61 protein-coding genes (1 of these 61 cut by a window edge) are annotated in these 56,776 nt (G+C 43.7%); 34 read left to right on the top strand and 27 right to left on the bottom strand.

The window, feature by feature from the left end; translation table 11 throughout:
• Positions 1-411 carry the 3' portion of a porin family protein gene (locus tag ABWY16_RS05200; RefSeq protein ID WP_353903594.1) on the top strand. Its footprint begins 177 nt before the window's first position, so only the last 411 of its 588 coding nucleotides appear in the window; its start codon lies off the left edge, out of view; its stop codon occupies positions 409-411.
• A gap of 106 nt (positions 412-517) precedes the next feature.
• The gene (locus ABWY16_RS05195; protein WP_353903593.1) at positions 518-796 is read left to right on the top strand and encodes a hypothetical protein; all 279 of its coding nucleotides are present in this window, start codon (positions 518-520) and stop codon (positions 794-796) included.
• Here the strand turns inward: ABWY16_RS05195 and ABWY16_RS05190 are convergent.
• The 3 genes from ABWY16_RS05190 to ABWY16_RS05180 form a co-directional block, all read right to left on the bottom strand.
• The gene (locus ABWY16_RS05190) at positions 793-1,713 is read right to left on the bottom strand and encodes a YihY/virulence factor BrkB family protein (protein WP_353903592.1); all 921 of its coding nucleotides are present in this window, start codon (positions 1,711-1,713) and stop codon (positions 793-795) included. The two genes, ABWY16_RS05195 and ABWY16_RS05190, sit on opposite strands and share 4 nt — an antisense overlap.
• A 105-nt stretch (positions 1,714-1,818) precedes the next feature.
• The gene (gene hppD, locus ABWY16_RS05185) at positions 1,819-2,946 is read right to left on the bottom strand and encodes a 4-hydroxyphenylpyruvate dioxygenase (protein WP_353903591.1); all 1,128 of its coding nucleotides are present in this window, start codon (positions 2,944-2,946) and stop codon (positions 1,819-1,821) included.
• Positions 2,947-2,985: 39 nt separating this feature from the next.
• Positions 2,986-4,152, bottom strand: coding sequence for a homogentisate 1,2-dioxygenase (locus ABWY16_RS05180; protein ID WP_353903590.1), 1,167 nt, complete (start codon positions 4,150-4,152; stop codon positions 2,986-2,988).
• Positions 4,153-4,486: 334 nt separating this feature from the next.
• Here ABWY16_RS05180 and ABWY16_RS05175 point away from each other — a divergent pair, with 334 nt between their 5' ends.
• Together ABWY16_RS05175 and ABWY16_RS05170 are read left to right on the top strand one after the other, a co-directional pair.
• Positions 4,487-5,482 carry a fumarylacetoacetate hydrolase family protein gene (locus ABWY16_RS05175; RefSeq protein ID WP_353903589.1) on the top strand — a complete coding sequence of 332 codons (996 nt, stop codon included), beginning with the start codon at positions 4,487-4,489 and terminating at the stop codon, positions 5,480-5,482.
• The gene (locus ABWY16_RS05170) at positions 5,482-6,375 is read left to right on the top strand and encodes a flavin reductase family protein (RefSeq protein WP_353903588.1); all 894 of its coding nucleotides are present in this window, start codon (positions 5,482-5,484) and stop codon (positions 6,373-6,375) included. Before ABWY16_RS05175 ends, ABWY16_RS05170 begins: the two co-directional genes overlap by 1 nt.
• 7 nt (positions 6,376-6,382) lie before the next feature.
• Here the strand turns inward: ABWY16_RS05170 and ABWY16_RS05165 are convergent, their stop codons facing one another.
• The 6 genes from ABWY16_RS05165 to ABWY16_RS05140 all read right to left on the bottom strand — a co-directional run bounded on the left by ABWY16_RS05165 (position 6,383) and on the right by ABWY16_RS05140 (position 12,397).
• Entirely contained in the window at positions 6,383-6,898 is a 516-nt protein-coding gene (locus ABWY16_RS05165; protein ID WP_353903587.1) for a C40 family peptidase, read from the bottom strand.
• Positions 6,899-6,957: 59 nt separating this feature from the next.
• Positions 6,958-7,659 (bottom strand): SDR family NAD(P)-dependent oxidoreductase, encoded by a 702-nt coding sequence (locus ABWY16_RS05160; RefSeq protein ID WP_353903586.1) that lies wholly within the window; start codon positions 7,657-7,659, stop codon positions 6,958-6,960.
• Positions 7,660-9,444 carry an aromatic amino acid hydroxylase gene (locus ABWY16_RS05155; protein ID WP_353903585.1) on the bottom strand — a complete coding sequence of 595 codons (1,785 nt, stop codon included), beginning with the start codon at positions 9,442-9,444 and terminating at the stop codon, positions 7,660-7,662.
• Between the two features lie 84 nt (positions 9,445-9,528).
• Positions 9,529-10,008 (bottom strand): GtrA family protein, encoded by a 480-nt coding sequence (locus ABWY16_RS05150; RefSeq protein ID WP_353903584.1) that lies wholly within the window; start codon positions 10,006-10,008, stop codon positions 9,529-9,531.
• Between the two features lie 69 nt (positions 10,009-10,077).
• The gene (locus ABWY16_RS05145) at positions 10,078-10,767 is read right to left on the bottom strand and encodes a CAP domain-containing protein (RefSeq protein WP_353903583.1); all 690 of its coding nucleotides are present in this window, start codon (positions 10,765-10,767) and stop codon (positions 10,078-10,080) included.
• 142 nt (positions 10,768-10,909) lie between these two features.
• A complete protein-coding gene (locus ABWY16_RS05140) occupies positions 10,910-12,397 on the bottom strand; it encodes a glycine--tRNA ligase (protein ID WP_353903582.1) in 1,488 nt (495 codons plus the stop codon).
• Positions 12,398-12,531: 134 nt separating this feature from the next.
• On the opposite strand from ABWY16_RS05140, the gene ABWY16_RS05135 reads away from it, so the two are divergent.
• The 6 genes from ABWY16_RS05135 (at position 12,532) to ABWY16_RS05110 (ending at position 18,329) form a co-directional block, all read left to right on the top strand.
• Positions 12,532-13,239 (top strand): ATP-binding cassette domain-containing protein, encoded by a 708-nt coding sequence (locus ABWY16_RS05135; RefSeq protein WP_353903581.1) that lies wholly within the window; start codon positions 12,532-12,534, stop codon positions 13,237-13,239.
• 95 nt (positions 13,240-13,334) lie between these two features.
• Positions 13,335-13,907 carry an outer membrane protein gene (locus ABWY16_RS05130; RefSeq protein WP_353903580.1) on the top strand — a complete coding sequence of 191 codons (573 nt, stop codon included), beginning with the start codon at positions 13,335-13,337 and terminating at the stop codon, positions 13,905-13,907.
• 110 nt (positions 13,908-14,017) lie between these two features.
• Entirely contained in the window at positions 14,018-14,746 is a 729-nt protein-coding gene (gene gldF, locus ABWY16_RS05125; RefSeq protein ID WP_353903579.1) for a gliding motility-associated ABC transporter permease subunit GldF, read from the top strand.
• Positions 14,747-14,772: 26 nt separating this feature from the next.
• The gene (gldG, locus tag ABWY16_RS05120) at positions 14,773-16,428 is read left to right on the top strand and encodes a gliding motility-associated ABC transporter substrate-binding protein GldG (protein ID WP_353903599.1); all 1,656 of its coding nucleotides are present in this window, start codon (positions 14,773-14,775) and stop codon (positions 16,426-16,428) included.
• A 35-nt stretch (positions 16,429-16,463) separates the two neighbouring features.
• On the top strand, positions 16,464-17,588 hold the full coding sequence (gene dnaN, locus ABWY16_RS05115; protein WP_353903578.1) for a DNA polymerase III subunit beta: 1,125 nt from the start codon (positions 16,464-16,466) through the stop codon (positions 17,586-17,588).
• Between the two features lie 81 nt (positions 17,589-17,669).
• Positions 17,670-18,329 (top strand): VTT domain-containing protein, encoded by a 660-nt coding sequence (locus ABWY16_RS05110; RefSeq protein ID WP_353903577.1) that lies wholly within the window; start codon positions 17,670-17,672, stop codon positions 18,327-18,329.
• Here the strand turns inward: ABWY16_RS05110 and ABWY16_RS05105 are convergent.
• The 4 genes from ABWY16_RS05105 to ABWY16_RS05090 are packed head-to-tail and all read right to left on the bottom strand — an operon-like array spanning position 18,316 to position 23,155.
• The gene (locus ABWY16_RS05105; protein WP_353903576.1) at positions 18,316-19,194 is read right to left on the bottom strand and encodes a zinc dependent phospholipase C family protein; all 879 of its coding nucleotides are present in this window, start codon (positions 19,192-19,194) and stop codon (positions 18,316-18,318) included. The genes ABWY16_RS05110 and ABWY16_RS05105 overlap by 14 nt on opposite strands.
• A gap of 37 nt (positions 19,195-19,231) precedes the next feature.
• Complete coding sequence (locus ABWY16_RS05100) at positions 19,232-20,665, bottom strand: Hsp70 family protein (RefSeq protein ID WP_353903575.1); 1,434 nt, start codon at positions 20,663-20,665, stop codon at positions 19,232-19,234.
• 39 nt (positions 20,666-20,704) lie between these two features.
• Positions 20,705-21,820: a DUF3810 domain-containing protein gene (locus ABWY16_RS05095; protein ID WP_353903574.1), complete on the bottom strand. Its 1,116-nt coding sequence runs from the start codon at positions 21,818-21,820 to the stop codon at positions 20,705-20,707.
• The gene (locus ABWY16_RS05090; RefSeq protein WP_353903573.1) at positions 21,821-23,155 is read right to left on the bottom strand and encodes a dihydroorotase; all 1,335 of its coding nucleotides are present in this window, start codon (positions 23,153-23,155) and stop codon (positions 21,821-21,823) included. It lies immediately after the preceding gene.
• A gap of 130 nt (positions 23,156-23,285) precedes the next feature.
• On the opposite strand from ABWY16_RS05090, the gene ABWY16_RS05085 reads away from it, so the two are divergent.
• From ABWY16_RS05085 to ABWY16_RS04980, 22 genes are all read left to right on the top strand, one after another.
• A complete protein-coding gene (locus tag ABWY16_RS05085; RefSeq protein ID WP_353903572.1) occupies positions 23,286-24,623 on the top strand; it encodes a DEAD/DEAH box helicase in 1,338 nt (445 codons plus the stop codon).
• 2 nt (positions 24,624-24,625) lie between these two features.
• Positions 24,626-24,895: a hypothetical protein gene (locus ABWY16_RS05080; protein WP_353903571.1), complete on the top strand. Its 270-nt coding sequence runs from the start codon at positions 24,626-24,628 to the stop codon at positions 24,893-24,895.
• Between the two features lie 57 nt (positions 24,896-24,952).
• On the top strand, positions 24,953-25,288 hold the full coding sequence (gene gldC / locus ABWY16_RS05075) for a gliding motility protein GldC (protein ID WP_353903570.1): 336 nt from the start codon (positions 24,953-24,955) through the stop codon (positions 25,286-25,288).
• A 141-nt stretch (positions 25,289-25,429) separates the two neighbouring features.
• On the top strand, positions 25,430-26,230 hold the full coding sequence (locus tag ABWY16_RS05070) for a TIGR04325 family methyltransferase (protein WP_353903569.1): 801 nt from the start codon (positions 25,430-25,432) through the stop codon (positions 26,228-26,230).
• A complete protein-coding gene (locus ABWY16_RS05065; protein WP_353903568.1) occupies positions 26,223-27,251 on the top strand; it encodes a glycosyl transferase in 1,029 nt (342 codons plus the stop codon). The genes ABWY16_RS05070 and ABWY16_RS05065 overlap by 8 nt, the downstream gene beginning before the upstream one ends.
• Before the next feature lie 98 nt (positions 27,252-27,349).
• Positions 27,350-27,772 carry a CHRD domain-containing protein gene (locus ABWY16_RS05060; protein WP_353903567.1) on the top strand — a complete coding sequence of 141 codons (423 nt, stop codon included), beginning with the start codon at positions 27,350-27,352 and terminating at the stop codon, positions 27,770-27,772.
• A 5-nt stretch (positions 27,773-27,777) separates the two neighbouring features.
• Complete coding sequence (locus ABWY16_RS05055) at positions 27,778-28,365, top strand: RNA polymerase sigma factor (RefSeq protein WP_353903566.1); 588 nt, start codon at positions 27,778-27,780, stop codon at positions 28,363-28,365.
• An 11-nt stretch (positions 28,366-28,376) separates the two neighbouring features.
• Complete coding sequence (locus ABWY16_RS05050) at positions 28,377-29,372, top strand: FecR family protein (protein WP_353903565.1); 996 nt, start codon at positions 28,377-28,379, stop codon at positions 29,370-29,372.
• A gap of 6 nt (positions 29,373-29,378) precedes the next feature.
• The gene (locus ABWY16_RS05045; protein WP_353903564.1) at positions 29,379-31,919 is read left to right on the top strand and encodes a TonB-dependent receptor; all 2,541 of its coding nucleotides are present in this window, start codon (positions 29,379-29,381) and stop codon (positions 31,917-31,919) included.
• On the top strand, positions 31,919-32,773 hold the full coding sequence (locus ABWY16_RS05040; protein ID WP_353903563.1) for a hypothetical protein: 855 nt from the start codon (positions 31,919-31,921) through the stop codon (positions 32,771-32,773). The genes ABWY16_RS05045 and ABWY16_RS05040 overlap by 1 nt, the downstream gene beginning before the upstream one ends.
• A 53-nt stretch (positions 32,774-32,826) precedes the next feature.
• Complete coding sequence (locus ABWY16_RS05035) at positions 32,827-33,237, top strand: hypothetical protein (protein WP_353903562.1); 411 nt, start codon at positions 32,827-32,829, stop codon at positions 33,235-33,237.
• Positions 33,238-33,295: 58 nt separating this feature from the next.
• On the top strand, positions 33,296-33,955 hold the full coding sequence (locus ABWY16_RS05030) for a heme exporter protein CcmB (protein ID WP_353903561.1): 660 nt from the start codon (positions 33,296-33,298) through the stop codon (positions 33,953-33,955).
• Between the two features lie 112 nt (positions 33,956-34,067).
• Complete coding sequence (gene ccsA, locus ABWY16_RS05025) at positions 34,068-34,721, top strand: cytochrome c biogenesis protein CcsA (RefSeq protein WP_353903560.1); 654 nt, start codon at positions 34,068-34,070, stop codon at positions 34,719-34,721.
• Between the two features lie 7 nt (positions 34,722-34,728).
• Positions 34,729-34,935, top strand: a complete 207-nt coding sequence (locus tag ABWY16_RS05020) for a CcmD family protein (protein WP_353903559.1) — start codon at positions 34,729-34,731, stop codon at positions 34,933-34,935.
• 168 nt (positions 34,936-35,103) lie between these two features.
• Complete coding sequence (locus tag ABWY16_RS05015) at positions 35,104-36,525, top strand: Glu/Leu/Phe/Val family dehydrogenase (protein ID WP_353903558.1); 1,422 nt, start codon at positions 35,104-35,106, stop codon at positions 36,523-36,525.
• 253 nt (positions 36,526-36,778) lie between these two features.
• On the top strand, positions 36,779-37,447 hold the full coding sequence (gene msrA / locus ABWY16_RS05010; protein ID WP_353903557.1) for a peptide-methionine (S)-S-oxide reductase MsrA: 669 nt from the start codon (positions 36,779-36,781) through the stop codon (positions 37,445-37,447).
• A gap of 297 nt (positions 37,448-37,744) precedes the next feature.
• Positions 37,745-38,212, top strand: coding sequence for a cytochrome c maturation protein CcmE domain-containing protein (locus ABWY16_RS05005; protein ID WP_353903556.1), 468 nt, complete (start codon positions 37,745-37,747; stop codon positions 38,210-38,212).
• Positions 38,213-38,217: 5 nt separating this feature from the next.
• Positions 38,218-40,683, top strand: coding sequence for a heme lyase CcmF/NrfE family subunit (locus ABWY16_RS05000; protein ID WP_353903555.1), 2,466 nt, complete (start codon positions 38,218-38,220; stop codon positions 40,681-40,683).
• A complete protein-coding gene (locus tag ABWY16_RS04995; protein WP_353903554.1) occupies positions 40,684-41,451 on the top strand; it encodes a Rossmann-like and DUF2520 domain-containing protein in 768 nt (255 codons plus the stop codon).
• A gap of 65 nt (positions 41,452-41,516) precedes the next feature.
• On the top strand, positions 41,517-42,044 hold the full coding sequence (locus ABWY16_RS04990) for a KdsC family phosphatase (RefSeq protein ID WP_353903553.1): 528 nt from the start codon (positions 41,517-41,519) through the stop codon (positions 42,042-42,044).
• A gap of 104 nt (positions 42,045-42,148) precedes the next feature.
• Complete coding sequence (locus tag ABWY16_RS04985) at positions 42,149-42,532, top strand: DUF4890 domain-containing protein (protein ID WP_353903552.1); 384 nt, start codon at positions 42,149-42,151, stop codon at positions 42,530-42,532.
• Between the two features lie 73 nt (positions 42,533-42,605).
• Positions 42,606-43,181 (top strand): Maf family protein, encoded by a 576-nt coding sequence (locus tag ABWY16_RS04980; protein ID WP_353903551.1) that lies wholly within the window; start codon positions 42,606-42,608, stop codon positions 43,179-43,181.
• On the opposite strand, the gene ABWY16_RS04975 is transcribed toward ABWY16_RS04980, so the two are convergent.
• From ABWY16_RS04975 to ABWY16_RS04935, 9 genes are all read right to left on the bottom strand, one after another.
• Positions 43,178-44,101, bottom strand: coding sequence for a Ppx/GppA phosphatase family protein (locus ABWY16_RS04975; RefSeq protein ID WP_353903550.1), 924 nt, complete (start codon positions 44,099-44,101; stop codon positions 43,178-43,180). The two genes, ABWY16_RS04980 and ABWY16_RS04975, sit on opposite strands and share 4 nt — an antisense overlap.
• Before the next feature lie 16 nt (positions 44,102-44,117).
• The gene (locus tag ABWY16_RS04970; RefSeq protein WP_353903549.1) at positions 44,118-45,449 is read right to left on the bottom strand and encodes an ABC transporter permease; all 1,332 of its coding nucleotides are present in this window, start codon (positions 45,447-45,449) and stop codon (positions 44,118-44,120) included.
• A gap of 4 nt (positions 45,450-45,453) precedes the next feature.
• Positions 45,454-46,359, bottom strand: coding sequence for an ABC transporter ATP-binding protein (locus tag ABWY16_RS04965; RefSeq protein WP_353903548.1), 906 nt, complete (start codon positions 46,357-46,359; stop codon positions 45,454-45,456).
• 96 nt (positions 46,360-46,455) lie between these two features.
• Positions 46,456-47,541 (bottom strand): AI-2E family transporter, encoded by a 1,086-nt coding sequence (locus ABWY16_RS04960; RefSeq protein ID WP_353903547.1) that lies wholly within the window; start codon positions 47,539-47,541, stop codon positions 46,456-46,458.
• Between the two features lie 116 nt (positions 47,542-47,657).
• A complete protein-coding gene (gene dnaJ / locus ABWY16_RS04955) occupies positions 47,658-48,833 on the bottom strand; it encodes a molecular chaperone DnaJ (protein ID WP_353903546.1) in 1,176 nt (391 codons plus the stop codon).
• Positions 48,834-48,835: 2 nt separating this feature from the next.
• Complete coding sequence (locus tag ABWY16_RS04950; RefSeq protein ID WP_353903545.1) at positions 48,836-49,423, bottom strand: nucleotide exchange factor GrpE; 588 nt, start codon at positions 49,421-49,423, stop codon at positions 48,836-48,838.
• 126 nt (positions 49,424-49,549) lie between these two features.
• Positions 49,550-50,233: a cell division ATP-binding protein FtsE gene (locus ABWY16_RS04945; RefSeq protein ID WP_353903544.1), complete on the bottom strand. Its 684-nt coding sequence runs from the start codon at positions 50,231-50,233 to the stop codon at positions 49,550-49,552.
• A 3-nt stretch (positions 50,234-50,236) separates the two neighbouring features.
• Entirely contained in the window at positions 50,237-50,440 is a 204-nt protein-coding gene (locus ABWY16_RS04940) for a fructose-6-phosphate aldolase (protein ID WP_265790671.1), read from the bottom strand.
• 384 nt (positions 50,441-50,824) lie between these two features.
• On the bottom strand, positions 50,825-51,844 hold the full coding sequence (locus ABWY16_RS04935) for an acyl-CoA reductase (RefSeq protein ID WP_353903543.1): 1,020 nt from the start codon (positions 51,842-51,844) through the stop codon (positions 50,825-50,827).
• A gap of 78 nt (positions 51,845-51,922) precedes the next feature.
• On the opposite strand from ABWY16_RS04935, the gene ABWY16_RS04930 reads away from it, so the two are divergent.
• Positions 51,923-52,273, top strand: coding sequence for a 4Fe-4S dicluster domain-containing protein (locus ABWY16_RS04930; RefSeq protein WP_353903542.1), 351 nt, complete (start codon positions 51,923-51,925; stop codon positions 52,271-52,273).
• Between the two features lie 66 nt (positions 52,274-52,339).
• Here ABWY16_RS04930 and ABWY16_RS04925 read toward each other — a convergent pair whose 3' ends face one another.
• Positions 52,340-52,789: a universal stress protein gene (locus tag ABWY16_RS04925; RefSeq protein ID WP_353903541.1), complete on the bottom strand. Its 450-nt coding sequence runs from the start codon at positions 52,787-52,789 to the stop codon at positions 52,340-52,342.
• Positions 52,790-52,929: 140 nt separating this feature from the next.
• Here ABWY16_RS04925 and ABWY16_RS04920 point away from each other — a divergent pair, with 140 nt between their 5' ends.
• A complete protein-coding gene (locus ABWY16_RS04920; protein ID WP_353903540.1) occupies positions 52,930-53,709 on the top strand; it encodes a C40 family peptidase in 780 nt (259 codons plus the stop codon).
• 16 nt (positions 53,710-53,725) lie between these two features.
• On the opposite strand, the gene ABWY16_RS04915 is transcribed toward ABWY16_RS04920, so the two are convergent.
• Genes ABWY16_RS04915 through hisA form a run of 4 tightly spaced genes read right to left on the bottom strand, consistent with a single transcriptional unit; the run spans position 53,726 to position 56,714 of the window.
• Positions 53,726-54,622 carry a WD40 repeat domain-containing protein gene (locus ABWY16_RS04915; RefSeq protein WP_353903539.1) on the bottom strand — a complete coding sequence of 299 codons (897 nt, stop codon included), beginning with the start codon at positions 54,620-54,622 and terminating at the stop codon, positions 53,726-53,728.
• The gene (hisIE, locus tag ABWY16_RS04910; protein ID WP_353903538.1) at positions 54,622-55,209 is read right to left on the bottom strand and encodes a bifunctional phosphoribosyl-AMP cyclohydrolase/phosphoribosyl-ATP diphosphatase HisIE; all 588 of its coding nucleotides are present in this window, start codon (positions 55,207-55,209) and stop codon (positions 54,622-54,624) included. Before hisIE ends, ABWY16_RS04915 begins: the two co-directional genes overlap by 1 nt.
• Positions 55,206-55,961: an imidazole glycerol phosphate synthase subunit HisF gene (gene hisF, locus ABWY16_RS04905; protein WP_353903537.1), complete on the bottom strand. Its 756-nt coding sequence runs from the start codon at positions 55,959-55,961 to the stop codon at positions 55,206-55,208. The genes hisIE and hisF overlap by 4 nt, the downstream gene beginning before the upstream one ends.
• Positions 55,962-55,964: 3 nt before the next feature.
• Positions 55,965-56,714: a 1-(5-phosphoribosyl)-5-[(5-phosphoribosylamino)methylideneamino]imidazole-4-carboxamide isomerase gene (gene hisA, locus ABWY16_RS04900; RefSeq protein WP_353903536.1), complete on the bottom strand. Its 750-nt coding sequence runs from the start codon at positions 56,712-56,714 to the stop codon at positions 55,965-55,967.
• Positions 56,715-56,776 lie beyond the last annotated feature (62 nt).

The raw sequence follows: 56,776 nt of genomic DNA, 5'->3' as shown, positions 1-56,776 counted from the left end.
ATAGGTGCAGCAGGCATACACTTTCAGCCCGAGCTTTATCTTGCGGGTAAGAACACAACGCTGACCAATGATCTCGGATTGGAAAACAAAGTGAGGTTTACCAGTTTGGATGTGCCATTGCTGATTGGTACCAAGATCGGTGCAGCAGGAGTTGGCCTTCGTTTAAACACCGGACCTGTAGTTTCTTTTATCCTGGATGACAAGCAATCTTTTGGCAATGCCGCAGGCAGTGTTTTCAGGGGGGATTTTAAAAACCAGGCAGTGGCCTGGCAGTTCGGTGCGGGATTCGATTTCGGGAAACTGGGACTGGATCTGCGATATGAGGCAGGATTGTCCAAAATTGGGAAATCGGGATATGATGACACAAGATTAAACTTATTTACACTCGGATTGGCATTGCGCCTTTTCTAGGCTGGTATATCGTATTAGCAGATTAAAAGGGTAACTCATAACGGGTTATCCTTTTTTTTGGCGCTAAATTTGCTGGAATATTGTCCCCACCAAATCCCTGACAGTTATGAATATCAAAGACTTATTATTAAACGGAACCAGCTTTTTATTGTTGATGAAACAATACGCAATTGATATCGCCGATATCAAAATCAAAGACGAGGAACTACTGACTAACCAGTTTTTTAAACATCCCCAACTGTCACAGGAGAGCATTTGCATAGAAGGTAAAAATCAGGATGGGATCATCAATTTCTTTGGTACCATACACTACAATCTGTTTAATAAACTGGCAGTATTTGAAATGCATGGCTTTGAAAAGACCGCCCCTGAAGAACTCAACTAGCTTGTCTTTAATACCTCTTTTATCTCATAATTAAACGCTCCTTTAATGGGGCGTATGGGAGTTTCTTTGGCATCACTCAATACTTTGACAAAGCAGGCCCCAAAATAAAAAATAAAGGAAGAGTAGAACACAAAAAGCATAATCAGTACAATGGAACCTGATGCTCCATAGATATTGCCAATATTACTGAGGGGCAAAGCAAAACGCAGAATATACTTGCCAAGAGTGAACAATATACCGGTCAGCAATCCTCCCCTTACAGATGATTTCCATGTGGGTCTTCCGCTGGTGAGGAACCGGAATAAAACACTGAACCAGGTGGTGACAATGATAATAAACAGGATCTGATTCAGGATCATCAGAAATACCCTTCCGGCCGTAGGGGCCGCAGTATTGATATAAGGGCCGATGAATGCCTGGATACTGTCTGTGATTAAACCCACAAAAAACAATAATCCGGCAACAAGAATAATAATGAAAGCCCTGGCACGTATCTTTAATTTAAAAAGAAAGCTGGAATGTTCTTTTATGCCGATAGACCAGATCTGGTCCATTGAATTTTTGATGACGCTGAAAAGTGTTGTGGCTACAAAAAGAAAAAACACAAAGCTGACGAGGGTAGCGTACCATTTATGGTCCATGCCACGGATGTTTCTGAGGGTCTGCCTGATCTGTTTGGTGCTGCTCTCATCCAGGATACTGGATAAGCGTTCAAAGATCCTGGTAACCAGGATTCTCCGGTCTACAAAAAAGCCGAAAAGCCGGATGAGGATCAGTAAAATGGGTGGCAGGGCGAAGTTGGTGAAAAATGCAGTTGCACCTGCCAGTCTCAGAGGATCGTTTTTTTGAAACAGTTTAAATGCTGATCTCAGGTGTTCAGAAAATAAGCGGGTTCTTTTGATAATGGTATGGGGCATTCCTCTTTGATTTCAGCTAAGATCCGAAATTACTCAAATTTTTTTAATATTAAACAGCGAAAGCAGGGGAGGCCCTGCTTTCCTGTCCAAAAGAAGAGTGGCATTCTACAAATTGCCCCTCAGTTCCTGCTCGCGTTCAAGCGATTCAAACAAGGCTTTGAAATTGCCTGCACCAAATGACTGTGCACCTTTGCGCTGAATGATCTCAAAGAACAATGTAGGGCGGTCCTGCAGCGGTTTAGTGAAGATCTGCAGCAGATAGCCTTCCTCATCATGGTCTACCAGGATACCTAATTCCTGCAATGGTGCGATATCTTCATCTATGCTGCCTACTCTTTCCAGCAGTGTTTCGTAATAAGCACGTGGTGGCGGACTCAGGAATTCTACACCTCTTAACTTCATTTCCCTCACGGTGGTAATGATATCATGCGTAGCGACCGCGATGTGCTGAACGCCTTCATCTTCATAATATTCCAGGTATTCTTCGATCTGGGATTTCTTTTTGCCTTCGGCCGGTTCATTGATCGGAAACTTAACGTAGCCATTTTTATTGCTCATTACTTTGCTCATCAAAGCAGAATATTCTGTATTGATCTGTTTATCATCAAATGAAAGGATATTCCTGAAGCCCATTACCTCTTCATACCAGCTTACAGCCTCATTCATCCGGTTCCATCCAACATTTCCTACACAGTGATCAATATAAAGCAGGCCCGTACTTCCGGGCTGGTATCCGCCTTCTGTTGCCACATACCCGGGCATGAAGGCACCGGTGTAATTTTTGCGTTCTACAAAAAGGTGTACTGTTTCACCGTAGGTGTAGATTCCTGCTGTTCGGATCTCGCCGAATTCATCTTTAAGCGTTTGCGGTTCCTGGTAGGATCTGGCACCGCGTTTCATGGTTTCTTCATAGGATTTATAGGCATCATCTACCCACAGTGCCAGTATCTTTACTCCATCCCCATGTTTTTTGATGTGTTCCATTACCGGGCCTTCCGATTTGAGCGGCGTAGTGAGTACCAGCCTGATCTTTCCCTGTTGTAATACATAGGAAGCCCTGTCTCTCAGTCCTGTTTCAGGTCCGGCGTAAGCCACAGTATTAAACCCGAAGGCGGTTTTATAAAAGTGTGCTGATTGTTTGGCATTTCCTACATACAGTTCCACATGGTCTGTGCCGTTTAAGGGCAGGAAATCCGGGGTTAATGTTTCTTTTTCTACAAATTGAGTTTGCATGGTTTTTTTATTTAATGTTTTGTTAGTAGCTGCTGGTGGTTATTCTACATTGATCTGCCAGCTTTTATGATAATTTTCGTCTTCAATTTTCAGTGCATCTTCTGTGAGCATCAACGGACGGAAAGGATCTATCATGACGGCCAGTTCTTCGGTTTTCTCTTTCCCGATGGATTTTTCTACTGTTCCCGGGTGGGGGCCGTGAGGAATTCCTCCGGGATGCAGGGTGATCTGTCCTTTCACCACACTTTTTCTGCTCATGAAATCACCATCTACATAATACAAGACTTCATCACTGTCCACGTTACTATGGTTATAAGGCGCAGGAATAGATAATGGGTGGTAATCGTATTTTCGGGGCACAAAGGAGCAGATCACGAAATTATGGCCTTCAAAAGTCTGGTGCACAGGAGGCGGCTGATGCAGCCGGCCGGTAATCGGCTCAAAGTCATGTATGGAGAAGGCCCAGGGATAGTGGAACCCGTCCCAGCCCACAAAGTCGAAAGGATGTGTGCCATAGGTATAGGGATAGATTAAGCCTTGTTTTTTGATGAGCACTTTAAAGTCGCCCAGTTCATCAAATGTTTCCAGATCGGCTGGTTTCCTGATGTCCCGCTCACAGTAGGGCGAATGCTCCATCAGCTGGCCATATTCATTTCTGTAGCGTTTAGGTGTGCGGATGGGACTAAAACTTTCTATAATAAAGAGCCTGTTCTGCGCATCGTCAAATTCCAGCTGGCAGATGGTACCGCGGGGAATAACCAGGTAATCGCCATAGGCAAAGCGGATTTTACCAAAACCGGTCTTTAACGTTCCTGAGCCCTGATGGATGAAAATTACTTCATCTGCCTGGCTGTTTTTGTAGTAATAATCCGTCATGGATTTACGTGGTGCAGCGAGAGAGATGTGCAGGTCACTGTTAACAAGTACTGGTTTCCTGCTTTGCAGATAATCATCTTCTGCTGAGATGTTAAAGCCGATCAGCGAAGTGTGTCTGAGGTGTTTTTCCCTCGCAATCCTGGGTTCTACGGAATACGGCTCTCCCAGGGATTTGACGATGGTTGGGGGATGACAGTGATAGACAAGCGAATACAGGCTTGAAAACCCTTCTGTCGATACCAGTTCCTCAGCATAAAGTTCAGCGTTTGGTTTACGGAAAACAGTGTGCCGTTTAGGCGGAATGGTACCCAAGGTATGATAAATGGGCATAACTATAGGATTATATATTGGTTAAAATACGGGAGGTATAGAAAACGTGAAAACGTTTAATAGATAAGGGCCGGGAAAAGCTTAAATGGAATATTGGGCAAATATGAGCTTCGAAAGCATAGCATACCGGAAGGAAGCCAGAACCTGGCTGGCAATACGCTCCTGATATTTAAGATTGCTGTTTGTCATATAATGCGTGTGCTAATTTAAGAATTAAATCAGCAGTAATCAAAATTATCCTTACATTCTAATTGTTGTAGATTTAAATCATATTCCGTCGAAAATCTCTAGCTTTGATTCATATCAAACAAAACGCAGCCAAAATATAAACTTTATGAAATTAGTATCCTACAAAACAGAAGACAGGGAACACCTGGGGGTTTTCGTCAACGGACATATCTATAACCTGCATTCCTGCGACAAGCAAATACCCAATGATATGAATTCTTTTCTGAAGGATTCAGAAGTATTGATGGAACGTGCTTTGGCTATTGATGCCAGAATTAAATCGGGCGCAATTGAACCTAAAGAAGAGGCTTTCTATGAACTTATCGCGCCGGTACCTCATCCTTCGTCCTGTCGTGACGGCTATGCATTCCGGCAGCATGTTGCTGCGGCGCGCAGGAACAGAAAAGTAGAGATGATTGCTGAATTTGACCAGTACCCTATATTTTACTTTACCAACCACAATGCCATCAGCGGGCCCGGTGAAATAGAATGTATGCCGGATCATTTCGAGAAACTGGATTTCGAACTGGAAGTAGCCATTGTGATAGGAAAACAGGGAAGAAATATTACTGCTGCCGAGGCGGATCAGTATATTGCCGGTTTCATGATCATGAACGACATGAGCGCACGTACACTTCAGATTGAGGAGATGCTCCTGAACCTTGGCCCTGCCAAGGGTAAAGACTTTTCTACAGTTATAGGCCCCTGGCTGGTTACCCCAGATGAACTGGAAGCATATAAAACTGCGGCCAAACCCGGCCATACCGGTAATTCCTATAATTTGAGCATGACCTGTTCTGTAAATGGCAAACAGGTTTCTGCAGGCAATATGGCCGATATGGACTGGACTTTTGCAGAAATCATAGAACGCTGTGCTTACGGTACTGCTATTTTGCCGGGGGATGTAATTGGTTCGGGAACTGTTGGTACGGGATGTTTCCTGGAACTGAATGGAACCGGTTTGCTGGATGACCCGAACTACCAGCCTCAATGGCTGCAGGAGGGTGATGTGGTTGAAATGGAAATCACTGGTCTTGGTCGCCTGAGCAATACCATACGCAGGGCGGATACGGATTTCTCTATATTAGCCCTTAAAAAATAATGCTTAGCCTGAACGTCTCCGACCTGAGTCCTGCCCAGCTGCAAAACTACATGCATTATGCAGTAGCGCCGCGGCCCATCTGTTTTGCCAGCACCATTGATCCGGAGGGCAATGTAAACCTGAGCCCTTTCAGCTTTTTCAATATGTTCAGCACCAATCCTCCCTTGTGTATTTTTTCTCCTGCGAGAAGGGTAAAAGACAATACCACAAAGCATACACTCGAAAATATTCTGCTGGTAAAGGAATGTGTGATCAATATAGTGAATTACCCGATGGTTCAGCAGATGAGCCTGGCGAGTACCGATTACGGCAAAGGGGTAAATGAGTTTGAAAAAGCCGGATTTACGATGCAGGCTTCGCAGCTGGTGAAGTCGCCGAGGGTTGCCGAAGCGCCGGTACAGATGGAGTGTATCGTGCGGGAAGTAATTCATCTGGGGGAAAACCCCGGTGCGGGAAACCTGATACTGGCAGAAGTGAAGCTGATCCATATCAGGGAGGATATCCTGGATGCGGAGGGTAAAATTGACCAGGCAAAGATCGATCTGGTGGCACGCCTGGGGGGCGACTGGTATTGCCGGGTAACCCCTGAGAACCTGTTCAAAGTTGCCAAGCCACTCACTACCACTGGAATTGGTGTTGATGCACTGCCGAGACAGGTCAGGAATTCTTACGTCCTTACCGGGAACGATCTGGGGATGCTGGGCAATGTGGAGAAAATCCCTTCTGAAGAGGAAATTGATATGATCAGGCATAGCGCTGCAGTGAAGGAAGTACTAGATGCCACCATAGGGGATTCAGCCAACCGTCAGCGGGAACTGCATGAACTGGCCAAAGAAATGCTTAATAAGGGCGATGTAATCAGTGCTTTAAAAGTTGTGCTGCTGGAAAGCTGATCCGGGTTTATAGAATACTCACTGCTTTCATCAGCCTGCTTCGGTAGTAGGCATTGAGAGTGGTGATCGTTACCCCATGTGCCTTTCCCGAAGTAGAATGGATAAAGTGTATCGTATCTCCTTCAATATCGGCTATGATGCCTACATGGCCAACAATTCTTTTTCTTGGATTTGTGCCGGTAAAAACTAATACATCACCCACTTTTGCGTTTTCGAGCTTGATCGGCCTGCCTGCTACATTAAATTCTGTAGAAGACCGGGGTACATCAAAACCAAAATTGTGAAACACATAACTGACAAAACCAGAGCAGTCGAAACCAATAGTAGGGCTGCTGCATGCATAACGGTAAGGCACGCCTATCATAGTTTTAGCGAAGCTGATTAGTTTGCTGGCAGGCGTTTCTGCTGAGAAATGTGAGTTCAGCCTGTCAAGTAGTTCTTTGTATTTACCAGGAACTGTCTGTGCTTCGCCGGCAGTGGCGAACAGTACTGTGAAACAGAGGAAAAGAAGGACTTTTTTCATACTTGTTGCCCTAAAGATATTAAAAAATATATCAATAGGGCAAATGGCCAAAAAAAATTTTAGGGTGTGGTTACTGCCACAGGAAGGATCTTGCCATTGAAAAACTTATGTCCCGTAGCCGCAAAATCAGCTACATATTTACCCATTTCAAAAGCCATGATGGGAGATTCATATCCTGGGAAGGCCTTTTCCAGCATTTCGGTTTGTGCAGAGCCCAGAGCCAGGCAGTTGACTTTAACTCCGGTTTCTGCCAGTTCGTAGGCAAGGCATTCCGTCAGTGTAGCAAGGGCTCCCTTACTTGCAGAATAGGCAGAAAGCCCGGGAAATTTAACGCTTCCCTGGAAACCTCCCATACTGCTGATATTCACAATATGGCTGCCGCTTCCCATCAGCGGCAGCAAATTCCGGATCATGTTGAAATGGCCCAGCACATTACTCTGGAACATGCTGGTCATATCCTCTGCAGTGGTATCGGCGAAGGGTTTGTTGATCAGCTGGCCGGCATTATTGATCAGGATATCTATAGTTCCCAGCCGCTGCTGCAGAAAGGGAACAAGGGCAGCATAATCATCATAAACAATATCAAACTCAACAGGCAGCAGGGTACATTCAGGGTTAATGCCCCTGGCAATTTCCAGCAGTTTCCTTAATTTATCGGCTGATCTGGCTATGCAGACCACTTTGTTTTCCGTTTTTAATGTAAATTCCAATGCGGTTTCAAAGCCTATTCCACTGCTTGCGCCTGTTAATACGATATTCATTTAATCTTCTTCTGTTATGAGTTGGGTAACGGGATTTGCAATTACATGCAGTCCGTCGTTAATTAGTTTTTTGTGGTCGGGTTCATTGGAAGCTTTCATTTCCAGGTAAATCCTTACTTCCTTTTCCAGCTCGGGATAAGCACCGGTATAGTGCAGTATTTCCAGGATCTCGAGTGCAGCTAACCAGTCCTGGCGATATCTTGTTTTTAAAAGACCGAACAGTTCAGGGAGCCGGTCATGCTGTTCTTTACCTTCCCTGATCAATCTTACTGTTTTATAAATCTGATGCAATTGTGTTGTTGTCTCCCCATAAATCACTTTTGCAGTCTGTTTTCCGCTGATGTGGCTGAGTTCTTCATAAGCTTCCTTATCAGCGGCGCCGTTAAATACGGAGACAATCTTTTCACCCACTGCCATATCGTAAGTTCCCCATTCAGGCTGAAAAAGAACATTTCCATTGCTTTCTTTTACTGTACAATCCAGGAAAGAGATCATTACGGTTTTATCAGCAAAGCGAACAATTGATTGTACGAGACCGGAAACCCGGATGCCACTGTCAAAAGTGAGAACCGCCCATTTTCCTTCTTCTACAGCAATAGCTTTAAGTTCATCCAGGTTAAAGGATTCCAATGGCTGCAAAATATCTTTTAATTTGCCAACGGGTGATGAAAATCCGTCTTTATGGTAAACTTTGCTATGTCCTTCAAGCTGTTTACCCCCAACGGCCAGTGCCGATGGTCCACTGGTTTTAATGAAGGTAAGCTGATCATCATAGCTGAGGCCCATATCAGTGAAAATTCCCGTAACCTGCAAGCCTGAGCTGTATACAGCAGTAGCCGGATTGCGGGATTCCATCGCTTTGATGATACTTTCAGAGCCACCTGTTCTGAAGGCCATGGTGTCAGCAAATTGGTCCAGCACATCGATCAGGTTCTGGAAAGTTTCAGTTACAAATAGCTGAGGCTGTGTTTTAGTAATATCGTAGGCGTACCTGATCGTATCTATCGTATATGGAATCTTTTTAACGGTATCCATCATACAGGAAGCACTCTCTCCAATGGAAGAAAGTAAACCTGCCCCGTAGATCTTAGGATCTGCAAGGCTTCCGATCAATCCATATTCCACCGTCCACCAGTGCAGCCTGCTTAGCAAAGCCATTTCTGAAGGCTCGCCCATATTTTCTGCAATTTCCTTCAGGTGATTTTCGGCCCTGGCAATTTCATATTCTGGTGCATCTACAGCTTCTTTCAGAATTGACAGTGCGCGGATGGCTTCATACAATTCAAAATCTTTGGCGGAGAACATTGCTTTTGCTCCGATAGAACCTATATAGCTCAGGTAACTGTTGTAGTCTGCATCGGCAATGATAGGTGCGTGACCGGCCGATTCATGAATAATATCGGGAGCGGGAGTATACTCTATATGGTTAATCTGGCGGATGTCGGCTGCGATAACCAATACGCGGCAGGCCTGGTATTCCATAAAAGCTGCCGGTGGAATAAAACCGTCCACAGTTACTGCACCCCAGCCAAGTTTGCCAAGATTGTCGTTCATGGTCTGCAGGTCCGGAATATATTCTATGCTTAGTCCGGCACGCTGTAATCCTTTAATGTAAGGGTAATAAGCCACATCTTTCAGATAGCTGTAATTCTGGCGCATCACATACCGCCATACAGCCTGGTCTACCGGGGTATATTTATCATAGTTCTGATCCACAATAAACTGCCTTAAATGTTTTGGCAATTTAGCTACCTGCGGATTTTTAAAGTCATTGAAATCACTCATAACCAATTTATATTTGATAGCACTAAGGTAAGCCTGTGTGAAGGATTTATCAAGGAAACGGACGTCCTTTTACTTTATCTTGATTTATTTTTTTACCCTGAAAGAGAAGTGCGTCTGGATAAAATAACTGGCTACAGCTAATATGATGGTAGTGACGAACTTAGCTACAGAAGGATAAAAATTAAAAGTTTCGACCATGAGCTTGATCATGGCAAAGTTGAGCATCAGGTTTGTGCATACGACGATGGCATACCTGAACATCTGAATCCTGCCTTTGAGGTCGGATTTCGTAAATACGAGGTACTTGTTCAGCGTAAAGCCGATAGCGAAAGTGAGGGGCGCCTCAATGATCAGTGTTGCTACCGGAGCGGTAATCATGCCCGGGCGAAAGGGAAGGATTACATCCTGCTGATGCAGCACATAATTGTAAATCAGGAAGTATAAAATGATCCCGCTCGCCACATTTGTACCACCTGAAACTACGTACCTGAAAGTATGCAGAGAAAGCCAGCGTGAAAATGGTGGATAAAAAAAATCAATAAATCTGAGGAGGGCTTTACGCATAGTCAAATAAGGTACTCAATAAGCGGCGCAATTTAGGGAATGCAGATCATTTCCCGAAATTATGATTGCCTAGCGGGCCGGCGGTGCCGAAATGAAGTCGATCACTGCACAGTACCTGTATCCGGGATGTGTCCTGATGTTCACCCCCACAAGGCTCAGATTATAACCTGTGCCCAGTATTGTTTTCCGGTGCCCTAAATCAGGCACATTTTTGTCGAGCAGTAACATGCATACATTGGCCAGGCCTTTTGAAAAGCCAAAAGCGAGATTCTCAGCCATAGCCCTGCGGGGATAGAATTTGGAAATTCTGTCCTTCACCGTCCTGCCATCTGTGGAGTTATGGCCTGCCTTATTGTTTTTGCTCAGGTCTTTTGCATGTTGCTGGGCTATCCAGGTAAGAGTTTCATCGGGACTAAACAAGGGGAGGTCTTTAATCTCCATAAGGTCTTCCTGCAAACCCCTGTAGTATTTGTCTTTACGGTTTACCTTCAGGTCGTTATAATTACTGTAACGCTGCATATCGACATTGTAGGCATCTGCAAAATCCTGGAAATAGGTTTCGAAGAATTTCCTTCCGTCTGTACGGGCCAGGTTCATATAAAATACGATCTGTTTTTCCTCCTCGTTCAGGTAATCCGTATTTCTGGCTGTGTTTGCATTGTCGAGTTCTTCCTGTGTCCACATATTGTTGGACGATTGTGCTTTTGAAGCAAATGAGCTGAAGATCAGGAGAAAAAAAAGGATAGATGTGAATTTCATTTTGTAGCGTCGGTATCGGGTTTAGCTTGCTGATCCCTCAATAACAATAATAAGACCATTTGCTGATGAAATAGTTTAATCACGAAAAAGCCTGTACTACACGCTGGTGCGATACAGGCTCTTTTGCTATTTAAATTATCTTCTAAGACTTTCTCAGCAGGTTTTTCCAGCTTACTTTACTTTCGATCAGGTCGTTCAGGTCTTTGATGTCTATACGCTGCTGCTCCATGCTGTCGCGGTGGCGGATCGTTACAGTATCATCTTCCAGGGTCTGGTGATCTATTGTGATACAAAAAGGTGTTCCTATTGCATCCTGTCTGCGGTAGCGTTTTCCTATAGAGTCTTTCTCTTCATAAACTACATTATAGTCAAGCATCAGATTGTCCATGATCGCCTGGGCTTTCTCCGGCAGTCCATCTTTTTTAGTTAGTGGGAGGATTGCTGCTTTGATAGGAGCCAGGCAAGGGTGTAAGTGCAGTACTGTACGGCTGTCAACTTTCTCGCCTTCGCTCAGGTCCTGCTGCTCAAATGCATTGATCAACGTAAGCAGGAACATGCGGTCTAAACCAATGGAAGTTTCAATCACATAAGGGATGTAATTTCCATAAGGTTTGCCTTCCTCATTCAGGTCGTTATCAAAATACTGCATTTTCTTACCTGAGAATTCCTGGTGCTGGGTAAGATCGAAATCTGTACGGCTGTGGATCCCCTCCACTTCTTTAAATCCGAAGGGGAATTCAAACTCAATATCAACTGCTGCATTGGCATAATGCGCCAGTTTTGCGTGGTCATGATATTTATATTTTGCAGGGTCTGTGCCCAGTGCAGTATGCCATTTCAGACGTGCTTCCTTCCAGTAGGCATACCATTTCATTTCTTCGCCCGGGCGAACAAAGAACTGCATTTCCATCTGTTCAAATTCGCGCATACGCATGATGAACTGACGGGCTATCACTTCATTTCTGAAAGCCTTGCCTATCTGTGCAATCCCAAACGGGATTTTCATTCTTCCTGATTTTTGTACGTTGAGGAAGTTTACAAAAATACCCTGGGCAGTTTCAGGGCGCAGGTAAACTTCTTCGGCACCTTCGGCCATCGCCCCGAACTGGGTGCTGAACATCAGGTTAAACTGGCGTACATCCGTCCAGTTTTTCGTGCCGCTAACCGGGCAGGCAATCTCATGTTCTTCGATCAGTACTTTTAACTGCGGCAGGTTTTCTGCTTTCAGCGCCTCGTCCATATCCGACTGAAGTTTTGCTGCTTTATCTGTTTTGCCGTCTTTTTCATAACGGGCAATTTTATCTTCTAATAACTGGTCTGCACGGTAACGTTTTTTCGAATCTTTGTTATCGATCATCGGGTCGCTGAATCCGTCCACGTGTCCGCTGGCTTTCCATACTTTGGGGTGCATAAATATTGCAGAATCGATCCCTACAATGTTTTCATGCATTTGTACCATTGATTTCCACCAGTATGTTTTGATATTGTTTTTAAGTTCGGCACCCATCTGACCGTAGTCATATACGGCACTTAATCCATCATAAATTTCGCTGCTTTGAAATACAAAACCGTATTCTTTAGCGTGAGAGATCACATTTTTAAATTGTTCGTCGTTATTCGTTTTGGCCATAATACTGCAAAGATAGAAAGTTGAGGTTAATTTTGACCGAATAAGTAAGGACTAATTATTACTTTTGAGAGGGATAGCGGTGCAGCTGTTAAAAAGGGCTTTTTCCGTACCGGTACAGATTTAAAATTGAGACATTGAGTATACAGGTAGAAGGTTTATCCAAAACGTACGGTCAGCAAAAGGCCGTAGACCAGATCAGTTTCAGGGCAGTGCCCGGCAGAGTACTGGGCTTCCTGGGGCCAAATGGTGCCGGTAAATCTACTACGATGAAGATGCTAACCGGATACCTTCAGCCCAGTTCAGGCAGTGCAAGTCTGGGTGGTTTTGATTCGCAGCTGCAAAGCCTGGAGATGCGGAGAATTCTTGGCTACCTCCCTGAAAACACACCTTTATATACAGATATGTATGTCCGGGAGTTTCTTGCTTTTGTAGCGGATACTTATCAGCTGGAACAGAGAGAGCTTAAAGTTAAAGAGGTGATCGAGCGGGTAGGACTGGGGGATGAGCAGCATAAAAAGATCGCCATGCTGAGCAAGGGATATAAACAGCGTGTAGGTCTGGCGCAGGCGATCGTCCATGATCCATTGATACTTATCCTGGACGAGCCCACAACTGGCCTCGATCCCAATCAGCTGACTGATATCCGGGAACTGATCAGAAATCTGGGCAAAGACAAAACTGTTATTCTCTCTACGCACATCATGCAGGAAGTGGAGGCGCTTTGTGAGCAGGTGGTAATCATCAACAAAGGCAAAATTGTTGCGGATTCGCTGCTGACTGATCTCAAAACCAAACATAAAACTGACGCTCTGGAAGAAATATTCAGATCTTTAACGCGCTGATAAATAGTGTTTTGTTGAACAACTCTTTTGTTTGGCAACCTTTTTGTTTAGGTATCGGCGGGAATATATTTCCGCTGACTAAATAAAAAACAATTATGAAAAAGTTATTTTTACTAACCGCTATCGCCGGAATGTTTGCATTCTCAAATGTTTCTGCTCAGACAAAAGATCCTGCAATGAGCGGATCAAAAATCGGTATAGGTGCTGAATTTGCTTTTCCAACAGGAAATTTTGGAGATGCTTACAAGTTGGGTTATGGTGGAACGTTACAATTCCAGACGCCAATTATAGAAAAACTGAATTTTACAGCATCTGCAGGCTACCTGACCTTTAGAGGAGAAGATCTTGCAACTGTGGGAGGCGTAACCCTGAGAAATGCCGATCTGAATGTTATACCAGTAAAAGCAGGTATCAATTACTTCCTTGCAGAAAACATTTATGTAGGTGGTGAGCTGGGTGCTGCTTTTGGTACCGGTGACAATTCAAAAACTTCTTTCGCCTACACGCCGCACATTGGAGTTGAATTCCCTGTATCTGACAAAGGATCTATCGATCTGAGTGCAAGATACGAAGAGTGGTCAACTAACTATGATGGACCGGGCAACACCAACTTTAATTTCAAATCGAGATTTGTTGGTTTAAGACTGGCCTATAACTTTGGGTTATAAACCAAAAGGTTTAACAGTAAAAGGCAGTCCTGATAAGGGCTGCCTTTTGTGTTTTATAATGGTTTCATTTTCCCGTTATTTAGCTAACTTCGGCATCATTATCATTTTTCATGTACGCAGTATTCAAACGCGAATTATTCAGTTTACTCAACTCGCTGATGGCCTATATCACCATTGGTGTATTCTTGCTGGTCTCGGGATTGCTCCTCTGGTTTTTTCCGGATACTTCTATCCTGGAATACGGATATGCAGAAATGAACGGATTTTTTAGTCTTGTCCCATTTCTGTTTATGTTTTTGATTCCTGCAATGACTATGCGTTCGTTTGCCGAAGAACGGAGGGAAGGGACGTATGTTTTACTGGCAAGCAGGCCTTTAACCGACTGGCAGATTCTTCTGGCAAAATACTTTGCCTGTCTGATCCTGGTTTTGCTTGCATTGCTTCCTACACTATTATATTATTATACTATTGTTCAGCTGGGGATGCCCAGGGGGAATATCGATGGCGCTGCGGTTGCGGGTTCATATATAGGCTTATCATTGTTGGGAGGGGCTTTTGCAGCTATCGGCATTTTTGCTTCATCCATCACTAAAAATCAGGTGATTGCTTTTGCTGTTGCAGTATTTTTATCCTTCATCGCTTACAGCGGATTTGATGCACTGGCAAAGATCTTTGCTCTGGGTATGCTGGAAGATGTTTTTGTATGGCTCAGCGTTAACGAACATTTTCAATCCATGAGCAGGGGAGTGCTGGATACACGCGATCTGGCTTACTTTATTAGTTTTATACTGTTGTTCCTGGGGGCAACGAAGCTGGTGATCGGAGGCAGAAAATGGTAAGCAGCAAAAATAAATGGTTGAAACCAGTGGTATTTGTGATCGCTCTCGTAGTGCTGAATATTGCCTCGTCTTACCTATACACCCGTTTTGATTTTACGCTTGAAAAGAGATTTACGCTTAATCCCAAGTCGAAAGCTGTACTGGCGGAAGCTGATAAAGAAATCACGGTTACCGTATTTTTGGATGGAAACCTTCCTGCTGCATTCAAAAGACTGAAAAATGCAACTTCAGACCTGCTGAATGACTACAAAGCCAATTCAGGGGTAAAGATAAAGGTTGTCTTTACAGATCCCATGGAGGGCCTTAATCAACAGGCACAGGATACAGTTATACAGAATCTATACAGCAATGGTATCGAGCCTACCAATCTGAATATCAAAAACGAAGCAGGTTTCAGTCAGAAAACGATCTTCCCAATGGCCATCGTACAGGCCGGAGACAGACAGGTACCTGTGAAACTGCTGCAAAATCTGGATGCCACAGGCAATTACGAACAGAATATCAACAATTCGATCCAGAACCTGGAGTATGTATTCAGTTCGGCAATCAGGAAAGTCAATACAGCTGAAAATCCAAGAATAGGCTTTACCGAAGGAAACGGCGAGCCTGCAGATCCGTATCTGAGCGACGCGATGAAGTCGCTCTCCGATAGTTACGAGGTGGGAAGGGTAGACCTGAACCTGATCAGTAAAGAGGGGCTGGACAAACTGAAAATGCTGTTTATCACCAAACCCCAGAAGGAATTTTCTGAGGCCCTGAAATACAAGATCAACTATTTTGTAATGAATGGCGGAAGGGTTGTCTGGAGTGTAGACCAGGTGAGCGCTGACCTGGATAGTTTAAAAGGCAAAGGACAGCAGCTTGCTTTTAACAACAAGCTGAACCTTGATGATATGCTGTTTATGTACGGGGCAAGGATAAACTATAACCTGGTTGCTGATCTGAACTGTGCTGAAATTCCTCTGGCTATGGGCGGTGCTAACGGGCAGCAGCGGGATATCCAGATGGCGCCCTGGGTGTATTATCCGGTGCTTGTTCCGGATGCGTTCCCCGGCCTGGTGAAAAACATTGATGGTATACGTACGGAGTTCCTGAGTACAATAGATACTATTGGCCTAAAAGGTGTGAAGAAGACGGTACTGCTCCATACTTCGCCTTACCACATCGAGCACAATACCCCGGAAGTTTTATCCCTGCAGGTTGTTGCAGAAACACCTGACCAGCGCAAGTATTTCCATCCTCCGGCTATTGCAGCCGTGCTGCTCGAAGGTACCTTTCCCTCTGTCTTTTTGAACAGGCAGCCACCTGCCGGAATTGCTGAAGATTATAGCACAGGGGCGCTGAGCAAAAAAACGAAAATGATCGTGATCGGGGATGGCGATATCTTCAGAAATCAGGTAAGTGGCCGTGACGGTTCGGTATTCCCCCTCGGATTTGACCGTTATACACAAAGAAGTTTCGGAAATAAAGCCCTGCTTTTAAATATTGCAGATTACTTGTCATCAGATGATAATCTGATCGACCTGCGTAATAAAGAGGTCAAAGTCAGGCTACTGGATAAACAACTGTTGCGCGCAGACAAGGTCAAATGGCAGCTGATCAATGTAATTGTACCTCTTTTACTGTTGATATCATTTGCAATTTTTCAACATTATTACCGCAAGTATAAGTATGCAAGGTAATTTTTATATTTTTGAGAATTGACCAGATCATAATTATGAGATTTATTGTATCCACATCAACACTTTTAAAACATTTACAAACAGTTAACGGTGCCTCAAGCAGCAGTACTGTTTTGCCGATACTGGAAAACTTTCTTTTCGAGATCAAAGATGGTAGCCTGACTATTTCTGCGACGGATTTGCAGACAAGTATGACTACTTCTTTACCAGTAGAATCTAAAGAAGGCGGGAAAGTAGCTGTACCGGCAAGAATCTTGTTAGATACTTTAAAAACACTTCCTGATCAGCCGATCTCTTTCAATATTGATGATGCTTCATTTTCAATAGAGATCAGTGCCGGTGATGGAAAGTATAAACTAAGTGGTGAAAACGGTGACGATTTCCCGAAGATCCCTACTGTAGAAAATGCTTCTTCAGTAAATCTGCCGGCATCTGTTCTTACAGAGGCGATTACCAAAACTATTTTTGCCGTGAGCAGCGATGAACTTCGTCCTGCGATGACAGGGGTTTTCTGCCAGCTGTCGGATCAGTTTATCACTTTTGTAGCTACTGACGCACATAAACTGGTTAGATACAGACGTATGGACAGCAAAGCTGATAAAACAGCATCCTTCATTCTGCCAAAAAAAGCACTCACCTTATTAAAAGCAGCTTTACCTTCAACTGATATCAATGTCTCGGTAGATTATAATGCTACCAGCGCATTTTTCAAATTTGAAAATATCAACCTGGTATGCCGTCTGATCGATGAGCGTTATCCGGATTATGAAGCGGTAATCCCTGCCAATAACCCTAATAAATTAATTATCGACAGGGCATTGTTCCTGAATACTTTACGCCGGGTGGTTATTTTTGCAAACAAAACTACCCACCAGGTAAGATTAAAGATCAACGGCAGCGAGTTGAATATCTCTTCTGAAGATCTGGATTTTGCCAATGAGGCCCACGAACGTTTAAGCTGCCAGTATGAAGGTGAAGACCTGGAGATTGGCTTTAACGCGCGTTTCCTGATTGAGATGCTGAGCAACCTGGGTGGGGAAGAAGTAACACTCGAGCTTTCTACACCTAACCGTGCAGGACTGCTGATCCCTCAGACCAATGATGAAAATGAAGATGTTCTGATGCTGGTTATGCCAGTTATGCTGAATAACTATAACTAATTAAAAAGATACTACCTTTGAGCGTCATTATGTAAGCTATACTTTCGTAATGACGTTTTTTTATAAGCAAGATACCGCCCTATGGACATCATTAACCAGCTGATACAATTTATTCTGCATACCGATGTAGAATTAGTGAAACTCGTAAGTAGTTACCAGACATGGACCTACCTGATTTTATTCCTTATTATTTTTGCAGAAACCGGGTTTGTGGTTACTCCGTTTTTACCGGGTGATTCCATGCTGTTTGCTGTAGGCGCACTTATTGCCAAGGGTGGAACCGGACTGGATATCTGGCTGATGTTCTTTCTTTTAACAGCTGCAGGTATATTGGGTAACAGCCTGAACTACAGGCTGGGAATGTTCTTCGGTATCAAGGTTTTTAAGGAAAGCAACAAGATCCTGAAGCTGGAATATTACAACAAATCGCATATGTTTTTTGAAAAACATGGCGGTAAGGCAATTATTTTCAGCCGTTTTCTGCCTATTATCAGAACTGTGGCCCCTTTTGTTGCAGGTGTGGCGAGAATGCCCTTTGGAAAATTCACCTATTTCAATGTGCTGGGCGGGATTGCCTGGATCGCCACCTTACTTTTTGCCGGTTTCTTAATGGGGCAGATCCCTTTTATTAAAAATAACTTTTCGGCCGTAATAGCGTTTATTGCCATTGTTACTTTTGCTCCTATTGTTTTTGCTGCGGTAAAATCCATGTTCAAAAGTAAAGAGGTTATCGAGAGTTAGTCATGTTTTCCAGGCTTGGCTGACCAGCGTCAACCCATGCAGAATACCAGTAGGAGCCCACAGCCAGAATGGCTGCACGCATCTGCTTTTCTACCATATGATTCAGCCTGTTGTGGTATTCACTGGAATATTCGAAGGAATATTGTTTTGTAAGCTGACCGTTTCTTTTGCTGTAGCTGTATTTTTGCTGAGCAGAAAAGTTGCGGTTTAAATCTTCCTCCACTTTTAAAGTACTGTCTGCCAGGCTATGGGTGTGGCTGATAATTCTCCAGGCCTCTTTCAGCGGATTGTCTATATACATTGCCCTGCCTACCACAAAATTATACTTGTCTGAAAACAGTTCCGGCAGACGGCTTTCCCAGAAGGCATGAATGCCAGCCTGGTTGGTCAGCTGTCCGTTATGATTTTCTGAAGTATGCAATGGCACATTGGCATCCGCCAGATAGTGTCCCAGATAAGCTGATTTGATTAAGATCCTGATCGAATCCCTTTCCTTAAAAGCATTTACGAGCTGGTAGTAGCTGCGCTGGATATGCCAGGGAAGGATCCCGTTTTTTTGAAGTTTTGGGTTTCCGTACCGCTTTACAGCATCTTCCCATTTCCGGGGAATACTGTCGATAGCTGTTTCATATACTTCCACATCCAGATAATGCCTTGGCGCTTCAGCAGTGTCTGCATAACGCCTCTTATCGGGATCTGTTGCATGGCTACTAAGATAGGCCAGGTTATTTTTATAGAACCTGTTCATCCCGTCGGGCAGGATAAATACGGAGAGATGATTGATCCGCATGTGGGCAAAGAAGCCCCAGGAGCAGGTGAGAATGGCGGTCGCCGTCAGCAATCCGGAGATGAAGAATCTTTTCATCTCCGGAATGTAATGCCAAACGCGAATATGCTGGTAATTATTCTGTTTTTTTATTTGAAGCTGTGGCTGTGGTGCTCAACAGGCGTGCAGCGAAGGGGCGTGTAAACTCATTGAGTTCAGTGGTAAGGCTGCGGATAGTAGCTGTGTCATCCTGCGCAAGCGCTGCCCGCAGCTTGTCGAGAATAGCTCTTGTACCAGAAATGTCCATCGATGTAAGTACAAATCTGTGCCGTTCGATGAACTGACCGGCAAGGTATGCAAGCTGCTCGCCTTCAGCCCGCGCTTCATCCAGCAGGTTTTGTGCTGAAGCTGACGAGGTAGTATTGTCCACCTGTACATCTTCATCCGGCAGATTGATATGATACCGGTTACCAGCCATAATATCGGCCTGAATGGCAGCTCCGAGCGCAACAATTTCTTCAGGGTCGATCTGCTTGTTCGGCTGTTTACGAAAAAACTCAGATACCTCTGCTTTAATATAGGGAATACGAGTAGAGCCGCCCACCATGACCACTTCATCTATAGCCGTAACAGGTAACTTAGCCTCTTGAAGAGCCTGTTTACAAGCGTTAATGGTTTCGGCTACCATGCCGGCAATCAGTGTCTCAAATGTCTGTTTGTCAAGTGTACACCAGATATCGCCTGCTTTTTCGTTGAACAGATTCTGGCTGCTCAGTGCTTTTTTTGCCTCTTCGGCCTTTAAACGAAGTTGCTGCAGCAGGCTTTTATCAGAAATGATACTTGCTGAGTCGAGTTTGTTGTTCTCCATCCAGTAGTTCAAAATAGCCTGGTCGATATCATCTCCGCAGGGAGCTGTATTTCCATTGCTGGCCAGTACCTCAAAAACACCGTTGTGAATGGAGATGATAGCAACGTTGAAAGCGCCGCCGCCGAAGTCGTATACCGCGATAGTCTTTTTTACCGCTGGGTCTAAACCGCTGCTGTAGGCCAAACTTGCTGCTGTAGTTTCATTTAATATCTTCAGTACATCCAGGCCGGCTAAGCGGCCTGCTTCTTTTGTAGCCTGACGCTGACGGTCGTTAAAATATGCAGGAACGGTGATGACAACCTTGTTCACTGGTGTTTTCAGCGCGTGCTCTGCTCTTTTTCTGAGTTCTTTCAGGATTTCGGCCGACAACTCCAGGGGAGTATAGTACTTTTCTCCCAACTGTATTTTCACAGGGACATCATCAGACGAAGCACTGAGTAAACGTTTTATGGAGCATATCGTATTGGAAGGATCTCTGATCAGCAATTCCCTGGCTTCATTACCAACCAGCGGAATACCGGCATCATTAAAATGTACAACTGAAGGAACCAAAGTACCTTTGCCTGTATCATTGATTACACGGGGTTGTTTATCAGGATCAATAAATGCCACCAAACTGTTGCTGGTCCCTAAATCTATACCTGCAATAATTTCTGGTTGCTGTAATGTACCTGTTGCCAGGTTAATGGATATCTTTGCCATAGTACGGCAAATTTAGGAATGTTTTGAGCTTTATTTGTTTTAAGGTTGTAATGTTTTGACAGCAGTTCCGGAAGCTGCTATAATCTCCTGTTTGTGCAGGTTAAACACCCAAAGCACGATATCCTGGTAGCTGTCTGTTCCTTTTTTCTGGTTATTGATTTTCAGAAATTTGTCCAGCGCAGTGCCCATGTAAGCCGACATGTCACCATTGTATTTCCTCCAGAACACCTGTTCTGCTTTGAAATCTGCGAGGGTACCCGCATTGATCTCTTTGAGCAGCCTGGAGAAATCTTCTGGAGATTTGACCCTGATTTCGAATAATACACTTCTGAGGATAGTATAGTAACCGGAATAACGGAAATTTATATCCGGGCTGTTAATGCTGACCAGGTAACCGATCAGGTTGGCTTCATCTTCGCGGGCTACCCCAAGGGTGTGGGATATTTCGTGACTGGTCACAAATGGCAGGTCCATATAGGGCAGTCTCATATTCAGGTTTGCTTCGCCCGAAAGAGGGCAGTAGTAGCCTTCAATCCCGATTTTACTGATCAGCCAGCTGAACATGACCGGTTTTACCGATGGTACTTTGTAGCTGAAGAAGGGATTAGTTTTTGCTAGTTTATCATAAGCTATTTTTGCATTATCCTTCAGTGCTGTGATAGTGTATGCCCTTTTTTGGTTCTTACGCTGCTGGTCCAGCAGGTTTACCCGTTTAACAAGGAAATCGCCCAGCAGGACAAGGTCTTTTGTGGTGTATTTTTCGTTGCTGATGCCCAGCCTCACAGAGATAGACGGCCGGGAATAGTTTAATCCCCACAAAAGTTTGAAAACTATGTAAAGGATCAGGCTGAAACTGATGAACCGGAGCGGAATTACAAACCGTGCTTCGGCCGTTAGTTGTTTACGGGCGGCTTTCCTTAGTATTCTGAAAACCGACCAAAGACAATAGAAAATGAGTGCAGCATAAAGAAAATCTCCCAGTGCAAAAGGGAACAGCGCAGAAAAAAAACGTTGTGCGACAGAACTCAGCTGGTAAAAGCCGTCAGAATAGACCACTTCCACGGCTTCGCTGCTGAGTCCGAAGAGGAAGATCAGTAAAGCAATGCTGAAGATGATGGCCAGGCGGCGCAGTTGAATGCTGATCGCGGGATGCATCTACCTGTTGAATGCTAATCTTCTGCCAGTCTCGTTGGTCATGAATTTTCCCTTCTGATAAGCCAGGTTACCCGAAATAAAGGTATGGGTGATATCAGATGTAAAGGTTTGTCCTTCGAATGGAGACCAGCCACATTTATACAGGATATTTGCTTTGGTTACTTTAACGGGATCATTGAGTGCCACAAGCACAAGATCTGCCCAGTACCCTTCCCTGATAAAACCTCTTCTGTCGATCTGGAAACAGGTTGCCACATTGTGGGCCGTCTTCTCTGCGATCTGCTCGAGGGTAATTTTTCCCTGGTGATACATTTCCAGCAGGGCTGATAAAGCATGCTGTACCAGTGGCCCACCGGAAGGTGCCTGTAAGTACGGGAGTGCTTTCTCTTCGATAGTATGTGGTGCGTGGTCTGTTGCAATGATATCAATATACCCGTCCAGCACTCCTTTGAGAATTGCATCCTTATCGGCCTCCGTTTTTACTGCCGGGTTCCATTTGATGAGGTTGCCCTTTTCTGCATAGTCCCTGTCATCAAACCAGAGGTGATGTACACAGGCTTCAGCAGTGATTCTCTTATCTTTTAAGGGGATGGTATTGTCAAATATCCCCACTTCCATTGCTGTAGAGATGTGCAGGATGTGGAGTCTTGTATTATATTTTTTTGCAAGGGATACCGCCAGTGACGACGAAGTGTAACAGGCTTCTGCCGAACGGATCAGTGGATGCATGTCGATGGTAATATTTTCTCCGTACCGTTCTTTAAAGGCGGCCATGTTGCGCTGAATGGTCAGTTCATCTTCGCAGTGTGTTGCCACAAGCATAGGTGCCTGGCTAAAGATATTTTCAAGCACCTGTTCATTGTCTACCAGCATATTTCCGGTAGAAGAACCCATGAACACCTTGATGCCGCATACATTTGCCGGATCTGTTTTTAAAACTTCTTCGATGTTGTTATTGGATGCACCCATGAAGAAGGAATAATTGGCCAGCGACATTTCTGAGGCTATTGCATATTTATCTGCCAGCAATTCCTGCGTAAGCGTATTGGGTACGGTATTGGGCATTTCCATAAAGGAAGTGATGCCCCCGGCCACTGCAGCCATGCTCTCTGTAAAAATATCTGCTTTGTGGGTTAAGCCCGGTTCACGGAAGTGTACCTGATCGTCAATCATACCCGGCAGGAGGTGCAGCCCCTCAGCATTGATTTCCTGATCTGCATGTCTGCCGATCACCGGACTGATTTCATCAATCAATCCGTCTTTAATATAGACATCCGCAACAAAGGTTTTGCCTTCGTTGACCAGTGTTGCGCCTTTGATAAGGATGGTTTTCATATAGCCAAAGCTATGAACTTTTTAAACAAGTTTCTGACTGAACCGTCATTATATGCGGCAAAGGTTTTTTTGAAAGCACCCGGGCGGTGTTTTTCCACGTAGCTAATATAGATTATAGTATATTTGCAAAATGTCGAAAACATTCGAAGAGTTTAACCTGAACAGGCAGATTTTAAATGCTGTAGCTGATGCAGGCTTTACAGTTGCTACTCCAATACAGGAAAAAGCAATTGCCCCGGTATTATCCGGCCAGGATATCTTTGGTATCGCTGAAACGGGAACCGGTAAGACGGCCGCGTATGTGCTGCCGATTTTAATGCAGTTAAAATATGCACAGGGTGATGCGGCACGTGCGCTGATCCTTGCACCAACACGTGAACTGGCGATGCAGATCGCCGAACATGTGAAAATATTTTCCAAATATACTGACCTGCGTTCGGTGGTTGTATTTGGAGGTATCGGACCAAAAACACAGATCGAACAGATCAAAGCTGGTGTTGATATCATCATCGCTACACCGGGCCGTTTCCTTGATATTTACCTGTCAGGCCACATCAACACACAGTATCTTAAATTCCTCGTGTTGGATGAAGCAGACAAGATGATGGATATGGGCTTCATCGGCTCTATCCACAGAATCCTGGAAGTTGTGCCCCGCAGAAGACAAAACCTGCTGTTCTCGGCAACAATGAGCGATCTGGTACACAAGATTGCCGGTGATTTTCTTAAAAATCCAACGATTATTGAAGTAGGTGAACAGGCCACTCCGGCACAGACAGTTACCCAGGTACTGTATGAAGTGCCTAACTTTAAAACCAAGATCAACCTCCTGCAGCATCTGCTGAAAAATGATGTGGATTTCAAGAGACTGATGATCTTCTGCAAGACCAAAACGGTTGCGGATAACATCTTCAGCTTTATCGAAAGAAGATTTGGTCCCGAAGCGGTGCGGGTAATCCATGCCAACAAGGGACAGAATACCAGAATCAATTCTATCGCAGCCTTTAAAGAAGGAAACCTGCGTGTACTGGTGGCAACAGATGTAGCCTCAAGAGGTATCGACGTAGCCGAAGTAAGCCATGTGATCAACTTCGATGTTCCGATTATCATTGAAGATTATGTTCACCGTATCGGCCGTACCGGCAGGGCTTATGCCAAAGGTGATGCATTGACATTCTGTACAGAAGCAGAAAAGTACTATATCAAAAAGATAGAAAAACTAATGCGCCAGACTATTCCTGTAGCTCCTCTTCCTGCTGAAGTATTCGTTGAAGAAACGCCATACGAAGAACGCCAGTATATTGCCCGGGAAATCGATAACCAGAAAAGAAAAGATGACCCTGATTTCAAAGGGGCTTTCCATGAGAAAAAACACGCTGCTGCTATAGCTGCAGCTGCGGTAGCTGCTGCCAAAAAGAAAATGGACAAAACACCAGCCTGGAAAAAGAGGAAATTCAAAAAGACCTGAGTTTGAAATTAACGCCTTTAAATATTGTTACCTCGGCCTGCCTGGTGCTGGCATTGGTCATGCTTTTTAGTCCGGCCCGGCATATTCCTGTGCAGAAAGGGGTAGATGTCATGCTTACCGCCCTTTGTTTTTTAGCCGCAATTATTGCTTTCATTTCAGACTTGATTTTCAGGAAGTTTATACCTTTGCTCCGAAACTTATGGGTGGTTGAATGTGCTTTCATCGTATTTACCCTTGTTTTGATGGTGATATTAAAAATCACTGTTGCATAATTACCTTAAATAAAACGCTTTAATAAACCGGGCTTGCAAGCTCCTGAATAAAATACAATGAAAACAGCAGAAATTAAAATTACGGTTGAACTTGATGATAACAATGTCCCTGAGAACTTAACCTGGGAATCTACAGATGCACAAACACAGGAAAAGGTGCCTGTTAAGTCAATGATGCTTGCTTTGTGGGACCACAACTATAAAAACTCCATGCGTATTGATCTCTGGACAAAAGATATGCCTGTGGATGAAATGAAAAGATTTTTCTATGAAACTTTACAGACTATGGGCGACAGCTTTCTGAAAGCCACAGGTGAAAAACTGATCATTGAAGACTTACGTGATTATTGTGCACATTTTGCCGATAAGATGGGCATCGATCAGGGAAAATAATCCTGATACTCCTGATATTTTTAGAAGAACAGACGAATTTGCGCCTGTTCTTTTTTTTTGAAAAAATTTTAAATTCCTTATAGGACCTTTTGAAGAAATGGTTGTCATGCAGATGAAAAAACCTCTTTTCTATAAGGTCACATGTTTAAACTCTTCTCTTCAAAAACTGCAGAAGTCCAGTATGGATGGTCCGGAAACTACGCTTCGTGGCAGGATGCTGCCAGCTTAGCCGGTGGTTATGATTCGGGCAATATCCTTAAGAAAACCAGGGATGCCCTGCTGCAAGTCAAAAACGGAACTGCTGTTTATGAGCGTGATTCTGTGGTGTTCGATAAAATAGAATACCCTTTTCCGTTAATCTCCTGTCTACTCCGCAGTGCGGCCCTGCTCAAACGTCCCCTTAATATTCTCGATTTTGGCGGTTCTATGGGTAGTACATATTACCAGGTCAAGGATTTTGTGGGCTCAGGATGCTGTGCCAGCTGGAACATAGTTGAGCAGGAACATTATGTAAATTGTGGTAAGCTGAATTTTGAAGACGACTACCTGAAATTCTACCACAGCATCGATGACTGCCTGCAGGACAAAAAAATTGACCTGATCCTTATATCCAGTTCTGTACAATATCTTGAAGCCCCTCATGAATTCCTGGAAAAATTTGCAGGGTATAAATTTGATTTTATCGTTTTTGACCGTACTGCATTCCACGATGGTGCAGAAGACAGGCTCACCCTGCAGATTGTACCGCCGGAAATTTATGAGGCTTCTTACCCTTCATGGTTTTTTGCTGCTGACAAGTTTCTAAATCCTTTCAAATCAACTTATAAAATCATTTGTGAACTCCCTTCATACATCGAAGGTGAAGCAGTAATGTATATCGACAACAAGCCAGCAGGCTATAATAAAGGCTATTATCTTCAAAATAAATCTCTCCATGCTTAAATTCTGCACCTTATTTAACACTACTTATCTTTCCCGCGGATTAGCTATGTATAATTCGCTGAAACAGCAATGTGAAGCGTTTCATCTGTACATCTTTGCTTTTGACGCCAACAGTTACGAACTGTTATCCAAAATGGAGCTCGAACATGCAACTATCGTCAGTTTATTTGCCTTTGAAAACCCGAGATTACTGGCGGTTAAGGATGGACGTACAGCAGGGGAGTACTGCTGGACCTGCGCTTCATCTACCATTAAATACTGCATTGAAGAATTCAGCCTGGACCATTGCACTTATGTAGATGCCGATCTGCTCTTCTTTAGTAATCCGGCAGTACTGGTTGAGGAGATGGGAGAAAAATCGGTGCTGATTACAGAACACAGGTATACTCCGGTCCATGATCAGACTTTAACAAGCGGTCTTTACTGTGTGCAGTTTATTACTTTCAAAAATGATCCGAAAGGAATGGAAGTGCTTAACTGGTGGGTGGACGCCTGTATTGAATGGTGTTTCAACAGGTTTGAAGATAATAAATTTGGTGATCAGAAATATCTTGACGACTGGCTTACCCGTTTTGACTGTATACATGTACTGGCGCATCTGGGGGGTGGAGTGGCCCCATGGAATGTTCAGCAATATGATTTCAGCAGCAGCGGGAAACAAACAACTGGCGTAGAGCTGAGTTCAGGTCATAAATTTGAGCTGGTGTTTTATCATTTTCATGATTTCCATTACATTGAAGAGCAAACCTACTGTTTGTCAAATCCGCAATACGCTTTAGATCGTAATTCAGTAAGGTATATTTACAGGCCTTATGCCTGGGCACTTGGGAAGGCTAAAGGACAAATATTTAAAGTGAATGAGGAAACGGTTACGCATGAGCTCAGCGGTGATATCAGCTGGATCAACGCGGTAGTTGGCCGCTCCGTGTTATTTTTCTTGCGTGGTTATTACAAAAATTTCTACCGGCAGCGGGGAATGGAATTTAGCTTTGCAAGTGTAAAAATGTTTAACATCTTCTAATCTGTATTTAGTATTTTAGCCCTTTGTTTTGAAAATCAATGGGGTTTAAAAAGATTAAATTTTATGTTTTGATGCTCGCAGTATTTACTTTCTGCTGCATGTCATCATGTGAAAAGGAAAAGCTGGCCGAAGAAGCCAAAATAGAACCTCCTGTAAGAGCGTATGTGATTACAGCGAGAATTGATAAAAAGGGTACCAACTCTGCTTCAGAAGGTGTGGCAGTGTTGAAAGGATCCTACGATGAACAAAGTAAAGCATTTTCTTACTCCATCGAGTATGAGAATATAAGTCCTGCTTTGATTACCCTGCGGAGCGGAATTAAGGGCTCGGCAGGTGAAATGATCAGGGAAATTTATAAAAGTGACGGGCAGGTTTTGTCGAAACAGCCCCTGACCGGATCTTTGACATTGACTCCCCTGCAGGAACGTAATCTCCTGAAGGGACTATGGTTTATAGCGATAAATACAAATAGCTCTGCAAGTCCTGAAATTTCAGGAAGCCTTACTTTAAAGCAAAAATAAGCTGAATGAGTAGTAGCGAGCAGGAGATCGTTAACGCGATCAGGAACAAGGAGAAAAGTGTATTTGAAGCGTTATACAAAGAACATTACAGGCAGCTGTTTGCAGTCGCGTTCAGGTATGTACGCAATGCACCAGCCGCTGAGGAGATTGTACATGATGTGTTTTTAATGATCTGGAACAAGGCAGATCAGTTAGTTATCCAACAGTCAATAAAGAGCTATTTATACAGATCGGTGGTGAATTCATCACTGAATTTTATTAAGAAAGAGAAAACCCAACGGGAGAAACAGGATGTTTATATGAGAGTAAAAACTCATGATACTCCTGGCGGCGATGATGAGGACCAGCAGGAAGCACTGCTGACAAATTTAGAGAATGCGATACAGGTATTGCCTCCGAAGTGCAGGGAAGTAATGTACCTGAGCCGGTTTGGCAAATTGAAACAACAGGAAATCGCAGATCAGATGCAGATATCTGTGAAAACAGTTAAAAACCATCTGACCTACGGCTTTCAGAAAATACGTGAACACCTGGGAAACCAGCCTCAGCAATTATGGATGGCCGCATTGCTGTTGTTAAACTACCTGGGCTAAAAAGAACAGAAATGGAAGAATTTGAAACCAATGAAGAATTTATTTACTCCCTGATCATTGATGAGCTGGATGAGTTGATCAGTCCTGAAAAACGATATTTGCTCCAGAACTGGCGTCGAATGAGTCCTGAAAATGAAGTTACCTACCAGGAGTTTGTACGCATTCAGCAAAATATTGATCTCCTGTATCAAAAGCAGGCTTATACTGCAGAGGAATCCTGGGAGGAGCTCGACAAAAAACTGGAAGGGGTACAAAATCATAAGCTGACAGTAAGGAGAAACAGGAACCTGGGAACATGGTTGAGCGTAGCTGCATCAGTCATGCTTATCCTGTCTATTGGTTATTATTTTATCAATAACGCGCGTTATACGGTAGTGAGGAATGAAAAAGGTGCTAAAGTTAAAAACGTGTTTCTGCCGGACGGTACCGAGTTGGCGCTGAATGGCGGAGCTGCAATCCGGTACATCAGCAGCGACTTCAATACGAACCGTAAGCTTGAACTGGTAAATGGTGAAGTGTTTGTAAAGGTAAAGCACGACCGCCAGTATCCCTTCGTGATAGATCTGGGTGAGGTACATGCCAGGGATATAGGAACAAGTTTTAATATCGTGAAAGAGCAGCAGGAGATCAGCGTTACTGTAGAAGAAGGAATAGTAGCTTTGGAACAACCCTCCACATCACAGTCGGTTCTGCTTACAATGGGTGTGACCGGCCGTTATTCTGCTTCAACAAAGAAGCTGATTGCAGAACAAAATCAGGATATCAATTATAAGGCCTGGGCGGATAAAAAGTTTGTATTTACAGAAACGCCATTGAAAGAAGTGACGAGACAGCTCAGCAAAGCATACCATACTCCGATAACTGTTAACGGGAATGAACTCAAAAAGAAAAAACTGACTGCAAATTTATATTACCAGACACCAGACAGCGCATTAAACGTGATTGCTGCAACTTTACAATGTAAATTAACCAGTACCAAAGGAGGCTATATCTTGTCTGAAAATTAGAGATATATGTCCTTGAGGTTAATTGCATTGCTTTTATTTGTGGCTATGCTGCACACAGGTAAATTGTATGCACAGCAACCTTCTGCGCTGGACAAGCCTGTCACTATTCAACTCCAGCCTGATTCGCTGATCAGCGTGTTGTTAAAGATCCAGCGTAAAACAGGTTCAAGCTTTTCCTTTAATCCTGATCTGTTACGGAGATACCAGGTTAAATATACCAGCGTCCAAAGGGTACCCCTGAAGAACCTTCTGCAGTCCATCATCAGCGGAACCTACTTAAAATTTGAACTTGTTGGAAACGATATTGTTTTCACAGAAGTTAAACCAGAAAAACGTACTGTCCATGGTCATATTGCTGACAGCGCAAACGGTGAGGTACTTATAGGGGCAACTGTATTTGTTCCGGAACTGAAAGTGGGTGTGCTCAGCAATCAATATGGGTTTTATGCCCTGAACATCCCGGAAGGAAATTACGAACTCTCTATCTCAAACCTGGGGTATCAGACAAAAAAAATCCCATTAAAACTGACCAACGATTACCAGCTGGAGGTAGAACTTTCCATGGAGGCCAACAATTTGTCGGAAGTAAAAATCCAGCAGCCTGTCACGCCAGACCCATTGCTGCTGAATGAACAAAGTTTTACGCCCCGGCAGCTAAACCGTATTGCCTATTATGCCGGAGAGCCGGATGCTGTCAAAGCACTACAAATGCAGAATGGCATCAAAGCCATTTCTGAGGGCAGTTCGGGATTATTTATCAGGGGCGGTAATTCTGACCAGAACCTGATCCTGCTGGATGAAGCTGTAATTTACAACCCTTCGCATTTATATGGGCTGGTATCGGTATTTAATCCTGATGCCATCAATAGTGTACAGGTTTATAAAGATTTTATCCCCGCTAATTTTGGGGGCCGGTTATCCTCAGTCATTGAAAACCGCATGGCGGAGGGGAACAACAAAGAATTTCATGTAAACGGAGGTCTCAACCTGATGTCGGCCCGTCTTGCGGCAGAAGGACCTGTCGTGAAGGATAAAAGCTCATTTATCATTGCGTTCAGAAGAAGTTTGCTGGATGTCTTCCGCAGTAAATTTAAGCTGTTTAATCCAAGCTCCGTCTATTACGATATCAACGCCAAGGTCAACTATAAGTTAGACACCAGGAATAATCTTTTTTACTCGGTTTACGGAGGGCAGGACCACCTGCTGTCTGATAATTCTTTTGCCAACAACTGGGGCAATATTACTTCGACACTGCGATGGAACCACCTTTTCAATTCCAGGTTGTTCATGAACATGTCTGCTATCTACAGTAATTACAGCAATCTGCTGGACTTAAACGCTGATACGCTTTCCAAAAAAAGCCAGTGGCGAACAGGGGTGAGAGACCTGACGCTGAAGGAGGATTTTACTTATTACAATACGCCCGAAAATCAGATTAAGTTTGGGATGATGACCACCTATCACCGTTTTACGCCTGGTGAAACCAATAACTCCATCAGCGACGAACTGAACATTGCAAAAGACAGGTCACTGGAGTCTGCCCTGTACTATAACCAGCAGCTCTCAGCAGGCAAACACTGGGAGTTTAATTATGGGCTGCGTGTCGGGCTGTTTACAAATGCCGAAGAACGCCTTGACATTTTTGACCAGAACGGGAACCGGGTAAAACAGGAAGATACCCGTACTTTTCTGAATCCCGAACCGCGGATAAATATCAGCTATCTGCTGGCCCCCAAACAACGCTTTTCCCTCACTTATAACAGGAGTTACCAGTATTTACAGCTGGTACAGAACAGTACCCTTGCGTTTTCTTCCCTTGAGCCCTGGATACCGGCATCCCGCAGCATTAAACCTCAGCATATCGATTATTTTTCCGGAGGATACTGGTATGTGCAGGATAAATTCTCTGTCTCGGCAAATGCTTATCTGAAGAAACTATACCATCAGCTGGAGCTTGCGGGGCATGCACAGATCATTCAGAATCCTGCTATCAGAAACCAGCTCGAAGCGGGAAACTCAACTGCCTCCGGGATAGAGCTGGAGCTCAAAAAAACAGGGGCGAAACTCAATGCAACTGTAGCTTACACTTATGCCAGGGTATTCCGTACAATCAATGGGATCAATGAAGGGAAAAGATTTGCTGCAAATTATGATATCCCCCATGAACTGAAAATTACCGCCAGCTATAACTTTAATAAAAAACTTTCTGTACAATCTTTTTTTACCTATTCTACGGGGAGGCCTCTGACACTTCCGGTAGGATACTATCAGTATGACGGAATAAATGTGCCGGTATTTGAAAGCAGAAACACATCAAGGTTTCCTGATTTCAGCAGGCTGGATATTTCAGGGCAGTATCAGTTCAGTTCAAAATTATCAAAAAAGCGTGCGCTCAACAGTACTGTATCTGTTGGGGTTTATAATTTATACAACAGAAAAAATCCTTTATATTACCATTTGAGTACGGATTCGAGTCAGCCCCAAAGCAGTACGCTGGAATATGCCTTCGGATTTTACCCATGGATTGCTTACAGCTTTAAGATTTGATGATGAAACCGCTACTGTATATTATTTTGTTATTGCTGCTCCAGGGTATTTTTAGTTCCTGTAAAAAGAATAGTGGCGATATTGCATTTGATGCACCGCAGAAACAGTATGACCTGACGGTTGAAGGTGGAATCAATACCTTTTACAGCATGCAGGCCATCCGGTTAACAAAACCCTCCCTTGATCCGAATGTTGCGCCACAACCGATACGGAAAGCATCGGTTATTGTAAATGACGGAAGGGCAGATCTGGTTTTCAGAGAACTGGATACACTTCCCGGTGTTTATGTTGCTTATAATACAAGGGTGGCAAACTACAATTATGGATACACACTCACTGTTAAATACAACAGTCAGACTTATACTGCAGTTGATACTTTAAGACAGGTTGTAAATATTGTAGATGATTATTTACCTTTTTCGGTTACTAAAACGCCAGACAATATTTATAGTGGCACTGTTCCAAAACATACGTTTGGCTACCTCAATCCAAACAAATGGTGGATCAACTACGCTGCAGTCCTGAGAGATACCTGGTGGAGCCCGGAGAAATTCACAAAGGCAAATTTTTACAGTTATACCCATGTACTCGGCTCTCCGAATTCTTTGTATCCCCTTACCAATCTTAAGCACACTTTTTCCTTATCTGCTAAAAACTTTGTAGCCATCTATAAATTTTCAGTATCGGAGAGATATGCCAAATACCTGTATTCGGTTTTTCTTGAAACCGACTGGAACGGATTGTTTTCCAGTGTGCCTGTAAATATCACTGGAAATGTCTCGGGCAATGCCCAGGGCTACTTCTCTGTCAGTGATGTGGATTATAAGGCATACCGGGCTGAAGAACTGAGATAATTTGGATTTATTGCTAATTTTGCGCGGGCTTCAACATTAAAAATTATATACTGATGAAAACTTTAGGTATTACAGCTGCGGTAGCAATGGGGGCAGGAGGGATGTGCCCACTGGTACACGTTACTTTTATCGGGAACTGGAATTACTTCCAGATCGACCCGGTGTTGGGAACAGGTTTCTATATTATCGTCGCAATTGCATTAATAGCAGCATTGCTTGATAAAACAGGGCTGATGCGTTTTGCAGGCTGGGCCGCTCTTCTGTGGGTAATTCTCACGCTTGCTGCGGTCTGGTTTAAGTCGCACGATGCCTTTAGCTTTATCCATTTCAAAAAGCTGATTAATCTGGCTTCAGGTATGGTAAAATACCGTTGGGGCTGGCTTGTTATTATTGCCGGTACGCTTCCTCTGATTACCGGCCGCCGCAAACATTTATCATCAGATTACAATAAAATCAATAATTAACCTGCAAAGCTGCCCCGCTGCATAAAAAAACGAAGCATAAAATTATCTTTGTCCTGAAATGCAGCTGATAAAGGAAGTTAAGTTTTTAATAGGTAAGGAATTACTGCTGGAGTGGAGGTCTAAATATGCACTGAATGGTGTGGTACTCTATGTGGTATCTACGGTTTTTGTGTGTTTTCTTTCCTTCGTATCCCTGAGAGGGGTAACCTGGAACGCACTGTTCTGGATCATCATGCTTTTTGCTTCGATCAATACGGTATCCAAAAGCTTTTTACAGGAAAGTAAAGGGCGTCAGCTGTATATCTATACCATTGCAAGTCCGCTTGCACTGATCATTTCAAAGACCATTTACAATGTGTTCCTGATGCTGCTGGTCACCCTCATTGCGCTGGCCTTTTACATACTGGTGTTCGACTATGTTCCGGAGGATATGGGCCTGTATCTTTTGGCAACCGTGCTGGGAAGCTTAAGTTTCTCCACGATATTTACAATGATCTCTGCTATCGCGTCCAAAGCAGGAAATGGGGGGATGCTGATGGCAATCCTGAGTTTCCCGGTGATTATACCTGTGATCATCATGCTGATCAAACTGACTAAAAATGCCGTGGATGGACTGGACAGGAGTGTAAGCCTGGATGAAATAGCTACGCTATTGATCATAAACGTTTTGGTGGCTGCATTTTCCGTGCTGCTTTTCCCTTATCTGTGGCGCGATTAAGGATTTATAATAATTAACTGAAATATATAAAGCTTTATTAACTTTGAACTCGCAAATCCGGGCTGATCTTTATCTGCTCAGCAAATTGGCGGGCAATCTAAATCTGAAATGAATGTATAAATCCTGGTGGAAAATTTTAGGGGCAGTTCTGGTTATGTATTCTACTGTTGCCGGTTTCCTGGCTTCCGTACCTCCATTGCCTATATTGCATCAAAGCATTAGAAATTTGTATTTCCATGTGCCGATGTGGTTTGCAATGATCATACTTTTTACGATCTCCGTGGTACACAGTATCAAATACCTGAGCAGCAGCAATGAAAATGACGACAGGAAAGCGGTGCAAAGTGTCAATGCCGGCATAGTGTTCGGTATACTGGGCTTAATCACCGGTGCTGTATGGGCGCGCTTTACCTGGGGACAAGCCTGGAGTTTCGACGTAAAACAGAATTTTGCTGCTATTGCGATGTTACTGTATTTCGCCTACCTGATCCTGAGAAATGCCATTGATGAAGAGCAGAAACGCGCAAAGATTTCTGCCATTTACAATATTTTCGCCTTTCCAATGATGGTGGTACTGCTTTTTGTACTGCCACGACTGTCAGATTCCCTGCATCCGGGAAACGGCGGTAATCCGGGCTTTAATGCCTATGACCTGGACAGCCATATGAGAATGGTATTTTATCCTGCCTGCCTGGGCTGGATATTGATAGGATGCTGGATATACAGTATACTTTTCAGAGTAGCTTCCCTAGAAAAAAATAATTAAAAACCACATGAAGAAATTGATTACTACCGTCCTGATGTTAATGGTTACCCTGCAATTGTTTGCACAGGGTGAAGGATCTGCTATTGCCGATACACTTGCAGGATCTGAAAAAATCTATGTTGTGGTTGCCTGTGTGGGCATCATTTTGCTTGGACTGCTGATATTCCTCTTCTCTATCGAGCGCAGATTAAAAAAACTGGAAAAAAAATCCTAAAGACAAAATCGTGTTTTAACGCCGTTAATGGTAGTTTTTGCGGATTGATGTGACATGTGTGTCACATACACTAAGCAATTATTTATTTGTATTAATCACTTATTTTAGTGCAATTTTGCAGCCATTAAGAATTATAACTAATTCATACCAATAAAAAAACCAAATATAATGGCTACTTCAGCAAATGAGACAAACTTCTTTACAGACGTCTGTAAAAATTTTGACAACGCAGCACAATTCACCGGTCACCCGGAAGGCCTGCTCTCCCAAATCAAAGCTTGTAACAGTGTTTATCGTTTCCAGTTCCCAATCCGCAGGGGCAACGGATTCGAAGTAATTGATGCATGGCGTGTAGAACATTCTCACCACATGAGCCCTACCAAAGGAGGGATCCGTTATAGTGAAATGGTCAACGAAGATGAGGTGATGGCGCTGGCTGCCCTGATGACTTACAAATGCGCAATTGTAAATGTTCCTTTTGGCGGTGCCAAGGGAGGAATTAAGATCACTCCAAAAAATTATACGACCGGCGAACTGGAGAACATTACCCGCCGTTATACTACTGAATTAATTAAAAAGAACTTCATCGGTCCCGGTATTGACGTACCTGCTCCTGATTACGGATCTGGTGAACGCGAAATGAGCTGGATTGCCGATACCTATATGACCATGAACCCCGGACAGCTTGATGCCCTGGGTTGTGTAACGGGAAAACCAATTGCCCTGCATGGTATCCGTGGCCGTAAAGAGGCAACAGGACGTGGAGTAGCTTATGCAGTAAGGGAATGTGTACGGGTGAGCGAAGATATGGAGAAGATTGGCCTTAAAGCCGGTTTGGGCGATAAAAGGGTAATCGTTCAGGGATTAGGTAATGTGGGCTATCATTCTGCGAAATTCCTGACTGAATTTGGTGCTACTGTTGTAGGCCTTTGCGAATATGAAGGAGCAATCTACAATGAAAACGGGCTGAACGTAGATGAGGTTTTTGCCCACCGGAAACTGACGGGTTCGATCCTGGGATTTCCGGGAGCCAAAGAATTTAAAAATTCTATGGAAGGCCTGGAGCAGCCATGTGATATCCTTGTGCCTGCCGCACTGGAGAACCAGATTACTGTCCATAATATTAAAAATATCAAGGCGAAAATCATCGCTGAAGGTGCCAACGGACCTTGTACGCCTGAAGCGGAAGAGATCTTTACCGAAATGGGAGGGATCATCATCCCTGATATGTACTGCAACGCCGGTGGAGTTACCGTATCTTATTTCGAATGGCTGAAGAATCTTTCTCACGTAGCTTTTGGACGTATGGAAAAACGCTATGCAGAAAACTCTAATGCTAACCTGATCAATACACTGGAAAGCTTAACAGGTCAGAGTATACCCTCAGAGCACAGACTCATGATTGTTAAAGGTGCCTCTGAGCTGGAGCTGGTAAACTCAGGGCTGGAAGATACGATGATTCACTCCTATCATGAGATCAGGGAAACGCTGGTGACGAAGCCGGGCATACAGACTTTAAGAACTGCAGCTTTTGTCGGTTCAATCGATAAGATTGCTGTTTCCTATATGAATTTGGGTATCTGGCCTTAATTTGACCTGTTAAGGGAGCAGCTGGGATTTTCCCTGCTCCGCTGAAAAAAGGCAATCCCTGATTCAATGCTGCCGGGCGCGGGAATACGCCCGAAGGCATTGAAACAGGGATTGCCTTTTTTGAGATGGCCTGTTTCGGGGTCTTTTAGACTATCCCGCACACCCTTCATCAGTGGATGCCCATGACCTGGTAATCCCATCAATATGACACTCCGGTTAACATCCGGCCATGCACCATTTCGTATATTGCTATATGAAAGCAAGTGTTTTTTTACTATCGGTTTTACTCTTGTTAAGTGCCTGCTCGGGCACAATACAAAAGAAACAGAATATAGCCAGTGAAAACGGTTTTGCAGTGCTGCCGAAGCCTGCGGCAGATGAAGCTGTTGCTACTTTTGCCGGTGGATGTTTCTGGGCGATGCAGGAAAGCCTGATCCAGCTGAAAGGAGTGAACAGCGCGATCAGCGGCTATGCCGGCGGGCTTACTGTAAACCCTAATTACGACGAAGTATCAGGACAACAGACAGGGCACGCAGAATCCGTGCAGGTCTATTACAATCCCGCTGTGATCTCCTATGAACAGCTGCTAAAAGCATTTTTCATCGCACATAATCCAACAGAACTAAACAGGCAGGGGCCTGATGTAGGGCCGGAATACAGATCTGTTGCCTTTTACCGCAGCCCTCAGGAACTCAGGACCATCAGCAGAGTGATGTCAGCGATGGAACGGGAGAAACATTACCAGGGAAGTTTTGTCACAGAAATGGAGCCCTTTAAAGTTTTTTATCCGGCAGAAAGTTCGCATCAGGATTACTATGAAAGAAATACCTGGGATCCTTATATCAGGAGCGTATCCAAACCAAAGGTAATGCATGTAAGAGAAGAATTCCCTCAATTGATTAAGCCAGAATACCTTAAATAGCAGCAAAATCTATCTGCGCTATGCATTCACGTTTTTTTCTGTAATTTTTATGTCAGCCTACTATCAATATATTGTCATCTAAAGTATTAGAAGGCGTCTATCCGACATTACGAACTTATATTTTTTATCTTTGTGTGTTCTTATAATTTGTACCATAGCGATACTGGCTTTTGTCCAATCCCGATATTGTTTAAACTACATCAACTGATGAAACCTGGGCATAGATTCAAGTTTCACAACTGTTAAAATAAATAAGCTCATGACAGCTTCATAACCATTAAAGATAATTATATACTAATGAAAAAAAGTGCAATTATTGGCTTAATTACTATTGCGATCTGCGTATGTTTTCTGGTAAGCTTAAATGCTGATACCAGTAATTACTCTTCTTTCACTGAAGCGGCGAAAGACTCCAGGGAGTTTCACGTAATGGGACATTGGGCTAAGGACAAAGGAACTTTTTATGATGCTTTTAAAGATCCCAATCATTTCTCTTTCTATATGAAAGATGAAAAAGGGGAGGTGAAAAAAGTAATTTACAGCGGAACAAAGCCTCAGGATTTTGAGCGCTCAGAAAAACTGGTACTGGTAGGCAAGATGAACAATGACACTTTTTATGCTTCAAAAATCCTGATGAAATGCCCTTCAAAATATAACAATGACCTGGTAGAAATCAACAAGGACGGGCAGGCTATCCAGGATGGAAAAGTTATTCCGAACAACCAGCTTAAGCAAGACAGCGGACAGGTAATAAAATACAAATAATTTTAATGGACATACAATTCACAGGAGAAACCCTCCTTCCCGGTAAAGTTGGGCAGTTTTTTATTGTTTTAGCATTTGCAGCTTCACTACTTTCAACTATTTCGTATTTCTTCGCTACACGCAATAAAGATCTTGCCGATCAATCCTGGCAAAAGCTGGGACGGATTGGATTCCTGCTCAACTTCATCAGTATCGTCGCCATTGGAGGAACATTATTTTACCTGATCCTCGATCATTATAATGAGTACTACTATGTGTATTCACACTCTTCAAAAGCACTTCCTGTATATTATATCGTTTCTGCTTTCTGGGAAGGACAGGAGGGGAGTTTCTGGCTTTGGGCCTTCTGGCAGTCTATTCTGGGGGTAATCCTGATCTGGAAAGCAAAAACCTGGGAAAACCCGGTACTGACTGTTATTGCTTTCTCACAGGTATTCCTGACTTCAATGCTGCTGGGTATAGAAATTTTCCATTACCGTGTGGGCAGCTCGCCTTTTATCCTGCTAAGGGATGCGGTAAACCTGAAAGATATGGCTCCGGTAGTATTTGCTGATGCGGAGAACTTTAAAAACTACCTTAAATTTATCACTGACGGCAGGGGATTAAATCCATTGCTGCAAAACTACTGGATGGTGATCCACCCGCCAACCCTGTTCCTTGGTTTCGCCAGTATGGTTGTGCCTTTTGCTTATGTAATCGCTGCACTATGGACAAAAAGATATAAGGAATGGGTAAAACCTGCAATGCCATGGGTATTGTTTGCCGTTATGGTACTGGGAACAGGAATCATCATGGGCTCTTTCTGGGCTTATGAGGCACTGAACTTCGGTGGCTTCTGGGCCTGGGACCCGGTAGAGAACGCTTCCTTAATTCCCTGGCTTACCTTAATCGGTGCGCTGCACGTAATGATCGCATTCAAAAATACCGGCCATGCTTTCTTCACTTCGATCGCACTGGTACTCATCAGTTTCATTCTTGTTTTATACGCTTCGTTCCTAACCCGCAGCGGTATTCTTGGAGAAACATCTGTACATGCCTTTACCGATCTTGGTATGTTCGGACAGCTGGTATTCTTCAATATCGTTTTCCTGATTATTCCAGTGGTGCTGATCGCTGTCCGCTGGAAAGAATTACCCATCACCAATAAAGATGAAGAAACATACTCAAGAGAATTCTGGATGTTTATCGGTGCCCTTGTGGTAACCGTAGCCTGTATACAGGTAATCTTTTCTACTTCAGTTCCGGTATTTAACAAAGCATTTGGTACCAACTTCGCACCTCCGATAGATGCAGTTAAATACTATAACCAGTGGCAGGCTCCTTTCGCCATTCTGGTAACGCTGATCTCAGGATTCTCCCAGTTCTTAAAATATAAACGGACGGATGCACGTAAATTCTACAGCAGCCTGATCGCAACGGTCATCATTGCCATCGTGGTAACAGCAGGATTTGTGTATGTAACCAATGTTTACAATAACCTCATTTACATTTTGCTTTCGTTCAGCTGTATGTTTGCGATCTTATCCAATGCCCGCGTACTGTCACAGGGAGTGGCAGGAAAAGGTAAACTGGTTGGTGCCGCGGTAGCTCACATTGGTTTCGCGCTGTTATTGGTTGGGGCACTTGTCGCTGCAGCTACAAACAAGCCTATTTCCATTAATACCTCCAACTTTATTCCTGTAAAGGATTTTGAAAAAGCGGACAAGCCGGGTGAGAATATTGTCCTCTATAAAAATGAGCCAAAGAAAATGGGTCGTTTTACGGTGACATATACTAGCGATACCACTATTGCCCCTAATACGTATTATAACCTGAACTTTAAGGTGTACGACGAGGAAAGTCATAAACTTAAAGAGGATTTTAACCTTAACCCGCGGATTCAGATCAATGAGAAAATGGGGCTGATTGCTTCTCCTGATACAAAACATTACCTTACATACGATGTGTATACGCATATCACCAGTGCACCTGATAAAAAGGAGTCACATGGTGAGATGGATGCAGAGAGCGATGAAACCAATTATAAGAAACCAAGGATCGTGAATGTAAGCGAAGGCGATACATTGCATACCAGCAGTGGTATTATCACGGTAAAAGGACTGAACTTTAAACCTACCGCCAAAAGCCTGGCTTTGGCAGAAGGAGATCTTGCAGTGGGACTTCCATTGGACATCGACCTGAATGGAAAGATTTATAAAACTGAGCCGATCTTCCTGGTAAAAGGTAACAATACATTCGATTTTGCCCGTAATATTACTGATCTTGGATTGAGGGTACGTTTCACTAAAATCCTTCCTGAACAGAAAAAAGTGGAGTTACAGGTGTTTGAAAAACCTCAGCAGGCGAAAGACTGGGTGGTATTTAAATCCATTGAATTCCCGTTCATCAACCTGTACTGGGTTGGTTTGATTGTGATGGTTATCGGATTCCTGATTTCTATCGTAAGAAGACAAAAAGAAATAAAGGCATAAATGAACATAGTTTGCATAGGCTCAGGAAATGTGGCAACACACCTGGCCATCGCCTTAAAAGCGATGGGGGCGGAGATTGTGCAGGTATGGAGCCAGGACAGCCGGAATGCGGAGATCCTGGCTGCACTGACCAAAGCAAAACCTGTGCTGGACTGGCAGGAAATTGACCGCTCTGCTGATCTCTATCTGATCGCAGTGAAGGATGATGCCATACCGGCTGTAGCCTCACATTTAAAAGGTGTAAAAGGTATTGTGGTGCATACTGCCGGCGCCACAGACATGAATGTCCTTCAAGGTGCAGGAAGTGGATACGGCGTTCTGTATCCTTTGCAGACCTTTTCCAAAACCAAGTCAATTGACCTTACTCATGTGCCCTTTTGTATTGAGGCCGACCGCCCGGGGACACTGGAAAAGATTGCTGCTGTCGCGCATCTGCTGAGTCAGCAAGTGGCCGAACTGAGCAGTGAACAGCGCAAAATACTCCATGTCGCAGCTGTTTTTGCCTGTAATTTTACCAATCACCTTTACCATCTGAGCAGTCAGTTGCTGGAACAGCACCAGCTAAAATTTGATCTTCTCAAGCCTCTGATTACCGAGACCGCGCAGAAAATACAAAATGCCTTACCTTCCGATGTACAAACAGGCCCTGCGGTTAGAGATGACCAGGAAACCATGAAGAGCCATCTGGAACTGCTTGAGGGCTCGCCGGAGCTGCAGCAGTTGTACGAAACGCTGAGCAACAGCATTAAAAAAACGCATCTGTTATAGAATTGCCGTTTCTGCTGCTTATTTTGGCGCAGTTATGAATATCCACCAATAAATCTTTAGGACAAATGTTACTGGAAAAACTAAAAGAAATTACCACGTTTGTGTTTGATGTAGACGGGGTACTGACTACCGGGGATGTCCTTGCTTCGGAGTCAGGCGAGCTTTTGCGCACGTTCAATATCAAGGACGGTTACGCATTACAGCTGGCCGTTAAAAAAGGATACCATGTCTGCATTATCTCCGGGGGCAGCGGACAGGCTATGGCAAGACGTTTCGCCGGTCTGGGCATACCGGATGTGTATCTTGGCGTAGCTGATAAAGTGGAGATTTTCAATAATTTTCTGAACGCCCATAACCTCAGTGCAGCTGAAGTTTTGTACATGGGGGATGATATCCCTGACCTGAATGTGATGAAGCTGGTTGGAGTTCCAACCTGTCCGGCAGATGCCTCAACTGATATCAAGGCCATTTGCAGTTATATTTCACCCTTCAGCGGTGGTAAAACTGCTGCCAGGGAGGTGATCGAAAAAGTGCTTAAAATACAGGGCAGGTGGTTTGACGCCAATCCCTCAGCAGCCGATGCCAGTAAATAATTATCATACCTGCTTTAAACCTTCCTTAGTTTTCCCACTCTATTCTGAAAACGAAAACAAACCAAACCTGCATTTATACAGGCTTAAATTTAAAAAAAAACAGGATGAAAAAATTATTGATTATTTGCGGTATGTTATTCAGTATGGTAACATTTGCACATGCACAGGGTGGCAGAATGATGGGTACCCCGGAAGAACGGGCTACTAAAACGACCACTCAGCTGACTGAAAAATTAGCACTGACAGCAGATCAGCAAACAAAAGTTAAAGCTATCCTGCTTGATCAGAACACACAAGCGGCAAAAGCACGTGAAGAAGCAGGTGATGACAGAAAAGCATCCCGCGAGAAAATGATGAAAATGATGCAGGAAAACAATGAGAAGATCAAAGGATTGCTGACTGATGACCAGAAAAAAGCATATGCGGCTTACCTGGATGAAAGAAAAGCGGCCATGGAAAAAAGAATGGGCGGAGGGGGCAATAACTAATCCCGAAAAAATATCAAATAATAGAAGCGGCTCCAGGCCGCTTTTATTATTTTAGCGGATATTTAAATTGATCATGTACAAGCAAACTTTTCCACTTATACTCGCTTCCAAGTCTCCACGCAGACAGGAGCTCATGCAGGCTATGGGGCTTGATTTTAACGTGCTTTTGAAAGATGTTGATGAAAGTTACCCCGAGCACCTTTCTCCCGCTGAGATCGCCTGTTATATCTCTGAAAAGAAAGCGTTGGCATTTACTGAGGAACGTCTAAACAGCCTGGTCATAACTGCTGATACAATTGTAGCCTATAACGGAGAGATTATGGGCAAACCCGCAGATGCAGCTGCTGCCCGCGAAATGCTGGTCAAATTATCAGGAACGGTTCATCAGGTATACACCGGAGTAAGCCTTGCGTACAAAGATCAGCTGAAAACATTCTACGACATGACCGAGGTATGGTTCAGGGTAATCACTGAGGAGGAGATAGCACATTACGTGAACAACTTTAATCCTTTTGATAAGGCGGGTTCATACGGTATCCAGGACTGGCTGGGTTTTGTTGCCGTCGAGAAGATAACAGGTTCCTATACCAATGTAATGGGATTGCCTACAGAAAAACTTTATACAGCACTGTCAAATTTCCAGTATTAGCTGCTGGGATTTTGTTCTTCCCGGATCGTGTAGAGCACACCCATCTTCAGGTCATACGTGGAAAGGCTGATCGACTTCAGCTCAAGCTCTTCGATCACAAAACTGGTGATCAGTGCCGCAATTACAATCATGTCTACTCGCAGTGAGATCAGGTCCGGCATTACTTCCCTTTCCGCGTGCGTTGAACGGATCAGCTTTTCTGACAGTATTTTATACGCTGACATATCCAGCGAGGCTGAACTGATACTTCTGATATCGGTGTCCTTCAGCAGCATGGCAGCAAAAGTTTCAAATGCCCCGGCAGAACCGATTAAAACCTGTGGTTTATACCTTTTACAGGCTTCTTTCAGATCCGGCAGTTCCTCTTTAAGCCGTTGTATAATGGAGGACTGATCTCCTTCACCAATAGGATCAGAATGAAAATAGGCCTGCATCAACCGTGCAGCACCTATATTGTAACTTTTCTTCCACAGGTAACCTTCGGCATTGCAGATGATAAATTCTGTACTTCCGCCGCCAATATCCATGATCAGGGAAGTTTCGGTAATTACACCCGTTGCTTTTACACCGTTGAATATAAATGCAGCTTCATCTTCACCTGAGATCACTTCTATCACTATCCCCGCTCTCCCGGCAGCTGCAGCTACAAATTCAGGCCCGTTGCCCGCACTGCGGACAGCAGAGGTAGCAATGGCCCTTACCACTGCCGCATCATACTGATCAATCTCTTTTCTGAAATCCCTGAGCGTCTGAATACCTCTTTCAAAAGCTTCGGGTATGATTACGTTGTCGTTAATACGGCCTTCCCCCAGCCTTACCGGTACATTTGTCTTGTAAATTACTTCTACTCCAACAGATGTGATTTCTGCTATAATCAAATGAAATGTATTTGTACCGAGATCTATAACTGCTGCTTTCATAATGCTGCAAAATACATCAATTCTTATAAGTAAACCACTTGATCATTTCTTTCATACTGGTTTTCTTGCCATACATCAATATTCCTACCCTGTATATCCTTGATGCTACCCACACTGTACCGATAAATCCCAGAATCAGTAATGCCATGGACAATGCCAGCTGCCAGTCGGGCACACCATAGGGCAGTCTTACCATCATCGCAATAGGAGAGGTGAAAGGGATCATAGACAACCAGAAAGCCATATTCCCGTAAGGATCATTTGTCACCACGCTCAATGACAAGGAATATCCCAGGAGGAGCGGTAGCATGACAGGAAACATAAACTGCTGTGTTTCGGTTTCGCTATCTACTGCAGAGCCTATCGCTGCATACAGGGCACTATAAAACAGGTAACCGCCAAGGAAGAAAAACAGGAACAAAGTGATGATCTTTGTTAAGTTTAGGTTTGCGAGGCTTTTCTGAATATTTCCTATGGGGCTTTTCTCTGTGGCTTCCTTGAGTATCTTGTTTTCATTCTGTTTTTTTAAAGCAGCACTTACGGAGCTTTGGGTAATATTTGTCTTGTCTGCGTAGATTTTAACCACTGCTGTGGAGATGATTCCGGTAAGAACAATCCAGAGAATAAACTGTGTAAGGCCCACCATGGCGATCCCGATGATCTTTCCCATCATCAGCTGGAAGGGTTTCACTGAAGAAATCATCACTTCAATAATCCGGTTTGTTTTTTCTTCGATCACGCCACGCATTACCTGGATGCCATACAGAAGGATAAACATGAACATCAGAATTCCTCCTACATAGGCGATGATCGTGCTTGCTCCTGCGCTTGAGTCCTCCTCCTTACCGGTCTCACCTATTTTCTTCATGTCGATATCGACTGAAGATTTGAGGTTATCGAGGTCCTGCTGTGCGAGGCCGCTTTGTTTCAGTTTCTGATTGCGGATGGCATTTTCTACATCGTCAGATACTTTGTTATTTAGGTTTAAGCCCGCTTGTTTGGTACCAAGGAGTTGTATTCCTGCTGGTGCATCAAGGCTGAATTCAGGTAAATAAAGCACGTAATCGTAACCGTCTTTGGCCAGGTCTGCTTTCATGGCCGCCAGGGGTTTATTTACATAGGTATAAGTTGCGTTTTTGGAGGAAACGAGTTTTTCTGTCAGGGTTTTATTCGTATTCACTACCGCAATTTTGTTGGTAGTGCCCTTAATCCCCTGGATGGAAAAGTAGATCATTATGCCGTAGAATCCGGCAAATATTACCGGGGTGAGCAATGTCATAACGATGAATGATTTTTTCTTTACCCGCGAAAGGTATTCCCGTTGTATAATGAGTAAGATTTTGTTCATATCCTTAGTCTTTGGTTTTTACCTTGTCAATAAAAATGTCGTTCATGGTGGGGATCACCTCATCGAGGCGCTGGATGTTTACTACAGGTAGTAATGCAGCAAGCATATTGTTGGCTGACCGGCCCTCTTTCAACTGTACTTTCAGCTTGGTTTTGCCCTTGTTAAGCTCCTTATGCAGGATGTCAAAAATATCAGAAGGAAGATCAGTATTATATTCCCCTTCATATTCCAGCCAGTAAGTGTTGTTCCTGTATTTTTCCTTGATTTCTTCAACAGAGCCATCCAGTATCTTTTTAGAGCGGTGGATCAGTGCGATGCTGTCACATAATTCTTCTACAGACTCCATGCGGTGGGTAGAGAATATAAACGTTGCGCCCTGTTTATTTAATTCAAGAATTTCATTTTTGATGATCTCTGCGTTGACCGGATCAAAACCTGAGAAGGGTTCATCGAGGATGATCAGTTCCGGCTGATGCAGGATCGTGGCTACAAACTGTACTTTCTGCTGCATTCCCTTACTGAGGTCTTCCACCTTTTTGTTCCACCAGCCGCCCATTTCAAGCTTTTCGAACCAGTATCTTACCCGTTTTGTGGCTTCGGCAGTACTCAATCCTTTCAGCCGCGCCAGATAAAGTACCTGCTCACCGATTTCCATTTTCTTGTACAGTCCGCGTTCTTCCGGAAGATAGCCGATCCGGGCAATGTGATTTGAGTTTAACCGCTGTCCGCTGAATATGACCTCTCCGCTGTCTGGTGCCGTGATTTGGGTAATGATCCGGATCAGGGATGTTTTTCCGGCACCATTGGGCCCAAGCAGTCCAAATATCTTACCCTGTTCAACTCTGAGACTTACATCATCAAGTGCGCGGTGTTCTGCATATTGTTTCACAATATTGTTTACGCTTAACATAGAAATAGTTTTAGTTGTTTAGTTCTATGTTAGTATACAAAGAGTAACAATTGTTACAGATTCTATGATATTATTTGCAAAGTATAGCCGGGGATGCTATGCTTTTGAAAACATGAGCTTAAGTTTATCTGTCAGCCCTGTTTTCTTCTGCCGCTGCTTTTCCGTTCCGATTAAAAATCCATAGGGTTGCAGCTGGGGAACCTGATCGCAGATAATCTTAACGATACCCAGCAGAGGGATTGCAAGGATCATTCCGGCAACGCCCCATACCATTTCTCCCAGTACGATTACAAGAATGGTGAACAAAGGATTAATATTTACCTGTTCTCCTACTATCAGTGGTTCCAGCAGGTAGGTCTGGATAAACTGGACAAATGCGTAGGTGACCAGAACCCCGATGATCATTTTTGTATCACCACCCTGTGCAACCACGGACAGGACAGTTAAAGATGTCCCTGTAATATTGCCTACGAAAGGAATAATCTCAAGGATACCACACAAGACTGCAAAAAAGATCGCGCTTTCAACACCAACTATACTGAAGCCTATGCCATACATGATCCAGAGCATGACGATCATTGCGCCAAGTCCGCCTAAGTACTGCTGGGATACATTTCCCGCTTTATGTACTATATTTTCGGCCGTGTTCTTTTCGTCTACCGGAACAAGTTTAAGGATGAATTTTTTGATATGGGAGCGGTATACCAGGAAAAGGAACATATATACTATTACAAGTATAGCATTTACAAGGATGCCCATCATACTTGCCGCAAAGCTTGCCAGCATAGAGCCAGCACCACTTCCTGTGCTGCTTTCCTTAACCATAAGCTGCTGTTGCTTCATTGTTATCCCTGTGCTTTCGTGCAGCCAGCGGCGCAGGTTGGTAAATAAACTCACTACACGATCTTTCATTACATCTATATTTTCTGCAAATCCGCTTAGCTGCCAGGCCAGTAGGGTCACCACAATGGCTATCGAGACCAGGAAAATCAGTATGCAGAGAAGGGAGGCTATTCCTCTGCCCATGCCTTTACTTTCAAACCAGGATGAGAGCCTGCTGAGCAACATCGCAAAGATGGCGGCTAAAGCTATAGGGATCAAAAATTCAGCGGCGAAATAAAGGCCCGCAAAGGTCAGAAAGAAAAATAAAAGAGTGTAAATGCTGTGTTGAAGTTTATCCATAATTAATTACAGAACAACACTTTTCGGGAAATGTTTCCGGCATAAAAAATGCCCCCGCTAAGCTTTTAGCTTTACGGGGGCATTCATCAGTAAAATTTATTTTTTATATTATGATTTTACTCAAAATATTCTTTCATTTTTTCGAAGAAGCTCTTGTCATTCTTACCTGGCTGAGGTTTGAAGTTTGGAGAATCTCTTAATTTCTCCAGCATACTGCGCTCTTCACTGCTCAATGCTTTTGGTGTCCAGATATTGACGTGAATGATCTGGTCTCCGCGGTGGTACGAATTCACTTCAGGAATACCTTTTGCTTTCAGCCTTAACAGCTTTCCGCTTTGTGTTCCAGGTTCAATTTTTATCTTCGCCTTACCATCAATTGTAGGTACTTCAGCGCTATAACCCAAAGCAGCATCAACAATGCTCAGGTGCAGGTCATAAACCACGTTGTTACCTTCGCGTTTGAGGGTTTCGTGAGGAATTTCTTCGATCAGGATGATCAGGTCTCCCGGAATACCACCATTAGGTGCAGCATTTCCTTTTCCGCTCATGCTCAGCTGCATTCCGTCACTTACTCCCGCAGGGATATTGATTGAAATGGTTTCTTCACCGCGTACTGTTCCTTCACCATGACAAGAGTTACATTTTGAAGTAATCTGGCTGCCTGATCCGTTACAGGTAGGGCAGGTGGCAGTCGTTTGCATTTGTCCCAGGATAGTATTTGTTACCCTGCGCACTGAACCATTTCCACCACATGTTTTACAGGTGCTGATTGATGATTTATCTTTTGCACCGCTGCCGTCACAGGTTTTACAAACTACCTGTTTGTTTACCTTGATCTTTTTCTCTGCGCCATGCGCTATTTCTTCAAGAGTGAGTTTTACCTTGATACGAAGGTTGGATCCTTTGGATACCCGTCTGCCGCTGGCACCGCCACGCTGCTGCCCACCGAAAAAGCTCTCGAAAGGACTGCCGCCGCCACCGCCGCCGCCAAAGATATCCCCAAACTGGCTAAAGATATCTTCCATATTCATACCGCCGCCGCCATAGCCGCCGCCACCTGATGCGCCACCAACACCTGCATGGCCATAATGGTCATAGCGTTGTTTTTTCTCAGGGTTGCTCAGGATCTCGTAAGCTTCAGCAGCTTCCTTGAATTTATCCTCCGCAGTATGATCATCCGGGTTTTTGTCAGGATGGTATTTTATAGCCAACTTTCTATAAGCTTTTTTTATCTCTTCAGGTGAAGAGCTTTTGCCTACGCCAAGGATATCGTAATAATCTCTTTTACTCATAATTAACTGCCAACAACAACTTTTGCAAAGCGGATCACTTTATCATTTAAAGTGTATCCTTTTTCTAATTCATCTATAACCTTTCCTTTCAGCTCATCTGTAGGGGCAGGGATTTTAGTAATCGCTTCATGAAGATCTGTATCAAATACAGTATTGATGCTTTCCATTTCTTTCAAGCCTTTCTGAACCAGAATGCTTTTGAGTTTGGTATGTACCAGCTGTACACCTTCGCGGATCGCGCTGATATCAATGGCATTTTCAGTCGCTTTATTTGCACGGTCAAAATCGTCCAGCACAGGGAGCATTGAAATGATCACATCTTTACCTGCTGTCTGTAAAAGTTCAACACGTTCTTTTTGTGTACGTCTTTTGTAGTTGTCAAATTCAGCGAAAAGGCGTAAGTATTTATCATTCAGTGCTGCAACTTCCAGCTTTAGTTTCTCTTCAGCAGAAATCTCTTCAACAGGCTCTGTTACTGTTTCCTCCGTTGCCGCACCCGCGTCATCAACTTGCTCATTATTTAACTGCTCTTCTGCAGTGTTTTCCGTAGTAGGATTTTCTGTATCGTTCGGTTTCTTCTTGCTAAACATACTATAGTAGAATTTTTGGGTATAAAGTCAAATTGTTTGCCAATAGGATATATCAGCCATGCTGTCAGTTTTGGTTGAACAACACTGTACAGAATGGCTGAAAAGGAAATTTTTGTCAGGAATACCTTAGTTTATTGTGGCATCTTCGTGTACAATACCAGATTCACATTTGATGATACGTGAGGGTAGGGTACGGATAATATGGTAATCATGGGTTGCCATCAGTACTGCTGTACCGTTCTGGCTGATCTGTTTCAGTAGTAATACGATTTCTTCAGATGTATCAGGATCCAGATTTCCTGTAGGTTCATCCGCAAGAATGATATCGGGATTGTTCAGCAGGGAGCGGGCAATTACTACGCGCTGCTGCTCTCCGCCCGACAGCTCATGTGGCATTTTCCTGATTTTTGAACGGAGACCTACTTTTTCAAGCACATCCTTAACGCGTTCCTCAATCAGTTTTTTGTCCTTCCAGCCTGTAGCTTTCAGTACAAAATCAAGGTTCTGCTCAACGGTACGGTCTGTCAGCAGCTGAAAGTCCTGGAATACGATACCCAGTTTCCTGCGCAGGAACGGAACATCTTTTTCTGCCAGTTTCTTCAGATCGAATCCTGCAATCTGTCCTTCGCCATTACCAATGTGAAGATCTCCGTAAATGATTTTCAGCAAACTGCTTTTTCCGGAACCGGTCTGGCCGATCAGGAATACAAATTCACCTTTATCTATATTGAGATTTACATTGGAGAGCACCAGGTGTTTCTGTTGAAATACATCTACATTCTTTAAATTGATAACTGCGTTTCCTGTCATTGTTTAAATATCTAATTTTGCAATCTGACCAAATGGTAAGTCTTTTACCAGGTCCATAATATAAGGCAGCTTGTCGCCCAAACCCAGTTTATCCAGGGATTTATCCGGTCTGTCTACCCTGAAATAGGCCAGCAGCGTAAACTTATCGTCCCGTAGCTGAACATAGTCCGGTATTTTGGCAATGCCTTTAACTTTGATTACATACATTTTGTTCAAAAATAGTGTTTCAAAATGAGAATTACGAAAGGAAGCATTGTTAAGCAGCTTCTTTTAATTCAAAAAGCTTTCCTGATCGTTCCGGGTACTGTATATATGAGCTTCGTGTACTGTTCGTACATTGGTCGTACAAGGATCCGGGAGTATTATGTGAGTGTTCGCTGAGTGCTCCCTATACCTTTAATTTAGTCATAGTCCGGATATACATCAGACATACCATTTGGTTACCTGAAAGGTATACCTGAGGTAAGACTGCGGTAAAGGTGTGGTATGTTTGAGGTATGGCCATAAAGAGCGCTCACAGAACTGTCTCCGAGCACTTACAAATCTCTCCACGACCAGTATACGAGCAATGCATATATCGTGCTTAGTGTATTAAAGGCTGTTAAGGAATTCAATAGTATTGACGTTATCTGCGTAATCCCATAACTGAGGATGCTGACTTTGTCCAAAGCTGACTACATCACTTTCCAGTTTCAGATCAGCATGCGAAACTACACATTGAATCTGCTCCTGTATCCCTTTCAGTTTTTCATTGAGTTCTTCCAGGCTTGCATAGTATTCAAAGAAAAGCACAGCAAGGGGGGAAGACAGCCCAGCATCCTCTTTCAACAGTACAAAGCCATTGTCAAAATGCGGCTCAGCATTCACCAGATAGATGGACTTGTTATAATCGTAATTGTTATTGTATTTGAAGTGATTGATGATTGGCTGAAAACTTTCCAGGGGTTCAAAGAAGTTTTTGATCTCATAACCTTCAGGAAGGTAAACTTTAGACACATTACGGCAACCCAGTCCGAAATAATCAAAGATGTCGTGGCCCAATAACGCAATTTCTTCACTGCTTTCTTTGCCATCCAGCACGGCAATGCTGTTACGGTTCTTTCTGATAATGTTTGGCACTTTGCCAAAGTAATAGTCAAAATACCTCGAGGAATTGTTGCTGCCGGTTGCGATGATCGCATCAAAATCTTTTAGCCTTTCCGTAAAGATAATCCGTTCGGTAAGCGCAGGTTCAAAATTAATCAGTTGTTTAAGGAGGGCCGGAAGAAGTTTGTCATCAGATGATGAAAGTTTAATCATGGCTGTATTTCCGGTAGCCAGTACGCAGAGTATATCATGAAAACCTACCATTGGGATATTTCCCGCCAGGATCATCCCTATCTTTTTCGGTACCTCTGTCACTGTTACCTGTTCGAACCATTTTTCCAGAGGGGCGGGAGACAACATGTCCTTTAAAGAGGTCAGTGACCGTCTTACTTCCTCAGGCTGGAACCAGGCGTTATGATTCAGGGCTGAATCGATTACCCTGTTAAAATCATCATCTGGCTGATTCAGGAAATTACTTAGTTTATGAAATGCAATAATTAACTTTTCAGCAGTAAGGGTAGGCATGTTTGGAATGATTTTAAACGATTAATTGTTATATTTGCACTGCAAAGGTAACTTTAGCAACTAGATTTATACTAAGACATGGCTATTAAAATAACAGACGAATGTATTAATTGCGGAGCATGTGAGCCTGAATGCCCGAATAATGCAATTTATGATGCAGGTACAGCCTGGAGATTTTCAGATGGTACCAGCCTGGACGGCATTATTGATTTCGGTGACCAGGAGGTTGACGCAGGTGCAGCTCAGGAAGCAGTTTCTGACGAGGTTTATTATATCGTTTCAGATAAATGTACAGAGTGCAAAGGTTTTCATGATGAGCCCCAGTGTGCGGCTGTTTGTCCGGTAGATTGTTGCGTGGATGACGAAGATATCCGTGAAACTGAAGAAGAATTATTAAAGAAAAAAGCCTGGTTACATCAGGAAGGCTAGTCCTAATCGCTATATAACAGAAAAGGACGCATTTGCGTCCTTTTCTGTTATATAGCGATTTTCTGGTTAAACCTCCGCCTTATTCGGAATGATCATTACCGGGCAGGCTGATTTGCGGGCAACATGTTCTGCCACACTGCCCATCAGGAAATGGTACAGGCCTGTTCTCCCATAGGTACCGATCACGATCAGATCTGCGCCCCATTCTTCAGCCTGGTTCACAATGCCGTGAGCGGCACTGTCGATAATACTCAGATAAGTAGTTTTGATCCCTCCTGAATAGGTTGTTTCTATTTCCTTCAGCAATACATGGCTGTTTTCTTCACTATTATCATACGTTTCCAGGAAAACCGGGGCAAGGGTAAGGTCCTGGTTAATGGTAGCTGGTATCGGCTCAATAATATTTGCCAGCGCAACTTCTGCGTCAAAGGCCTTAGCCATTTCATAGCCTGATTTTGCAGCCTTTTCAGCGCATGTACTGTTGTCAACGGCTATTAAAATCTTCCTGAAGTTCATAATATGGTTTCTTAATTTGTAATACTAAATTAACAATTTTATGAATCAAATGTTTAAAATGACGTTTATTAGTTCAGGATCATTAATTTTATAGACCGTTACATTATTGCTTTAATTGAAACTTACGACCGATATTTACTATGGAACAGAAATTTGCAATCTGCAGGGTAGCCATTGCACCTTTACGACCGGCCGCTTCCGATAAAGCAGAGATCGCCACACAATTGTTGTTTGGCGATGCTGTGGAAGTGCTTGAAGAAGTACAGCCCTGGTGGCGCATCCGCAATGCCTATGATGATTATGAGGGATGGATGGATTTTAAGCAGTTGATAGTGGTCAGCCATGAAGAGTATTTATCGGCTCAGGATTATAAGACGCTGGTGCCTGCTGATGTTGTGAATACTGTTACAGCGCAGGATGAGACAGCTTTTTATTTGCCGTCTTCTGCTGTTCTACCGGCATACGCCAATGGTTCCTGCCAGATAGGCAATCAGCAGTTCAAAGTATCATTTGATCCTTATCAGGTATCTCCGGTTACTGAAGAGAAAATAACGGAACTGGCTAAGTTCTTCAGGAATGCCCCTTATCTCTGGGGTGGAAGGACGCTGTTCGGGATAGATTGTTCGGGGTTCTCACAGGCGGTTTTTAAACTAGCAGGTATCCGGATCAAAAGGGATGCTGCACAGCAGGCGGAACAGGGTGATACAGTGAATTTTCTGCCGGAAGTAAAAACGGGCGACCTGGCTTTTTTTGACAATGCCGAAGGCAGGATTATCCATGTGGGGATCCTTTTAGATCAGCACAGGATCATTCATGCATCGGGAAGAGTAAGGATTGATCCTATAGATGATCAGGGGATTTACAATCCGGAGTTAGGCAGATATACGCATAAGCTCAGGATCATTAAGAGGTTTTTCTGATTATAGAGCTGGTAAACTACTCCCATTCCCAGACCATGACGAGTTTGTCATCACCTGTTGTAATCAGGTATTTGCCGTCTGGTGTCCACACCAGCTTATTAATTGAGTGTGTATGACCGTGAGTATTTTTTTCAATACTTAGGATTTTGTAGAGCCTTAAGTCTTCAGCGCCCCATAACTTAATGCTTTTGTCCTGGCTGGCCGTGGCGAAATAAGGAAGTACGGGATTAAAAGCAATACCGTAGACACTAAAGAGGTGTGCAGGAATATTGTGTTTAAATTCGTATTCGGGCAGCGACCAGAAGTTCAGCTGTGCATCTCTTCCACCGGAGATCAGGTATTTGCCATCAGGCGAATATTGAACTGAAGTTACCGGCAGCGTATGTTTTTCCAGCGTGTGTTCAAGACCGTAATCGGTAAGGTTATAAATGCGGATCATGCCATCTTTACAGCCGAATGCGGCATGTTCGGTATCAGGACTGATTGCTATTGCCCTTACTGTATCATATGAAACGGGAATACGGTAAAGTAAAGAATGATCAACAAGCGACCAGACACCTACAGTACCATCCTCACTTGCGGTGAGGAATTCCTGTTTGGAAGGAATGACAACAATGTCAAATACCGGTTTTTCGTGTGCCTGGAAAGAGGCTTTTATAGTTTGTGTGCTGAAATCGAATATAGATACTTCACCACTTCGCTGACCTGCAAACAGCTGTTCAGCATAATAATGAAGACTGTAAACCGAACTTTTTACCGGCATCAGTACTTTCAGAAAAGACATTTTCTCCAGCGACCATTCTACCACGCCTTTATCATTACCTCCGGTAAAAAAGATGCCTTCTTTACCAGAGTTAGCTAAAGCGTATACGGGGTTCTGGTGTCCGCTCAGTGATTTAACATGTTTCAGCATTACCTGTGCCTTCCTTCAAGGTTTACTCCAATATCAGCCAGTGTTTTTCCTTTTTCCCTCAGCAAAACCAGCAAGTGGAATACCAGGTCGGAACTTTCGTTCACAAAGTCCACATCAGTTTCGTTCAGTGCCGCAATAACAGTTTCCACACCTTCTTCACCCACTTTTTGGGCAATCTTGTTCAATCCTTTCTTGCGGAGTTTATTTACATACGATTCTTCAGTAGGATTGTCGTATCTGTCGCCGATTATTTTTTCCAGTTCAAAGATAAAGTTCTGGTTAAAGTTGGTTTTAAAGCAGCTTCTGCTACCTGTATGGCAGGTTGGGCCTACCGGTGTGGCTTTAATCAGGATGGTATCGTTATCGCAGTCAATATGTGTTTCTTTTACGTACAGAAAGTTTCCACTTTCTTCTCCTTTGGTCCACAAACGGCTCTTTGAGCGCGAATAGAAAGTTACTTTGCCTTCTGCCTGTGTTTTTGTCCATGCTTCCTGGTTCATGTAACCCAGCATTAACACTTCCAATGTTTGTACATCCTGAATGATCACAGGAACCAAACCATCGGTTTTTTCAAAATCTATATTCATAACCTTACTGGTATGTTGTGTTTTTTTAATTCGTTCTTCAACACCGGGATCGGGATCTCACCAAAGTGAAAAACCGAGGCTGCGAGTGCAGCATCCACGCCTGTAGTTGTAAAAACTTCTGTAAAGTGATCAATTGTTCCTGCACCGCCAGAGGCGATTACCGGGATATTGATCATCTGACTGATTGTTTGCAGTAAATTGCAATCGAAGCCCTGTTTTGTGCCGTCATGGTCCATCGAAGTCAGCAGAATTTCTCCTGCGCCCAGATCCTCGGCCTCTTTGATCCATTTCTCTGTTTCCAGTTCAGTGATCAGCCGGCCGCCATTCAGGTGCACCATATTCTTTCCGCCTACAAGTTTGGTGTCCACTGCAACAACGACGAACTGTCTGCCAAATACTTTGGCCAGATCTGCAATCAGCTGCGGGTTTTTAACTGCGGCAGAGTTGATGCTGATCTTATCTGCACCTGCATTAAGGAGAGCCTCAGCATCAGCGATTTCAGTGATACCACCGCCAATCGTAAAGGGAATGTTGAGTTGTCTTGCTACAGACTTTACCATTTCGATCATCGTTTTACGACGTTCGTGGGTAGCTGTTATGTCAAGAAATACCAGCTCATCAGCACCCTGCCGGGCATATTGCCATGCCAGCTCCACGGGGTCTCCTGCATCCTTAAGATCTACGAAGTTAACTCCTTTAACTGTCCTGCCGTCCTTAACGTCGAGACATGGGATGATACGTTTACTCAGCATGGATTACAGGGAAGTCATTGCCCTAAGGTTCCACTCCTTGATTTCGTCGATAGTGATGCGGTTTTCATAGATCGCTTTGCCTACTACTACAGATCTTACTTCGAGTTTAGCCAGTTCTTCTATATCTTCCATTGAGCTTACGCCTCCGGAAGCAATTAGTTTGATGAAAGGTGAGTGCTCCAATAGCTTTTTGTACAGGTCTACTGCGGCACCGCCCAGTTTACCGTCTTTGTTGATATCTGTACACAGGAACCTGAAGAAACCGAGCTGAAGACATTTATCAACATAGTCCATCAGTTTAATCGGAGAGCTTTCCATCCAGCCTGAATATTTGATTACTTCATCAAGTACATCAATAGCAATCACGATACGGTTGGCGTAATCGTATTTTTTGCCCACTTCTTTGCTAAGTTCAGCAAGGAAATCAGGGTTTGTGATGGCTTGTGTGCCCACGATCACACGGTGAATGCCTGCATCTAGTAATTTGGTTACCTGCTCAATGGTTCGGATACCACCTCCGTACTGTACGCGCATATCTGTTTTGTGGATAATCTCGAACAGTTCGGCCTGGTTACTGAAATCCCCTTTGGCACCATTTAAATCAATGATATGAATAAACTCGGTACCGTTAGACCGGTAAGTTTCGATCATTTCGGCAATCGATACTTCATACACTGTTTTTTGGTTGTAGTCGCCTTCGGTTAACCGGACAACCTTGCCATCTAAAATATCTATAGCGGGAATAATGTACATCTTGTTATTTTAAGTTTGAAAAATTCAATAATAAACGTTCTCCGGCAGCACCGGACTTCTCT

Origin of the sequence: Pedobacter sp., from assembly GCF_040513095.1 — a bacterium.
Classification (GTDB): Bacteria; Bacteroidota; Bacteroidia; order Sphingobacteriales; family Sphingobacteriaceae; genus Pedobacter.
The sequence above is the reverse complement of the archived record's forward strand: the minus strand, read 5'-3'. Positions and strand labels throughout refer to the sequence as shown.

Bases quoted from the DNA above. Each gene is read 5' to 3' on its own strand.
- ABWY16_RS05175 (WP_353903589.1), top strand. From the start codon at position 4,487: ATGAAATTAGTATCCTACAAAACAGAAGACAGGGAACACCTGGGGGTT.
- ABWY16_RS05150 (WP_353903584.1), bottom strand. From the start codon at position 10,008: ATGCGTAAAGCCCTCCTCAGATTTATTGATTTTTTTTATCCACCATTT.
- ABWY16_RS05110 (WP_353903577.1), top strand. From the start codon at position 17,670: ATGGACATCATTAACCAGCTGATACAATTTATTCTGCATACCGATGTA.
- ABWY16_RS05090 (WP_353903573.1), bottom strand. From the start codon at position 23,155: ATGAAAACCATCCTTATCAAAGGCGCAACACTGGTCAACGAAGGCAAA.
- ABWY16_RS05100 (WP_353903575.1), bottom strand. From the start codon at position 20,665: ATGGCAAAGATATCCATTAACCTGGCAACAGGTACATTACAGCAACCA.
- ABWY16_RS05095 (WP_353903574.1), bottom strand. From the start codon at position 21,820: ATGCATCCCGCGATCAGCATTCAACTGCGCCGCCTGGCCATCATCTTC.
- ABWY16_RS04920 (WP_353903540.1), top strand. From the start codon at position 52,930: ATGGAACAGAAATTTGCAATCTGCAGGGTAGCCATTGCACCTTTACGA.
- ABWY16_RS05050 (WP_353903565.1), top strand. From the start codon at position 28,377: ATGGAAGAATTTGAAACCAATGAAGAATTTATTTACTCCCTGATCATT.
- ABWY16_RS05035 (WP_353903562.1), top strand. From the start codon at position 32,827: ATGAAAACTTTAGGTATTACAGCTGCGGTAGCAATGGGGGCAGGAGGG.
- ABWY16_RS05105 (WP_353903576.1), bottom strand. From the start codon at position 19,194: ATGAAAAGATTCTTCATCTCCGGATTGCTGACGGCGACCGCCATTCTC.
- ABWY16_RS05130 (WP_353903580.1), top strand. From the start codon at position 13,335: ATGAAAAAGTTATTTTTACTAACCGCTATCGCCGGAATGTTTGCATTC.
- ABWY16_RS05070 (WP_353903569.1), top strand. From the start codon at position 25,430: ATGTTTAAACTCTTCTCTTCAAAAACTGCAGAAGTCCAGTATGGATGG.
- ABWY16_RS04930 (WP_353903542.1), top strand. From the start codon at position 51,923: ATGGCTATTAAAATAACAGACGAATGTATTAATTGCGGAGCATGTGAG.
- gldC (WP_353903570.1), top strand. From the start codon at position 24,953: ATGAAAACAGCAGAAATTAAAATTACGGTTGAACTTGATGATAACAAT.
- ABWY16_RS04980 (WP_353903551.1), top strand. From the start codon at position 42,606: ATGTACAAGCAAACTTTTCCACTTATACTCGCTTCCAAGTCTCCACGC.
- ABWY16_RS05195 (WP_353903593.1), top strand. From the start codon at position 518: ATGAATATCAAAGACTTATTATTAAACGGAACCAGCTTTTTATTGTTG.
- ABWY16_RS05140 (WP_353903582.1), bottom strand. From the start codon at position 12,397: ATGGCCAAAACGAATAACGACGAACAATTTAAAAATGTGATCTCTCAC.
- ABWY16_RS05085 (WP_353903572.1), top strand. From the start codon at position 23,286: ATGTCGAAAACATTCGAAGAGTTTAACCTGAACAGGCAGATTTTAAAT.
- hisIE (WP_353903538.1), bottom strand. From the start codon at position 55,209: ATGAATATAGATTTTGAAAAAACCGATGGTTTGGTTCCTGTGATCATT.
- ABWY16_RS05065 (WP_353903568.1), top strand. From the start codon at position 26,223: ATGCTTAAATTCTGCACCTTATTTAACACTACTTATCTTTCCCGCGGA.
- ABWY16_RS05055 (WP_353903566.1), top strand. From the start codon at position 27,778: ATGAGTAGTAGCGAGCAGGAGATCGTTAACGCGATCAGGAACAAGGAG.
- ABWY16_RS04990 (WP_353903553.1), top strand. From the start codon at position 41,517: ATGTTACTGGAAAAACTAAAAGAAATTACCACGTTTGTGTTTGATGTA.
- ABWY16_RS05180 (WP_353903590.1), bottom strand. From the start codon at position 4,152: ATGCCCATTTATCATACCTTGGGTACCATTCCGCCTAAACGGCACACT.
- ABWY16_RS04970 (WP_353903549.1), bottom strand. From the start codon at position 45,449: ATGAACAAAATCTTACTCATTATACAACGGGAATACCTTTCGCGGGTA.
- ABWY16_RS04915 (WP_353903539.1), bottom strand. From the start codon at position 54,622: ATGCTGAAACATGTTAAATCACTGAGCGGACACCAGAACCCCGTATAC.
- ABWY16_RS05190 (WP_353903592.1), bottom strand. From the start codon at position 1,713: ATGCCCCATACCATTATCAAAAGAACCCGCTTATTTTCTGAACACCTG.
- ABWY16_RS04965 (WP_353903548.1), bottom strand. From the start codon at position 46,359: ATGTTAAGCGTAAACAATATTGTGAAACAATATGCAGAACACCGCGCA.
- hisA (WP_353903536.1), bottom strand. From the start codon at position 56,714: ATGTACATTATTCCCGCTATAGATATTTTAGATGGCAAGGTTGTCCGG.
- ABWY16_RS05030 (WP_353903561.1), top strand. From the start codon at position 33,296: ATGCAGCTGATAAAGGAAGTTAAGTTTTTAATAGGTAAGGAATTACTG.
- ABWY16_RS04975 (WP_353903550.1), bottom strand. From the start codon at position 44,101: ATGAAAGCAGCAGTTATAGATCTCGGTACAAATACATTTCATTTGATT.
- ABWY16_RS04950 (WP_353903545.1), bottom strand. From the start codon at position 49,423: ATGTTTAGCAAGAAGAAACCGAACGATACAGAAAATCCTACTACGGAA.
- ABWY16_RS04940 (WP_265790671.1), bottom strand. From the start codon at position 50,440: ATGTATGTAATCAAAGTTAAAGGCATTGCCAAAATACCGGACTATGTT.
- ABWY16_RS05045 (WP_353903564.1), top strand. From the start codon at position 29,379: ATGTCCTTGAGGTTAATTGCATTGCTTTTATTTGTGGCTATGCTGCAC.
- ABWY16_RS04935 (WP_353903543.1), bottom strand. From the start codon at position 51,844: ATGCCTACCCTTACTGCTGAAAAGTTAATTATTGCATTTCATAAACTA.
- ABWY16_RS04945 (WP_353903544.1), bottom strand. From the start codon at position 50,233: ATGACAGGAAACGCAGTTATCAATTTAAAGAATGTAGATGTATTTCAA.
- ABWY16_RS04985 (WP_353903552.1), top strand. From the start codon at position 42,149: ATGAAAAAATTATTGATTATTTGCGGTATGTTATTCAGTATGGTAACA.
- ABWY16_RS05040 (WP_353903563.1), top strand. From the start codon at position 31,919: ATGATGAAACCGCTACTGTATATTATTTTGTTATTGCTGCTCCAGGGT.
- ABWY16_RS05165 (WP_353903587.1), bottom strand. From the start codon at position 6,898: ATGAAAAAAGTCCTTCTTTTCCTCTGTTTCACAGTACTGTTCGCCACT.
- ABWY16_RS05160 (WP_353903586.1), bottom strand. From the start codon at position 7,659: ATGAATATCGTATTAACAGGCGCAAGCAGTGGAATAGGCTTTGAAACC.
- ABWY16_RS05005 (WP_353903556.1), top strand. From the start codon at position 37,745: ATGAAAAAAAGTGCAATTATTGGCTTAATTACTATTGCGATCTGCGTA.
- dnaJ (WP_353903546.1), bottom strand. From the start codon at position 48,833: ATGAGTAAAAGAGATTATTACGATATCCTTGGCGTAGGCAAAAGCTCT.
- ABWY16_RS05170 (WP_353903588.1), top strand. From the start codon at position 5,482: ATGCTTAGCCTGAACGTCTCCGACCTGAGTCCTGCCCAGCTGCAAAAC.
- hppD (WP_353903591.1), bottom strand. From the start codon at position 2,946: ATGCAAACTCAATTTGTAGAAAAAGAAACATTAACCCCGGATTTCCTG.
- ABWY16_RS05000 (WP_353903555.1), top strand. From the start codon at position 38,218: ATGGACATACAATTCACAGGAGAAACCCTCCTTCCCGGTAAAGTTGGG.
- ABWY16_RS05020 (WP_353903559.1), top strand. From the start codon at position 34,729: ATGAAGAAATTGATTACTACCGTCCTGATGTTAATGGTTACCCTGCAA.
- ccsA (WP_353903560.1), top strand. From the start codon at position 34,068: ATGTATAAATCCTGGTGGAAAATTTTAGGGGCAGTTCTGGTTATGTAT.
- gldF (WP_353903579.1), top strand. From the start codon at position 14,018: ATGTACGCAGTATTCAAACGCGAATTATTCAGTTTACTCAACTCGCTG.
- dnaN (WP_353903578.1), top strand. From the start codon at position 16,464: ATGAGATTTATTGTATCCACATCAACACTTTTAAAACATTTACAAACA.
- ABWY16_RS05145 (WP_353903583.1), bottom strand. From the start codon at position 10,767: ATGAAATTCACATCTATCCTTTTTTTTCTCCTGATCTTCAGCTCATTT.
- msrA (WP_353903557.1), top strand. From the start codon at position 36,779: ATGAAAGCAAGTGTTTTTTTACTATCGGTTTTACTCTTGTTAAGTGCC.
- ABWY16_RS04995 (WP_353903554.1), top strand. From the start codon at position 40,684: ATGAACATAGTTTGCATAGGCTCAGGAAATGTGGCAACACACCTGGCC.
- ABWY16_RS05060 (WP_353903567.1), top strand. From the start codon at position 27,350: ATGTCATCATGTGAAAAGGAAAAGCTGGCCGAAGAAGCCAAAATAGAA.
- hisF (WP_353903537.1), bottom strand. From the start codon at position 55,961: ATGCTGAGTAAACGTATCATCCCATGTCTCGACGTTAAGGACGGCAGG.
- ABWY16_RS04925 (WP_353903541.1), bottom strand. From the start codon at position 52,789: ATGAACTTCAGGAAGATTTTAATAGCCGTTGACAACAGTACATGCGCT.
- ABWY16_RS05155 (WP_353903585.1), bottom strand. From the start codon at position 9,444: ATGAGTGATTTCAATGACTTTAAAAATCCGCAGGTAGCTAAATTGCCA.
- ABWY16_RS04960 (WP_353903547.1), bottom strand. From the start codon at position 47,541: ATGGATAAACTTCAACACAGCATTTACACTCTTTTATTTTTCTTTCTG.
- ABWY16_RS05015 (WP_353903558.1), top strand. From the start codon at position 35,104: ATGGCTACTTCAGCAAATGAGACAAACTTCTTTACAGACGTCTGTAAA.